Origin of the sequence: Nocardioides luti (assembly GCF_014212315.1) — a bacterium.
GTDB lineage: Bacteria > Actinomycetota > Actinomycetes > Propionibacteriales > Nocardioidaceae > Nocardioides > Nocardioides luti.
In genome coordinates, this window is record NZ_JACKXE010000001.1 from 1,971,647 (window position 1) to 2,029,317 (window position 57,671).

Below are 57,671 nucleotides of genomic sequence, written 5' to 3' on the forward strand. Positions count from 1 at the left end.
GACTCAAACGTCAAGCGGTAGTCGGACACGACGTCATCGCTCAGGTGAAACAGGGTCGCTCGATCCTCGCTCGGGTACGTGTACCCGTCCGTGGGGTCATCGTACGACGACGTCATCCCGTAGTGATCGAGGTCCACCAGGTCCAGGTGAACCGATTCTGGCTGCGAGTAGATCATCGCGAAACGTTTCTCCCTCTGCTCATGATGGTCAGGTCAGGACCTCGACTTGTAACTACCCGTCTCGGGGCGATCGTGGGCTACGGACGAGACATCGCCCTCGACGGAGTCGAGGAAGTTGACGATCATCCGCGCCTGAACTCGGTCACCGTCCTCGATCGCTGCGGCCAACTGGCGCAGTAAGTCGAGGAACTCGCTGGTCCGCCCGTCGGCGATGACGGCTCTGCACAGATCGGCGCGCGCTCCTTCGAGCCGCGTCAATAGGTCAGGGGGAGTCATGGTCGCTGAAGTGCGGGAAGCCATCTCAAGAATGGCAGCCCGGAGTGCCACGAGGGTCTCTATCGTGCTAGCGCCGCCCTTGGCCTGGATAAGTGCGCCTGACACGATCGATGCCCGGGGGGTCGGCTGCGCCGTCGCTTCAGCCACAGCTTGCTGCTCGAATGCCCCGAGTAGCGCAACATCGGAACCGGCGCCTCCACCCATCGAGGTTCGCGTCGAATCAGCAACCGCCTTGCGAGTAGCACGACGAACCCGTTGAAGGTCGGCGTCGGCATCCAGTGAAGCCGCGACGAGTCGGCGCGTGTAGGGCTGTGTGGGATGCTCCGTTACCTCAGCGGAGGTGCCTTCCTCCACAAGTTGTCCGTGCTGCAGAACAGCAACGCGAGTGCTCATGTGTCGCACGACCGCTAGGTCGTGTGTAATGAAGAGGTAGGCGACTCCACGCTCCCGCTGAAGCTCGAGAAGCAGGTTCAAGACCTGTGCCTGGACGGAGAGGTCAAGAGCGGAGACCAACTCGTCACAGACGACGAGCCTTGGATCAGGCAGCAGCGCCCGGGCGATCGCGATTCTCTGGCGTTGCCCACCCGAGAACTGGGCGGGAAACTTCGTCAGAGCGGACTGATCAAGACCCACCCTCTCCAGCATCGCCACGATGCGCGCGCGCCGCTCTGCCCGCGACATTCGCGGCAGGGAGTCGAGCGTCTCCCCCACTGTCTGCTCGATCGTTCGATGTGGGTTGAACGAGCTGTACGGATCTTGGAACACGGCTTGGACTTGCGTACTCAGTGCCCGGCGCTCGCGAGCGGTGCGGTGAGTGATGTCCCGGCCGTCGAAGGTGATTGTCCCGTGGGTGGGTTGTACGAGTCCGAGCACGCAGTTGCCCAGCGTCGACTTGCCCGACCCGGACTCTCCGACGAGGCCCAGCGTCTCGCCGGCGCCGAGGCTGACGCTGACCCCGTCGAGTGCGAGCTTGTCCGCTCGCCGGCCCCGTCCTCGGTAGAGGACGCTAAGGTCACGGATCTGAACCAGCGCGCTCACTTCGCCACCACCTGGTCGCGCAATGCAACGAGGATGCAGCGCGCGCTCGCGTCGACATCGACAGGCACCATCGGGATCGGCGCAGCGGTACAAGCCGGCTGTACGAACTCACACCTGCTGGCGAATCGACACCCGCCGGGCCAGGATCCGGGGCTCGGCACCGCGCCGGCAATGACCGGTAGGTTCTGGCGCGGAGTGATACCGACAGCCGACGACCTCAGCAGAGCCCTCGTGTACGGGTGCTCCGGGCTCTGGATCAGCGGCCGCACGTCGGCGGTCTCCACGACCTGTCCCGCGTACATGACAACCGCGCGGTCGCACGCTTCCGCGACGACCCCCCAGTCGTGGGTGACGAGGATGAGGGCCATCCCGCTCCGCTCTCGCAGCTCACGGAGGAGATCGAGGATCTCAGCTTGCACCGAGACATCGAGGGCGGTCGTGGGCTCGTCGGCGATGAGGAGCTCTGGCTCGCCAGCCAACGCCCGCGCGATGGCGACACGCTGCGCCATCCCTCCCGAGAGCTCATGGGGGTACTTCTTGGCGACGACTTCAGGGTCAGGCAGCCGGACGCGGGTCATGAGTTCCTGCGCGATGCGGCGCCCCTCGCTCTTGCCAACCCGCTGGTGCAGCCGCACAGCCTCCGCGAGCTGATGCCCGACGGTGAATGCCGGGTTGAGGCTTGAGATCGGCTCCTGGGAGATGAACCCGATCCCTCGCCCGCGATAAGCATTGAGCTCGTGCTCGCTCAAGGAGGTAAGTTCGACCCCCTTGAACATGATTGAGGCGGCCTGAACGCGGGCTCCGAGGGGCAGCACCCGAAGGACACCGGAGATGGTCATCGACTTCCCGCAGCCGGACTCGCCGACCATCCCTAGTGCCTCGCCAGGGTGAACGTCGAAACTGACATCGTCGACAATGGGGACCTCGCCAGTTCCACGGGGCATGGTGACGGTCAACCGGCGCACACTCAGCACCAAGTTGCGTCGGTCCGTCCGTACCTCGACGTCGTCTAGACGCGAATCCGGTTCCTGCGAGACAGTAGGCGCGAGCGCGCGCCAGCTATAGGCCTTCACCGAACCACTGGACCGCCCCATGTACGCGTCCCGGATGCCGTTCCCTATCAGGGTGAGGCTCAGTGCGACGACCACAATGATCCCCCCGGTCGGGACGAGCATCCAAGGGTTGATGGTCATGGCCTGCTGTGCGTCAGAAATCATGTTCCCCCAGGTGGGGTCCGGGGGCAGCACCCCGAGCCCGAGGTAGCCGATCCCGGCCTCAGCCATGCAGGCAATCGCGGCCACGATGCTGATCAGCGTCAGTGCGGGCCCGGTGACCGCTGGAAGGATGTGCCTACGCATGATCTGCGCACTTGTCAGTCCCGCGACCCTCGCGCCGGCCACGTACGGCTCCTCGCGAACCGCAATCGTGGCGGAGTAAACAACGCGCGCCAGCGTTGGCGCCATGATGACTCCGAGGGTGACCATCGCCGCAGCCTCATTGTTTCCAAAGATGCCGAGAACCACGAGGAGCAGGACGAGAGCAGGAACCGCGAGCAGAGCGTCGCACCCCCGCATCACGACGACCTCAACCCAACCGCCAATGGTGCCTGCGGCGATTCCCAGAGCCACTCCGATCAAGGTGCAGACGATGACGGCCTCGCCCATGCCCAGGAGCGTCACCCGCCCGCCGTACATCATCCGAGCGAGGATGTCGCGACCCAACTGGTCGGTACCGAGAAGGTGATCACCAGAGGGCCCGGCATTGATGTTGCGCAGGTCCTGCTCGAGCGGCCCGTACTGGGACAGGACGGGTGCCAGCACCGCAGCCAGGATGATGAGAAGGAGCACCACACCGCACACCACTGTCAGTGGCTGTCGCACCAGCCGCGACACGAAGCCGGCATCACCCTCGGCGGCAGCGCGGGCATCGGCTTCCGGCGCAGCGCTCTCAATAGCCGCGGTCATCGAGACCTCACCTTCGGGTTCAGGAATGCAATCGCCACGTCGGTGAAGAGAAACACGAGCACCACCATGGCCGTGTAGAACACTGTTAGCCCTTGAATGACTGGGAGATCATGGGTGGTGGTTGCGCTCACCATCTGCGCGCCGAGGCCGGGCATGGCGAAGATCTGCTCCATCAGGATGGTCCCGCCGAGCAAGCCGACGAACACCAAGCTCACCATGGTGAGCACCGGGCCACCGGCGTTCTTAGCGATGTGCTTGAACACGATTCGCTTCCACGGGTAGCCATTCGCGCGGAGGCTGCGCACATAGTCGCTCCGCATTGCAGCAAGCATCTCGGCTCTCGTCACGATCGCCACTAGAGCCGCCTCGCCGAGACCCAGAACTGCGACCGGCAACACCAGTGACAGTGCCCAGGCCGAGGGCGACTCCGCAATCGGAACATAGCCCGAGACCGGGAACCACCCCAAGTTGACGCCGAAGACGAGAGCGGCGATCAGTGCGAGCCAAAAACTAGGGATACCGCGAGCAAACACGGCGAGAACCTCTGCGATCCGCCCGATAAACCCACCACGCACGGCTGCAAGCACCCCGATGCTGGTTCCAAGGACGATGACAATAAGTAGGGCACCAAACGTGAGCGACAAAGTCACCGGGAGCCTGCCGCTGATGATCTCGACCACCGAACGACCAGAGACACGAGATGTCCCCAGGTCTCCTGACAATGCGTCCTGCAGCCACGCCCAATACTGAACCAGCACCGGCTGGTCAGTGCCGAGCTCCGCATTCAACTCCGCGATCTGATCGGCGGTCGCGGTTGGACCTAGAATTGCTCCGGCAACGGTGCCTGGCGCGAGTGACCCCAGCACAAAGACGACCAGCGAAATAATCAGCATCAGCGGGCCCGCTAAGAGCAAGCGCCGCCCGATGACTCCGAGCATTGGGTTCCTTTCTCGCGACCCTTGATGCCGACATTGAGCGGCGGGGCCGAGTGCGTTTTCGCGCTCGCGCCCGATGCGTCGTTTCTGGCCCCGGCCCAGAGGCCGGGGCCAGAAACTCAGTTCAGCTCGCGCGCTTCCAGCTATTAATGGCGTAGTAGCCCAGCTGCCCCGGGTCACCGATGTCGATGCCGTCAGAGAAAGCGTACTGAGGAAGCGCCACCACGGGGATGACCCAGGCCGCGGCACCCATTGCCTCGTTGAACAGTCTCGCGTTCTCGTCAAGGTTTGATTCAGAGGAGGTCACGAGGGCGTTATAGGCCTTGTCGATCTCAGGGTCCGTGTTCCCAAAGACGTTAAAGACGTCGGCGTACGGGAGCTTATAGAGCCGGTACGCGTTGGATGGAAGGTCTCCGTACAGTCCGAACGAAGCGGCCGACAGTGGGTACTTCTTGGACTGCCTCGCAGTGACGAGTTCTCCAAACGGAATGGACTTCAGCTTGATGTTGATCCCGATCTTGGAAAGCTCCTCGACAGCGGCAGTCAGCGGGGTCTTGGCTGGCACATCGTCACTGCTCCAGAGCATCTCCACGTCAAACCCGTCCGGGTAGCCAGCCTCGGCCATGAGCCGCTTGGCCTCGTCAAGGTTGTAGGTGTACCTCGAGGGGAGGTCTGGGTCGTAGCCCACCCCGTCGATCTGCGCGATCTGGTCCTGAGGCTTGGCCTCGGGCCCAGATGCGGCCGCGATGCCCTCCCGGTCAAGCGCCAGCGCAATAGCCTGGCGAACGCGCACGTCAGCAAGCGGCTTCGAAACGACCCCCTCGGTGTCGGACACGAGGATGCACATTCCGTAATAGGTCGACAGTGTGACGTCGAAGCCCGCCGACTTGGCCTGGTCCACGAGTGTCTCGCCCCCGACCACATCCACTTGTACCTGCCCAGTTTTCAGGGCGTTGAGCGCCGTCGTCGGGTCCGGGATGACCCGAAGCACCACCTCGTCCCAGTTCTGGCGGGACTTGTCGTAGTAGTTGGGGTTCGGCTTGAACGTGTAGTGATCGCCAGGGTTACTTTCCGAGGCAACATACTCGTAGGGACCGGCGCCGAACATCTCGGTCTTCAGCTTGTCAGGGTTCTTGAGGCCGGCTTCGCTGATGATCATGCCGTTGTTGCACATGCCGACGTCGGACAGAATGTCCTCGATCCCGATGAACGGCTCGTCGTAGCTGATCTGCACCGAGTCGTCTCCCACCGCCTTAACGGTCCAGGGCTCGATGTAGCCCTTGATAATGCCCGGCACAGACTTGTAATAATTGAGGGTGTCGACTACGGACGCCACCGTGACATCCGTGCCGTCCTGGAACTTGACGCCCTTGCGGATCTTCATGGTGAACACCGTGTTGTTCTTCGAATACGCCCACGACTCGGCGATTGCCGGCTCATATCCGCCCGTGGGAGACACTCGGATCAGCGGTTCGTAGGCCAGCTGGAATACCTCGCTGCTGCATTGGGTGTTGAGCTCGAAGCTAGAGGGCGGATAAGTGATGGCAACCGTCAACGTGCCGCCCGACTTCGACGATGAGTCGCGGTCGCCGTCGCCTCCGCTCCCGCACGCGGCGAGGAGACCGGCTGCCAGCACTCCAGCCAGCAGGGCCGCCGCCCATCTGTACCCGCGACTCCCTCTCGCCTGAACACGCCTACGTGCCTTCATACTTGTCTCCTCAAGTCAAGGTAAAGGAACCGCCACCCAGGGGCGGCCGTGGTTCTTCGTAGCCCGCCCGATCAGAACATGTCGATGAGCATGACCCTGTGTTGGGCAATATGTCAAGGATATGTATGGCGTATGGCGTATGACGGTTCTTGGCTTGTGGCCGACGTCCCCAGCCACCGTCCTCTCGACGACGATCGGTGCGAACGGTGGCCGTGATGCGGACGCCACTCCTGTCAGGTTCATAGCGGAGCGGCTGACCCCCACCGCCACCCGTCGAGCAGCGCCGTAGCCACCGCGAACTCCATGCGGAACTTCGCCTCGAGGCCCGTCGTGGGACGGTAGTGGATGAGCGACTCCACACCATGGGAGTTTGTTTGACCTCGACCCCGAACGACCTCGTTGGCGCTCAAGGCGTACTCCTGACGAAGCTCGAGGGCGAAGGCGATCGTTCGTGGGTCGCGTAACGTTGCGGCTAGCGCTGACCTCGACGCCACTGGAGAGCAACTCGCCCGGCGCATCGCCCAGTGTCCGAAGCTGCTTGTCGAGCGGTTCGCGTGGTGGGACATGCAATAAAGGCTGCGGAAGCCTCCATCCTCGACGTCGAGTGCAGATGCGCGACGCCATGAGTCCCGCGTGCGCGAGGCGAGCCGCCTGGAGGCCTGACCGCGGCAGCAGTTCCCACCTGGTAGGCCTTCGCCATCGTGCCGAACGCCGGCCGGCTGTCCGACGCCTGCGACTCGGCGATCCAGAGCATGGACGACCTCCAACTCCAACAGTCGCAGGTTGCTGACCGCCGCCGCAGCAGAGATCGTGCCGAGAGTCAGTCGGCATGCCACCCGCGTTTGGTAACGGTCTATCGACACAGCCCTCGCGATCTTGACCCAAACCTCAAACCCCGCGTAGAAGGCGGGACTGACCTGACGGTCAGACGCGTGCGACGACTCAGGTGCGGCAACGATTGCAGGGACCAGCACGGCGCTGGGGTGACCGCTCATAACCATGGAGGCGTCGTCGTAGTCCCGCACGTGCGCCAGCGCGCTGATGAGGTGGACGGCTCGCCCCTCGGCGCAGCCTCAGCTGCAAGGCCCGCCCGGATCGCACTCCTCCCCACGTCGCCCACGACCCATGACGCCATCACCTCGGCCAGGGGTCGCGCCGGGCGCTTATGCACACGGCGAACGTGTCCGCGAAGGCGGGCGCGGCCGAGCGGATCGTCGGTTCGTCGATGTCAATCGGGTCGACGGGCTGACGGGCTGACGGGCTGACGGGCTGACGAAGCCAGCGATGCGCTCCGACGCAGTGAGGTCCGGCAGGTCGAGCTCTACCGCGCCCCGTCAGCTGTCAGTACGACGGTCCAGCACTCACGCGCGGAACTCGAACCCCACCCGTACTGGCGCCTGAGGGTCAACATCTGGGGTCGCGACAAGCTGCTCATGCCCTGCTCGTCATATCAAGACTTACTTACCCTCGACCTGGTCGCGAAAAATCCACCGAAGCGTCTCTGGAAACACCGCGCCGCCGTGTCGCAGGGTGTGCCCGCCGGTGCCGAAGACGAACATCGAGTCGTAGCGGCGATATCGCAAGGCCGCGTCGAGATCACGGTTAGCGATGGGGATGCTGCCGAAAATGATGTCGGCATCACGTGCTCCGGACTGGTGCCATATCCGGATCGGCTTGCGGGGCTCGCGCCGGACCATGCTTGGCAGGTTGCTGGCGCCCAAGATGTTGATGAAGCTTCCGCAATGGGAGATGACGTTCCCGAACTCGTCAGGACGATAAAACGCCGCGGTCAAGGCGGCGGCGCCACCGGAACTGAAGCCACAGACGACGCGGCCCTCTGGGTCATCGGTTAGCCGAACCTTGGTCCGGACCACGGGAAACAGCTCCTCCACCAAGAAGCGCGCGAACTCCCCGCTAACAGTGTTGTACTCAACGCTGCGGTTGGTCTGGCCCCCATAGAGCGGATTCCCCGGGCCGTTCTCCCCCGGATTGACGAACAAACCAATGGTCATCGGGATCTCGCCCCTGTGCACAAGGTTGTCCAGCACCGTAGTCGCCCGACAATGTTCACCGACGTAATCCAGCCCGTCCAGGCAGACCAGCAGGTTGACCGAATTTACCTCCTCAGCGACGTGTGGCAAGTACAGGTAAACGCTGCTGGTAACGCCGGGGTATACGGTGTGACTAGTCCAACGGAAATGGAAGTACTTCCCGGCTGGCACTCCTTCCTGCGGGAGCGAGTCGGAGGTCAGGCGGTACTCCGAAACGATGTCATCTGCGTATTCGAAAGCAGCGCGGTCCTTACTCGAGATCAAACTCCCAGTCGCCTGGTCAGCCTCGGTCGAGACCACTCCCACGTGGTCAAGATTCACAAGTTCAAGCTCGGTTGGTTTGGGCCGCGACCGTGGCATCACAAAGCGCCTTCCTTTCAGATTGCTCAAACCAACGCACCGAGCGAGTGCCTGACGAGGAGTTCGACCCCTCAACATCCGGGCGCAGCGATGCCATCGTTTCCACTAGATCCGCTGCTACAGAAGACAGTGATCGATCGCGGCGCTGCGGTTCCGATTGAATACGACTTTTGCCATGACCACGAAGGTCGACTGCGATTGCTTGGAAGCCGCGCCCAGCCAGCCAGGGACCGAACCTCCTACAGGTGGCACGGCTTGCACCGACTCCGTGAACCAGCAGCGCTGACGGTGCAGACGTCGAACCGCACGACTGATTCGCGAACAGCACGGTCTTCCTCGTTCCTAGTCTGGTCATGACTGCGCGGGTGACACGTCGCCTCGTGCCCTGAGCATCACCGCGTATTGCCAAATGCCCGGGGCCGCGAAATCGCCTTCAGCATTCCTGGGGGCGCTGGGCAAGCCAGTTGCCCAGGGAGTCGTCGTTGATAGCCAGGTCACGTAACCGCGCGATCGACTTGCCGGTTTGTTCGGCGATCCAGGCAGCTCCCTCACGGAACCGTGCTTCTTTCGCATTGGCAGCATCTTGATCCTCGTTGCCGATGCCCTAGTTCTGAGCGTGCTCAGAGCGGTCCGTCGCACCCAGAGGCGATCGACTGGCCACGCCAGCCCTATGCGAGTCCGGCCGAGCAAGTTCAGTCCCCAAGGGCCCGCTGGATGAACTCGTCGCGCGTCGAGATCGACGCACGGGCTATCGCAGCGTCCGGCGCCATCAGGTCAAATCCGTGGAATCCACCACCCCACATGTGGAGATCGACGCTGACACCCGCCTCCGAAAGCCGGCGGGCGTAAGTCAGTGCTTCGTCACGGAACGACTCGGCCGAGCCTACGTCGATGTAAGTGCGTGGCAGACCGGCGAGGTCCTCGGCTCGGGCTGGGGCGGCATAAGGCGATACGTCTGGTCCTCCGCGACGCTTGCCGAGAAGTGCATTCCAAGCGAACAAATTACAGTTACGGTCCCAGGTGCCCTCTTCGTCGAGCATGCGGCTGCTGTGGGTCTCGAAACGGTCGTCAAGCATAGGACAGATCAGTACCTGGTGACTCAGCTTTGGAAAAGCGCGGTCCCGAGCCAGCAGCGCCGTCCCGGCTGCGATCCCACCGCCTGCGCTCAGGCCTAGGATGATGAGCCGCCCGGGGTCGATACGGAGCTCGTCGGCATTCCTTGCAGTCCAGGCGAGCCCGGCGTAGCTGTCCTCCACCAACGCCGGATCTGGGTGCTCGGGGGCGAGACGGTACTCAACCGACACTACGATTGCGCGTCCGCTAGAGACGTAGGGCAGAAGCATCTCCACGAACGTGTAGCGGTCGCCGGACACCATGCCACTGCCGTGAACGTGGTAAATCGCCGGCAGCGGTCCGGTCTCTGCCTCGGGCGTCAGGATGAGAAGCGTGATGTCGGGGGCGCCGTCGGGGCCGGGTACCTGACGCTCATTGACCCTGACCGTGCCTCCGGCGGTGAAATCCACGGGCTCTGAATCCGGAAGCTCCGATTGCCGCCATAGGGAGAGTGTCTCTGCAGACAGCGTCGGCATGGCCTGACGCACGGCGTCCAGGACCGGCACTAGCGCGGGGTCGAAGGGCGGTCGGACGGGAGTGTCAACGAAGGGCAGAGCGTCGGTCGTCTCGGGCATGTGTCAATCCTCGGTTCGCATTATTTCGACTGTCGGCGGACCCAGCTTGTCGCCACTCGGAGCCGAGCCAAACAAGGACAAGTTGAGTTTGCTCGTGTTGTTCGCGGCACGAGGGGATCTGGTCAGCGTCACCGTCGACAACGGGGGCACGTCGCGCAACGCGCTACTCGGCTCAGACCCGACAAGGATGACGTCTGCACCCAGATCGGCGAACAATCGTCCGCAGTAGTTCGCAGCGGCCGAGACATCGATGACCCGAACCCCTCTAAGACCCCCGGCAGCCGCACGCCGACATTGGTATCATGTATGACATCGTACGTCCAGGCTAATCAGTTGATTTATGTTCCCTCGGTGGACATGCAGCCCGAAGCGGCGCCAGCGTCGGTCGTTCAGGGTCTTGGACATTTCAGGAAGGCTCGCCCTTCAGCGATGCGCCGGGCGGTTCGGAAAAGCACCGCCTCAGACACGCGCGGTGCCGTCGGATCGTCGAGGTCGACGGCACACCTGACGGGCAGGACACCGGACGGATGTCCTAGCGCCACTTCCGGGCCAAGCAGGAGGCCTTCCCGCACAGCCATGAATGGGACGGTTCCCGGGATGCGACTAGCGACGGCCGCGCACGTTCCTGCTGACCCCGTCAAAGCCTTGTGCACGCCCGCGGAACGTAGCTGTCGGCAGGTCAGCGCGAATGTGTCGGTCCCGACCCGAGCCCCTGAGAGCGTCACGTACTCATCCGCCTGGGCTACGGCCACCACCATCGGGTTGACGGACTCGTCGAACTGGTCGTCCACGACGAAACCGATCCGCCCGGCTACCTCGCGACGAATGTGGCGCATCGCCTCCCACACCCCCGCATCGGCCTCGACCGCGGCCGGTGACATTTGGGCCGTGATGCCGAGATCGTCCATCCGGACGAAAGTCACCAGGTTCCCCAGGTCCATGACGGTGACCGCCACCTCCGCGCCAAACGCAGGCACGTAGATACTGTCGGCTCGTTCCCCGGTGGGAAAGAGCCGACCTGTTCGCTGACCGGCGGTCTGGGAGAAGTCCAGGTCGATCCGGGCTCCAGTGCCGGGCACGCCGGCGATCGGGAAGTCGCCCTGCTCGACCACGCGCGAGTCGCGGACCGGAACATCGACCTTGATCACTGCACCCGTGCCGACGCTTCGCACGCGGACTGTGGTCACGCCTTCGACAGGGGCGACGAGACCCCATGTGATGGCGAGGGAGGCGGCAGCCGTAGTGAGATTCCCGCAGTTCACCGCGAAGTCGACCTGCGGTTCCCGGATGCTTACCTGCCCGTGCAGATAGTCCACGTCGGCCCCAGGACTCTGGGGTAGCCCGAGGACGGCCGCCTTGCTCGTAAGGGGATCCGCCCCGCCCAACCCGTCGATCTGCCGTACATCCGGACTGCCGAAGAGATCCAACAGCATCTGCCGCAGGCTCGCCCTATCAGCGGGGACGTCCTCGCGACGAAAGAAGACACCGCGGCTGGTTCCGCCGCGCATGATCACGAACGGCACACCGTCAGGAGCGCGCCAATCCGAATTTGACATGTGTTGACCTTTCACGACGCCCCGTAGCGAGGCTTGGTGGCACAAGGGCTCAGTGATCGTCGGCGGTGTCCATGGCGTGGACCACCGACAGGGCTGCGGCCCGCGCCGACTCGATGTGGACACGCATCAGATCGCGCGCACGCGCCCCATTCCGTTCGGAGATGGCCCCGGTGACATCGTTCATCTCCTCCCAAGCCACCGCGCTACGACCTGGAATTGACATCGTCATCCGTCGCACGACGTGAATCCGCCAGTGCAAGTTTTCGAGGATCTCACTGAGGACGCCGTTGCCCACGGCCTCGAGGAGGAGACGGTCAAAGTCAAGCGCGCCATCCAGGCGTTCTTCGACGCTGCCCCCGGCGTGTTCCACGAAGGAACGTGCCTTCGCAATCTCGGCGTCCGACGCACGCGCCACGAAGAACTCCACGGCCAGCGGTTCGAGTGCTGAGCGCACATCGAAGATGTTGTTCAACGCCTTCTCGTCCAGTACGACGACCCTGATGGCATTGGTCCCCGTGCGCTCGATGAAGTGATGGTTCTCTAGATCTCGCAGCGCCTCTCGGATCGACGTTCGGCTCGCGCCGGTCGCATCAATGAGTAACTTCTCCGTCAGGCGCTGGCCGGGCAGAAAATGACCGGACACGATCGCCGCCCGTACCGCTTGGAACACCTGCTCCCGCACGGTCGACACGGGTCGCTCGATCCGCATGTCGCCCGCTTTGTAGACATCCATCTGCTCATGCACCTCGCTCCATTCCCTCGAAGCCGAGGGCACGATGCTCATGCCGTCACAGGGGGTCGGGCGTACACGCTCTTGCCACCACACACGTACAACACCTGTCCCGTCACCTGCCTGGCGCCGGCTCCAGCGAGGAAGCTCGCCGCCCACGCGACGTCCTCGGCGCGGCCGATCGTGCCGCTGGGCTGGGACTGGGCGAGGCGCTCGAGTACTTCCGTCGGCTCGCTGCGCAGTAGCGGCGTATCGATGAGACCCGGCGCCACGCAGTTTACTGTGATGCCGTACTTCGCGACCTCGATGGCCAGGCTGCGTGTCATAGAGACGACGCCGCCCTTGGATGCAGAATACGCAGTCTGTCCCCACCAACCCAGCCAGGCCCTGGAGGCGATGTTGATTATCGTCCCCTCGCGCCGCGGGATCATGAGCCGCAGCGCTTCCTGCGAACAGTGGAACGTCCCGGTCAGGTTGACGTCGAGGGTTCTGCGCCACTCGGCGTCGCTGACCCTCCGGATGCCTCGGTCAATATTAATCCCGGCACTGTTCACCAGGATGTCCGGAGAGCCGAGGCGCTTCGTGCATGCCTCGAACAGATAGGTGACCGCCTCACGCGATGAGATGTCTACGCCGAGGCTCGTGAGGGTCTCCCCGGTGGGATCCAGCTCGCTGGCGACGTCGCGCGCACCGGTCTCGTTGAGATCGGCGATCAGCACCTTGGCGCCCTGCGCTGAGAGCGACCGGACGATGCTCAGTCCGATACCACTCGCGCCGCCCGTGACCACAGCGGTCTTTCCCATAAAACTCATTGCTTGACCTTGTCTTTTGTTGACGCGAGCAGGCGACGGCGTCACACCGACAGGCTCGACACGAGACTCGACCCACCGCACACGTAGAACTGCTGCCCGGTGATGTATCCGCTGCGGGCATCGACGAAGAACTGGACCGCGTCGGCCACGTCGCGCGGCGTGATAGACCGTAGCGTCAGCGGCTTCGGCGCTGGCCAGTCTGACAGGACTCCCTGCGCGTCATCATCGGGCTCGAGGTCGTCGAGGTTTGCCACGACCACGTTGACGGTGATGCCTCGTCGCGCGAGCTTCAGCGCCAGGCTCCGAGCCGCCGAGGCGATCCCGCCCGCCTGGACCGCCGCTTCCAGCGACGTCGGCCAACCCAGAACCTCCCGCCCGACGAGAGCGACCACACGTGCGTGGCCCTCGTGGAACCGATCAACCAGCTGCTCCACCGTCGCGACGAAGGAAGTCGCCGCCGAGGCGTTGACCTCCGACTCTGCGAGCCCTTGGGCAAAGACGAGTGCGTTCAGTTCGGTCTCTGGCGAAATCTCGTCGACGAACGTCCAGCCTTCCGCCTCCAACCGATGGACGATCTCGGTGGCGATGCTGCCCGAACCCACGATGTGCGCGGTGCCGCCCTGCGTCTGTTTTTCCTGCACGGACCTCTCCCTTCTGCGTGCACCCGCCATCAGACGGCGAGGATGTGAACGGCACAGGCGCCGTTGTCGACTCCATAGATGCCACCGCCCGTGACGTGCGTGAGGGCCACACTGGCGCCTGCGACTTGGTTCTCGCCAGCTTCGCCAATCAACTGGAGGAACGACTCGCAGAGCTGCGCGACGCCCGTGGCTCCCACCGGGTGTCCACGCGAGAGCAGTCCGCCACTGGGATTGACCGCGACGCGACCGTCGATATCGAACTCGCCTTCGGCCACCGCCCGGTGCGCAGTTCCGCGCTCCGCCAGCCCCATCGCCTCCGAGTGCAAGAACTCGGCGATGGTGAACGCATCATGCAGCTCGACGACGTCCAAGTCGCCGGCCTTGAGCCCAGCTGCCTCGAACGCGGCTGACGCGGCACGGTACGTGATGTCGGGCCAGGTCATATCCTTCGCGGACGTGCGGAAGACGCCGGACCTTACGACACTCGCGAGCATCTCCACCTGCGGCAGCCCAAGCGCCTGCGCGACCTCTGCGGTGCACAGCAGAACCGCCGCTGCCCCGTCGTTGCTGGGGCAGCAGTGGAACAGTCGCAGCGGGTCGGCGATCAGTCGGGACTCCTCGACCTCGTCGAACGTCACCGCGCGGTCGCCGAAGTGCGCCCGCGGGTTGGTGGCACCATTGCGGCGGTTCTTGACCGACACGTGGGACAGCGCCGACGCATCAACGCCAAAGTCGTGCAGGTAGCGCTGCGCACGCATGGCGTACGTCGCGGGCATCACGACGCCCAAGTCGACCTCGATGTCCCTCGTGGTCAGCTTGAGCGGCCCCGCGCCCATGGAGGTCAGGTTCTCCGCCCCGACCGCGATGGCGATGTCGGCGCTGCCCGTCGCAACGGCCTGCCAGGCCAGGTGCACCGCCGAGGCGCCGCTCGCGCAGGCGTTCTCCACCGTGAAGATCGGCTGGCCGGACACACCGATGCCCTGGAAAATCCGCTGGCCCACCAGCGAGCCGCCGTAGAGCGTCCCCGCGACCCCGTAGTCGACATCAGCCGATGCCACGCCGGTCGAGTCGAGCAGACTGCTCACAGCTTCGACTCCCAGGCTCACAGCGTCACGCCCGAGCTTCCCGAAGCCAGGCGAACTGGCGCCCGCGACATAGACCTTTCTCATGAAGCGACCACCTCAGCCACGTATGACACCAACACATCGGAATCCGTTGCACCGACCTGGTCCTGCACGAAGTGCACTCGCGTCCCCGGGGCCAAAGCTGCCTCAGAGCGACAGTGGGTCAGTAGCCGGATCGGGCCCACGTCGACGTAGGCCAGGGCATACGGCGGCAGGAATCGCGGCTGCCCCGCACGGACGAATGTGCAGGCGTAGACCACGCCCTCGCCCGGCAACTCTTGGGCTTCGACGTCCCTGGAACCGCACGCGGCGCAACGCTCGCGTGACGGGAACCAACTCTCGTCGCACGCAAGGCAACGGCTCGTATGAAAGGCCACGAGGTCGTTGGTGACGGTGTAAGTGTCCGCGGCAATCAGCTGCCGGCCTTCTTCAGATGTCACCGGTGTCCTCCGCTGGAATCAGATGTCTAACATCATACAACATACTCTAGGAGTGTTTCCAATAGCGAGAGGAGATATAGCCAACGTCGTGAGCGCCGAGGCCTACCGGCCCTGCCACCTCGGCGGCCGCTTCTCCGCGAACGCCGTTCGACCCTCGGTCCGATCGTGGGTCTCCCGAAGAGACCCCCACAGGAACGCCTCCAGCCGAAGCGCGTCCTCCAGCGGTAGATCGGCTCCGAGATTCACCGCGGTCTTGACGGCCTGGACTGCCAACGGCGCCGCCGACGCGATGCGACCCGCCAACTCAAGGGCGGTGGTCTTGAGTTCCGCAGCCTCGACGACATCGGTGACCAGCCCGTACCTGAGCGCGTCGGACGCGGACATCCGGTCTCCCGTGAGGAGCATCTTCATGGCGACGCTGCGAGGAATGAGGCGCGGCAGGCGCTGCGTCCCTCCCTGACCCGGCATACTGCCGATCTTCACCTCGGGAAGGCCCAACTCGGCTCCCACAGCGGCGATTCGCACGTCGCACGCCAGCGCGAGCTCAAGGCCGGCTCCCAGCGCCATCCCATTGAGTGCCACGAGCGTGGGCTTGTGGAAGTCCACCGGCGGCGCGAACGACAACTGCTGCCCCTTGAGGTACTCGACAACGTAGGGCGTGCCTCCGGGCGTGGCGGTCTTCTTCAGGTCCATGCCCGTGCAGAAGAATCGCTCACCCGCACCGATCACGACCACGACCACGACGTCATCGTCCTCAGCAGCCGCCAACCACAGGGAGTTCAGTGCCGACGCGGTCGGCGGGTCGATCGAGTTGCCCGCCTCCGGCCGGCTGATGGTCACCAGGGCGATCCCGTCGATCATCTCGACCTCCAACCCGGCCACCGTGCCCACCATCATCGCCTGCTCCGCCTCTCACGCCTTGGGGTAGGACGCGCGCTCACCTCGGGCGCGCCGCGTCCTCAGTTCTCAAACTTCGCGTCGCGCTCGCGCAACGCGGCGCGCACGCCGATGCGCTGGGACCTCTCGTTCCACTCGCGAGCTGTCTTCGTGTTGTGGGCGATGATGTCCAGATCCACACCGACGAGCGACGCATGCCGGAACCCCATGGCCTCGAAGGCGGCATTCATGGTGGCCTTGTTCATCGCCAAGACGTCCTTGGGGATCAGCGTCATTCGTTCGGCGATCGCCCGCGCCTGGCTCTCGAGCCGGTCTGCCGGCACAGCCTCGGTCACCAGACCCATCTCGGCCGCCTCGACACCCGAGACCGAGTCCCCGGTCAACATCATGCGCTTGGCGGCGCGGATGCCGACGAGCATCGGAAGGGCACTCAGCGGGGGGACACCCAGCGCCCGGGCACTGGGGAAGCCGATCTTGGCGTCCTCTGCTGCGACAACGACGTCGCACATCATCATGATCTCGGCACCCCCAGCGAGGCAGTGGCCCTGCACCTCGGCCACGATCGGGACCCGCAGCTCCCACAGGTCGAGCCATCGGCGCACGTTCCGGCGGATCCGCCAGCGGTCCTCGACCGGGTCGGCGAGTATGTATTTCGACCGGGTCTCGGAACTTAGGTCGTAACCTGCACAGAAGCTCGGGCCCGCACCCCGCAGGATTACCGCTGAGACGTCGTCAGACTCGTCAAGCTCACCGAGGATCCGCACGAGGTCCTCGATGAGGCCCGCGCTCAATGCATTGCGCTTCTCAGGCCGATTTAGCGTGACGGTCGCAATCTTGTTGCCGACCTCGACCAGGCAGACGTCGGTGGATTCAGGCACCTCGACCAACTTTCTCGTGGAAGAACGTCACGAGTACGTGCGAGCACCGTTCAGACGGCGCTATCGCGTGGGCTCAATCACCGCAGGCTATCTTGTCTGACATCATACGTCTACCATGAAGCAGAGTGTTGCGTGCTCGCAGGCTCGTCCGTCCAGGCGGGCAGCTTCGCGCCGCAGCAACGACACCAGACGCTGGGGACAAGGTCGAGCCGGCCAGGGCGGCCCGGCTTATAGATGCAAGCTGTCGAGCAGCGGGGCGGCTCATGTGACGCGGCGGCTCACGATCGCCAGTCCGCGATCGCCGGCTTCACCAGCGGTCGGGGTCCTTGAATGTGTCAACGACTGTCAGAGCAGCCGCTCGGGCGGACTCGATGTGCGCTCGGGTCAAATCTCTGGACTTGCTGCCGTCCCGATCGCGGAGCGCCTCGGCGATGTTCGACATCTGCTGCCAGGCGATGGCGGCGCGCCCGGGAATCGTCATAGTCAGGCGACGTACGACCTGAACCCGCCAGTGCAGACTGCCCAAGATTTCGGTCAGGACCTCGTTGCCGACGGCCTCGAGCAACAGTCGATCAAACTCAGCCGCGGCGGCGATCCGTTCCTCAACGCTCTCGCCCGCCGTGGAAACGCAGCGGTAGAGAGCTTCGAGCTGCTCGCCCGACGCCCGCTCCACACACAGCTGGGCCGCCAGAGACTCCAGACCGGCCCGGACGTCGTAGATGTCGTTGATGGTCTGCTCATCTAGGATCGACACACGGATCGCGTTAGTGCCTGTCCGCTCGATGAGATGGTGGTTCTCCAGATCGCGGAGGGCTTCCCTGATCGACGTACGGCTCGCCCCGGTTTCTTCGATCAGGCGCTTTTCGGTCAATCGCTGCCCCGGCTGGAAGAACCCCGACACAATGGCCGTCCGAACCGCCTCGACCACCTGCTCGCGGACGGTCGTCTCCGGTCGCGCGATCCGCATGTCCATCGGAGTGCTAGCCATTCAGCCGATTCCTTAACGTTGATCTGCGCCGCCGAACGGGTCGCCCTGCGCATCGTCACGGGATGACGGCCAGGAGCGGCGGGACGGTTCCGCGTCAAGGTATAGCACTTGGCATTCTCATCGCGCGGCTGCAGAACACATGCAGCGGCGTTTCGGCGTCCTACGTTCCCCGACTCGCGGCCAAGGCGAAGCCATCTCCTCGGCGACGGACCGTGGCGGGCCCGGAAGTCGGGATGTGTCCAGTGCAGCAGACAGTGTCGGTCTCGGCGTACCGCTCTAGGAACGCGCGACGGGTCACCGCTGCTGCCCTCGGGTCCAGATCCTTGAAGAAGGAGAGCTCGGGGTAGCGAATCTGCAGCGCCACGTGGAGCAGGTCGCCGGAGAAGACAACGCGGTCACGGCGCCGTCCGAACCGGACCGCCACGTGGCCGGCCGTGTGTCCGGCTGTTAGGAGGAGACGACCGTGGTCGCCGATGCTGAAGTCCTCGTCCACCACGTCAGCCAGCCCGGCGTCGAGGATGGGCAAGATGCTGTCCGCGTACGGCTGGTCCCCGCTCTCGCGGTGGCGCCCCGCCGTCGCCGCTAGTTCATCGCGATGGAGTATGTAGCGCGCCCGCGGAAACGTCGGTTGCCAACGCCCCTGGACCAGGCGGGTGTTCCACCCGACGTGGTCGGCGTGCAGGTGCGTGCAAATGACGTAGTCAACGTCCTCGGGGCGGACGCCCACACGCGCCAGGCCCGACAAGAACTGGTCGTCGGTCTTGCGATGCCACTCCGGACGCCCACGGTCCTTGTCATTGCCCAGACCGGTGTCCACGACGACCGTGTGATGCGGTGTACGCACCACGAAGGACTGGTACGTCAGGACAAAGTAGTTGTTCTCGGCGAGCTGCGACCCCAGCCACCCACGATTCTCGTCCAGGACCTCCGAGGTGAGCGCAGGCAGCATCTCGGTGGCGGGCATGAAGGGCGCGACCAGCTCCACCACGCGGTGGATCGTCATGTCGTCGATCGTGTACGTGTCGACGTCGAGACGGCTCATCTCAGCTTCATCCTTCCGATTCGGGGAAATCGAGCGGGGCGTGGCGCCGCATCTGGAGACTGCCAGCACCCCGTGCTCAACCGGCGGTCGGGTAACCGCTGGCCGAGGTCGCCCTAATAGCGGTTCGCGGGATCCTTCAGCATCATCCGGGCGATCTGCCAGCGGTGGATCTCCGAGGCTCCCTCCGAGATCCGCAGGATTCGGCTACTCCGATAGATAAACTCGATCGGGAGCTCCTTCGAGTAGCCCATCGCCCCGTGCAGCTGCATCGCCTTGTCGACGGTGCGGGTCAGCATCTCGGTGGAGAACACCTTGAGGGCGCTCGCCTGGATGCGGATGTCGATCAATCCTCCATCCAGGCGGCGAGCGGCGTCATTGACCATCATCTGCGCAGCCTCTAAGTCGATGCGCGCGTCGGCTATCATGAACTGGACGCCCTGACGATCGGCCAGTTTCGTCCCGAAGGTCTCGCGGTGCAGGGTGTAGTCGCACATCATGTCTATGAGCCGGCGGCTCATCCCGACGCAACGCGCGCCGATGTCCACTCGCCGCACGCCGAGCCGGTTAGTCAATGGTGCGAACGCCTGCCCTGGCTCACCCAGGAGCCGGTCGTCAGTCACCCGGACGTCGTCAAAACGTAGCTCGTACGGCCGCTGCTCGCCCATCGTCGGGATGGGGTCGGAGATGATGAGGCCCGGCGTGTCCTTGTCTACCAAGAAAGCGGACATACCGCCGCGCTTGCCCTTCTCCGAATCGGTGATCGCGATGACGATGATGAAGTCAGCGCGGTCGAGGAAGGAGATCCACAGTTTGTTCCCGGTGATGCTCCAGCCACCGTCGATCTTTGTCGCGCGGGTCTTGATCCCGCCGATGTCAGACCCCGCGTCTGGCTCGGTGAGGGCGAGGCAGGACCGCTTCTCCCCCTTCGCGTACGGGACGAGGAACTCTTCGCGCTGTGACGGCGACGCCAGCGCCTCGAGGTAGTGCAGGTTGGGCGAGTCGGGGAACAGCTTGAACGGCGTGATGCTGTAAGCGAGCTCCTCGGAAGCCGCAGCCTTCGCCGACATGCCCAAGCCCAAGCCGCCGTACTCCTCGGGGACGTCGATGCCGACCAGACCCAGCTTGCGCGACTCATCGATCAGATGCTGCTCCTCCGCGAGGGTGATGAGCGGTTCGTCCTTAAAACCCCGCTCGACCTCCCGCCGAATCACCTCCCGTTCGAGCGGGATGAGGTGGCGTCGCGTGAACTCACGCGCGACCTCCCGGATCGCGGCGACCTCTTCGGTCGTGTGGTCGGACATGTGGCGACACTCCTTATGGTGGGTTTGAACTCGTGGACGTGAGGAGTCGCTGGTCAGGTCCGATCAGGTCTACGCGCTCTGACTCCAACGCTCGACATGCGTCGCGCCTTCGTGCGGGGTGGACCAGCTCGTCGCCGCGGTAGACCATGGCGGCCCGGACGGGAATCGAGACGGTCGCGGCATCACCGACCTCGGCGTCCAGGAGGTCCCCTTACGTGCGAACCAATGCTGGCCCGGGACGTCCAAGACGAACTGACGGTGGCCGCCGTCGCGCAGAACCGTCTGCGCCAGGACACCTGGGAGTTCGATCACGGCGTCTGACTCGGTCTGGCCGCCACCTTTCACGGTCGCCGTCGTGTCCCGCCCACGCATGAACAGCCGGAGCTCCGTGCCCTCTGTTTCTCCTGCCGCGAGCGTGGCGCTGCCGGGAATGGTGCCGTCCGCGTGGTGGAGCAGTCCGTCACGCACGACAACTTCCAGGTTGTTTCCCACGCCCAAGAACGTCGCGGCGTGGGGCGATCCCGGGCGCGTACACCTCTTCAGGAGTGCCCATCCGCTCGATCTCGCCCGGCAGCATGAGCACACGAGATCACCCATCTCGAGCGCAACTTCCAGTCCTTGAGCCAGAGATTGTCGGTGACGCAGTCGAGGCGTGCAGCGTTCGTCTCGTCGCGGTCATGCGACCCCCGACGACCTGACGAGCTCGCGGATGTCGACATCGGCCCAGTCGAGGCACGTGGTCGCGAATCGGCGACCGTCGTCGGCCTCAAGGCCTGCATACTGGTAGCAGTCCACGACCTTGGCGAGCAACTCCGTGTCGTCTAGGGGTTGCTGCGCACTGCCCTTCAGATCGTGCATGGTGCGGGTGATGACGGCGCCGTCGCGAGTCTGGATCGTCATCGTCGTCCACCGCGGGTTGAGGTCGCCAGGTCCCTCATGCCCCACGACACGTCGCAGGAGCGCCTGAATCTCGGGACGCTGCACGTCCTCGGTATCGAAGGAGCGCAGCCTGACGGCACCGTCAATCAGGGCCGCGGCCACCGCGAACTCCATGCTGAACTTCGCCTCGAGCCCCGTCATAGGTCGGTGGTGGATTAACGGCTCCATGCCGTGCGCGTTCGTCTCGACCTCGACCCGGACGATATCTTCCGCGTTCAAGGAGTGTTCTTCACGCAACTCCAGCGCAAGGGCGATGGCTCGGTGCGTGGCGTAACAAAGCGGGAAGCGCTTGACCTCGACGCCGCGAGCGAGCAGCTCACCCGGCGCCTCACCGAGCGTTGCCAGATGCGCATCGAGAAGTTCGCGCGCGCCCGGGACACAGTAAAGAGCGAGGAAGCCGGCCTCGGCGGCGTCGAGGGCATCGGGTGAGGAGGTGAGGCCCGCCTGCGCAAGTCGGGCCGCCTGCAGACCCGCCGCGGCCGCCGCGCCCACCTGGTACGACTTCGCCATTGTGCCGAACGCTTGCCGCGTGCCAGACGCCTGCGAGACGGCGATCCCCAGTGCGCGAGCGACCTCAGTCTCCGACAGACGCAGGAGGTTGCTGACCGCGGCAGCCGCGGCGATGGTCCCGAGCGTCGCCGTCGCGTGCCAGCCGAGCTTGTAGTGCTCAGTCGACACGGCCCTGGCGATCTTCATCCACACCTCGAAGCCCACGGAGTAGGCGGCACTGACCTCGCGTCCCGTCGCCTTGGAGGACTCCCCCACGGCCACAATCGCCGGAAACAGCACGGCACTGGGGTGACCCCGCATCACCGTGGAGGCATCGTCGAAGTCGAGCACGTGCGCCATGGCGGCATTGATGTGAGCCGCACGCTCTTCGGTACATCCGGCCGGAACCACGCCTGCCCAGATCGTACCCGCACCGCCCTCCCCGGCAGTCCACGTCCTCAGGACGCCGGTCAGGGGGTCGCGCCGTGCACCGACGGATACCGCGAAGGTGTCCGCGAAGGCCCGCGCAGCCGCCCGGATCGTGAGGTCGTCCATATCGGCAGGGTCGACAGAGCTGACGAAGCGAGCGATCCGCTCGATGGCAGTCGGGGCGCCTAGGGAAACGGGAGCTTCCGCGACCTGGGTGTGACGCGCGTCTATCGCGTTGGTCATACGCGTTGTCTATCATTGTATGACGTATGATGTCTACTATCACTTCGGGAGAAGTGATGGGCCGTCGAGGCGAACGGCTCACGGCCATCGGAGCGCGTACCGCGTGAACCCCACGCCCCGCCCCACACCCCAGCACCCCACGGGGCCCACTGGGTGCTCATCAAGAGACAGATGCCGGTCAGGTTCCGGACCTTGGTACCGAAAGCTTCCCCCAGGTATGACATGAGAGAGCCAGACACGACGTACCGGCGGGAGAACGTGGAGATCGCGGGTCCTAGGCAGGCCAGCACTGGCAAGCCACAAGCACGGACAGCCAGGATCCCGCACCAGACGCACCGATGAATGCGATGGGCGCAAACACGAGTTGCGCACCCAGTCCAAGGCATGCGGCCCCAAGGCCCAGGGCAGTCCCGAATGCCAGCGCCCCTGCCTGAAGTGCTGGGACCTCGGCGTTCGTTTCCGCGATTGGCAGTTCTGGAGCCATGGTCACCGTTCCGATCCTTGATTCTTTGCGAGACGCAGTAGATGTAGATGAATTGACGCGCCGGTCATCGTGGGATGACGGGGAGCGTGAGGTGGGATGGGTGCAGGCGGTCGTGCATGACGACTTGCCGGGCCACGCGGTGTGTCGTTGCCTCTGCATTGGGTTCGCCGGTGTTGAGGTTGCGGTCCCAGCGTGGAAAGTTGCTTGAGGTCACGTGGACTCGCAACCGTTCCCCGGTTGCTACGACGATGCTGGTCGACCACAGGTCGATCTCGTGTTCCATCACGAGTCCTGGAGTGGTGGCCGTCCGGACGATGCCGTCAACGATGTTCCGCGACACACCCTCACCGTCGACAACGCATAGCCGCACTACCCAGTCGGTCGAGGGTCCATCGGTGGCAGCGAACAGTGAGGCTCGCACCCTGCCGGTCAGCTCAAGATCATGCTCCAGCGGAGCGCTCGTGAAGACCAGTACATCGGAGCGTTCCTCGACCCGTCGCTGGTCTGCGGGGCCTCGTGCATAGTGCGGATCGATGAAGTGGGGTCCTCCCACCGTGATAGCAGGATCCGTAGGGTCATAGGTGTAGGAACTCGATGCTTCGTCCAAGGTGGGCGCGTCGAACGACAGGGACGCGTCGCTCGAGAGGTATAGAGGCGTCGGGACCTCTCGTTCGAGCGGCCAGCCGGACTCGTCCCGCCATTCGTTAACGCCCATTACAAAGATCCGGACGCCGGACTCGTGCTCTGCTGTGGGTGCGCCGTCCTTGAGCCATGGCTCGAACCAGGTCAGCAGGCAATCGCTAAGATCCGCGTACTGAGGACCGGGCGCGATCGAGTGGAAGCCGTAAGCCACCTCGCCGGTCAAGCCGAGCGTGTGCCCGTAAAGGGTCATGTGATCCCACGGGCCGACGATCAGCCGGGACGTGAGTCCCGCCTCCCGGGCCTTGATGTAGTTGTCGATCGTTCCCTGCTGGAAGACGTCGTGCCATCCCGCAATGCTCAGGCTAGGCACTTGCACGCGGTCGTGGTTTCCCAGCACCCGGCTCTCATCGAGGGTGCCCGGATCCTCCAGGGCGCGAGCCACACCGATGTCGGGTTGACCGGTCGCCGAGTTGACCGCTGGTCGACCCGACGGCAGTTGCCAGTACCCGGTGCGGTGCAGGTCGTTGATGTCGGTCAGCGTGGTCTCGAGCGCGTCCGTGAGGCTCTCGCCGGTGCGAGTCTTCATCACGCCGCCGAAAGCCTGCCCGAGGGTCCAGAAGTTGTTCAGTCCCAGCTCGATTGCGCCGCCGCGAAACATCAAGCCGTCTGCGGGGTCGCTCCAGGTCTGCATAGGAGCAATAGCGCGTAGCCCCGGTGGCCGACTGATCGCAGCTTTCCATTGGGTGTTGCCGGTGTAGCTGGCCCCCACCATTCCGACGCGGCCGTTGCTGCCCTCGAGCTGTGCGGCCCACTCCACCGTGTCATAGCCGTCGAGCTCTTCGTGCGCCCATGGCAACCAAAGGCCGTCGGACGCATCGCGCCCGCGACAGTCCTGATGCACCACGATGTAGCCACGTCTTGCCAGCTCGACGGGGTCGATCAGGCTCTTCCCATCCCACGTGCTCTTGTTATACGGGGTGCGGTGCAAGAGCACCGGACACTCGTCATCTCCAGCGGGCCGGTATACATCTGCCCTCAGCACAGTCCCGTCCCGCATCGGTACCGCTACATCAAACTCAACGGACACGTCTGCCACAGCCAAACCTCATTCCCGCTGGTATCCGCACCGCGCCGATCAGGACTCGGATATCCCGTGAGCGCTGGGGTAACCATATTGGTACGTTTGTATCTCCAATCGTACCCGACGTCCAGAGCTAGGCGGGGCTCATCGGCGCGTTGAATCAGACCGCCAGCTCGCGGCCGGGTCCAGCGACGCCATCTCTAACCGCCGGACCGACCCGAAGGCGCCAGTCGGTTCGCACGTGACATGGGGGGTCCTGGCCCGGCCAAGCACACCTACCAGGCTCTTCGCGCATGCGAGCCGTGACGCGGCACCGGGCACTGCTGCAACTTATTCGCGAACAGCGTGAAGGGATCAACGGAGAACTTGCCGGAGGACGATTCATAGACGGTACGATCTAGAGTACGATCTAACTTACTTTTGTACTAGATGCTGCGAGGTTACCGTGGATATGGCGCACACAACGACAAGCGACGGCGCGGTTCGCGCCTACCAGCGATCGCTGGAGATCCGCGATGCGTTCAACCGCGACGACGCCAGTGCGCCATGGCTCGTGTGCGATCGCCATCCTGTCGACGACGTAGCCTTCCTCTTCGTCACTACTGACCTTCACGTTACCGAGATGACCTACGGCGAGCTCGCCGAGCGCTCACGACGAGCGGCCCACTTCCTCGCCGAGCAAGGAGTCGGACCGGGCGACCGTATCGCCAGCTTGCTGGGTAAAGGCCCCGACCTCCCTGCACTAATCCTTGGCATCTGGCGACTGGGAGCGGTCTACGTCCCATTGTTCACTGCCTTCGCCGCGAGCGCGGTCGCAGACCGCATGAACGATGCTGACGTCAAGCTCGTGGCCACGGACGGCGAGCAGCTGCCGAAGGTGCGCGACCTGCCGGTACAGGTCGTCTTGGCGAACTCCGCGCCCAACGCACATCACGAAGGATTCGAGGACCTCACCGCGGCACTAGCTCACGGGCCCGAGTGGACGGGGCCCGTTCCGGAAACGGGCCCGCAGACCCCGATAGTCCAGATGGCGACCTCTGGTACGACAGGCAAGCCGAAGGTTGTGGTGCACCCGCTGGCCTATGCTGCCGGGTGGCAGTCCTACATCGAGATCGGCCTTGCGCCTGGGGACAAGTACTGGTGCGGCGCAGACCCAGGGTGGGCCTACGGTCTGTACACGCTGATCGTCGGTCCCCTTGCCGCTGGCATCGCCAGCATCTTCACCTGCGGTGCCTTTAAGCCCGAGTTGACCTGGCGAGTCCTTGAGGAGCTAGAGGTCAGCGACTACGCCGCCGCCCCTACCGCACTGCGGGCACTACGAACGTGCGACCCGGGCGTCGCTCTGCCGAAGCTGCGTCGGCTGTCCACCGCTGGGGAACCACTGACGCCCGAGGTGGGCGCGTGGACCCGCGAACGCTTCGGAGTCGACGTCCACGACCACTTCGGACAGACCGAGCTCGGTATGCCCGCAGGCTTCGCGCATCATCCCGAACTCGACCGTCGCGTCGTTCCACGAGCCATGGGTCAATCGCTGCCGGGGTGGAGTATGACTGTCCTGCGTACGCTGTCTGACGACCGTGCGCCCGCAGGCGAGGTCGGCCGCTTGGCCGTCGACATTCAGGCGAGCCCGTTCTTCACCTTCACCGGCTACGGCGTCGCGCGAGACGTTCCCGGATCCCGGTTCACCGCCGACGGCACTCACTACCTGACTGGTGATCTCGCGTCTATCCGAGACGACGGCCTGATCCGCTTCTCCGCTCGTGATGATGACGTCATTCTCATGGCGGGCTATCGCATCGGCCCATTCGAAGTCGAGAGCGTCCTTATCAGTCACCCCGCAGTCGTCGAATGTGCGGTCGTGGCGACCCCGGACGAGGTTCGTGGCGAGGTCATCCACGCTTACGTCGTCACCGCATCCACCCCAGATGACCCGGCTGCTCTCGTCCAGGAACTCCAGGACTGGGTTCGAACACGCTACGCCGCGCATGCCTACCCACGCTTGATCACCTTCGCGACCTCCCTGCCCAAGACACCGAGCGGCAAGATCCAGCGCGCCGCACTCCGTGCCGCCGCAGCACCGGCCAGTGACGGCGATGTTCGGTGAACGACCTTCTGGTAACGCGCCACGGGCGCGTTGAGACCTGGACGATGAACCGACCCGCAGTTCGCAACGCACTCGACCAAAGCCTCGTCGCTCGGCTTCGCGAGGCCCTCACCTCGGCTGAGTCAATCGGCGCCGACGTCGTCGTGCTGCGCGGCGAAGGTCCGAGCTTCTGCGCGGGCGCCGACCTGTCCCTCCTTGCCAATCATGACCGGGCCAGCGCTCAGACGCCTCGCAACCACCTCTCGGCCATCTGGGACCTCACCCTTGCCATCGAACACAGCCCCGTCGTCTTCGTTGCCGTCCTTCACGGCCACGCCATCGCGGGCGGCCTCGAACTGGCCTTGGCCTGCGACGTGGTCGTCGCGGCGACCGGCACACTGATTGGCGACGGCCACGTGCGGCACTGCCTACTGCCAGGAGGTGGTGCCAGCGCGCGCATGGAGCGAACTCTTGGGCGCGGAGCGTCAGCTTGGCTCGCGCTCACCGGCAAGTTTCTTCCAGCTGACGACCCGGTGTTCGCGCCTTGGTTGCGGTCAGTCGTCCCTCCTACGGAACTGGACGAGACGGTGGCCGCCATCGTGACGAGTCTTACTGATGTCTCAGCGACCGCTCGAGCTTCGTACAAGCAATTACTCGACGAAACACACGGCTCGCTGAGCGCCTCCGATCGTGATCGGGAGCTTGATGCCTTCGACCGGCACTGGCTTGCCAACGACGTACCAAGTGCGCTCCGCGCCTTCCTGACCAAGACCCGAGAGGCGTCCTGATGCCTGACCGTTTCACTGACCAAGTGGTCCTTATCACCGGAGGCGCCCAGGGCTTGGGCCGCGCCATGGTGGAGCGCTTCGCAGCCGAAGGGGCGCGCGTGCACTTCGCAGACCTCAACGTTGCTGCCGGCGAGGAGACACTTGCTGCGCTCGATGGCGTCGGCCACGCCTTCCACGAGGTCGACATCACCGACCCCTCATTAGCACGGGGGTGGGTCGACGAAGTCTCCGCCTCCGAGGGTCGGGTCGATGTGCTCGTCAACAACGCCGGCATCATCAGGGACAACCGGATCGAGAACATGAGCCTTGCAGACTGGGACGCCGTGCTCGCAGTTAGCTTGAACGGTGCGTTCTACTGCACTCAGGCTGCATTCCAGCACATGCGGGAGCGCAACTATGGGCGCGTCGTGTCTTTCTCATCCATGAGCTGGCGTGGCAATTTCGGCCAGGTCAACTACGTCGCGGCGAAGGCCGGCGTGGTCGGGCTTACCCGTGGATTCGCCCTGGAAGGCGCCCGGCACGGTATCACCGCTAACGCTATCGCTCCGGGGCTCATCGAGACCCCGATGCTTGCCTCCATGAATGGGCCGGCCCGGGAGAAGCTAGTCGGCAAGGTGCCGATGCGCCACACTGGCCAGCCCGAGGACATCGCCGCGGCCGCCGCGTTCCTCTGCTCCCCCGAAGCCAGCTACATCACCGGTGTTGTCCTCGACGTAGACGGAGGGATCGGTATCGGCTCATCAATCCGGTGACCGGAGTCGCATGGCCGGACGTGCTGGCTAGGGAGATCGGATCGATCACAGGAGTTGCCGCGGATGACGTCGAACTGCCACGACGAGAGCCGCCGCCGGGACTACGACAGGTTCCCGAAGACGTTCAGGTCTGCGACGGGCATGGCAAGGCAACTAGCTGACTCTCCGAAGAGCGGCGGTCGCGTCCTCCGGCGTCGACTCCGTGACTGCCGACTGCCTCCGGGCCGCGTACGCCGACACCTCAGCCAAGCCGCCAGCGGTCAATGCGCTCGCGACTGAAGTCCTAAGGACGGCGGTCTACTTCGTGGTTTGACTGGGCCGACGCTATTCTCCCGGTCCGACCGGGGCCGACGTTGATCCCGTTCGTCCTTCCCCTGTTCGACCTCCGCGCGGCTCGACACAATTGGGTGCGTCCGCGGGCTCGAAGGAAGTCATCGCCGGGGCGACGTTTTTGGTGGCCCTGGAGAGGTCGAGACAAACAGACACCCGGCTTGCCTCGCACGGCAGAAGAGCGATTTGAACGGGGCCGTTCGGGTTACTGAGCCTGCTCGTAATCGCTACGTCACCAACTCCGGCTGGCAATCAGGATCTGCGATTGCGTATGGCCAGGCCATGAACCAGCAGTTCGCCTAGCTCGGCAAACGCTTCTCCGGCGCTCAGACCGGTGGCTTCGAGCACCTCCCCCGACTGAACGCCGTCCATCAGGTGCGCGACTGTCAGCGACGCCAGTGCGGCGTCCGCCGATCTGAAGACGCCTGCGCCGACGCCGTCCTCAATCATGGCCTGTACGCGCCTAGATGCAGCTCGGGAATTCAGGCGGTAGATTTCCGCCGTCGGCGGATAACTGACCATGTCGGCGTAGAACGACGGCGAGTTGCGGTTCATGGCCTTTCCCACTCCGGCCAGGTACTCCAGAATTCGGGTCCCCGGATCCGTCGCGGACGAAACGTCCGCCTCGATCGCTTCGGTAGAGCGCGCGAAGAAGTGCCTGACCACAGCTTGGTTGATCTGCTCGCGCGACCCGGCGACGCCGTACAGAGTTGACTTCGAACAGCGCAGTCGTTTGCACAGCTCGTCGGTAGTTAGCGCACTGAAACCTTCGGCGAGAAAGATTTCCTCAAGCTGGCTCAACATCCGCTCGCGTTTCGTATCGTCGCGCTTGAGTCGACGCACGTCCCGAACGGCTTCGATGCCAAGACGGCTCGCGGAAGACATGGGCACGAGTTTCCCACACCGACGCCCCTGGGCTTCGTGACGCTCGGCCCGTCCGTGCTCGGTGAGCCAGGCCACGCGGAGTGAGCCAGGGCGGTCGTCTTGCCTGCGCCTGCCGGACCGACGAGGAGATCAACCACTCGCGCTGAGGTCGTAACGCTCTCCAGCGCCACCCCCTGCTGCCTGCTGAGCTTCCCGCCCGAGTGCCTAACGACGCGAGCGAGGGTGGCTGAGGAACCGTGGAGCCCGGCGTCATCTCAGACCGACCGGTCCAATAGCCCTCCCTGAGGAGACAGAGTGAAAGGGCGGCACAATCTCGGCACTTCAGTACTCCTCGACCGCCATCGTTGAGGCCGAGGGGCGGGCTTGGAGTTGCCGTCTGACCTGCGATTTTGGTGGAGCTGAGGAGATGCGAATCCCTGACCTTCTCCAATGGACGGTCAAAGGAATCGATCGGACTCCCTCGGCCGACCTCAGGGAAAGTGCAACTCGACGTCCGGGATTCGACCCGCGGCTCTGAAGGCGAGGATCTCCTCGTAGCGGTCCAGGCTGCAGTAGTCGGTCACATCCACCTCGGTGCGCGGCTCGCTCGACTCGACTAGAGACAGATAGTCGTTCCAACTGCCTGCGGGAACTCATTGCTGAGGATCGTGCCCGGTGTGTGGAGATGGGGATTCCACCGGCGCCAAACCGACCCCAGAGCATCCGCGTGCACCTTCACTCCCTCGCTTCGACCTGCCTCAGGCCCGACAGGACCCCCGAGACCTGCCGATGCAGGCTAGTCACGAACGACCTCAGATGTGGGTGTTTGGTCATGAACGTCCCTACCCTGCGTCGGGCGCTCGCGACCATGGCAGCTCCGGTGCAGCACCAACTCAGCCCACAGTGACGACCAGCCACCGGGCGACAAGGCCACGTGACACACGTCGACCAAGCACTGAGGCCAACAGGTGGGCGGAGCCTGGGCAGATCAGAACGCGGGCGGGGTCGAGCGCGCGGGTCGTCACATGACCAACGTGCACGATCAGTAAAGCTAGGTCAGCGACGCAGAGACCTGCTCGGCGACTGTCGCGCCGCTCGCAATGGCCCCAGCGATCCAGCCTGTCCAGACCATGGAGTGGTCGGCTCCCGCGAAGTAGACGCTCCCGTGCGGCTTCGCGAAGGCCTTGTACTCCCCGCTCGACACCCAGCCCGGATCAATGATCATCGAGGTCCCGTCGGCGAACTCGTCACCGATCCAGTCGTGTGAGTCGATGGCTACTACGTCGACGTCCGGAATGAAGTTGCGAAGCGCCTTCTCGACGCTCTCGCGACTCGTGGGATCGATCTGTTCGCGGTCGAAGGCGAAATTGCACAGCAACGTGGTGCCGTCCTCCAACTCGTAGATGCCACACGTCCACTCGATGCCCTGTTTCCAGCCCATGCCGAGAAACCCGTTCGGCACGTTCCTGCACTGTGCCCACAGCTTGATCGACTTCGAGTTCGTGCCCTTGGCGACCTTGCCGGCGGCGAGCGGCGGAAGCTCCGGGGAGAACTCGATCCGGTGCAACGAGTTGATCGGGACGGTGCAGACGACCCGTTGCGCGCTCACGCTCCCGTCATCGGTCTCCACGGTGACCGACCCGTCTTCGCGTTGCGCGATCCGTCGAACGGGTGTGGCAAGCCGGATCTCACCGTCGATCGAGCCTGCAATCCTGTCCACGAGAGATTTCGTGCCGTGGGCGAAACGCTGCGCGAGCCCGAAGTGCAGCCCCGCGATGTCGTCGCCGAACTGGCCGAACATGGTGAGGAAGTGGAGCAGCGACACGTCGTCCTCGGACGATCCGCTGTACATCGCCGCCCACATGTGGACGAACTCCTTCGTCGCAAGGGGCAGCTCCACGAAGGGCGGCCACTCCGACACGGGAACATCTAGGGCGGAGTAATCCTCGCCTTCCGCCACCATGCCGCGCGGGACAAGCTTCATTGCCTCATGGATGGCGTGGATCGCGTGGGTCGCGGCACCGAACTCGTGCGGCGGAATGGGGGAGAACGCACGCTTCTCCCCACCGGTCGCCCAGACGAAGTGTTGGGAGTCCGTTTGGTCGACGAACTCGACGCCATACCGTTCGGCCTCGAGCTCAACCGTCGGCATCCATCTCGTCGAGACCCATCCGCCACCCATCTCGACCTGCTTAGCGGTGTCTGAGAAGTTGCGATACCAGGTGCGCCCGCCCAGCCTGTCGCGTCCCTCGAGGACGAGCACGGTGTGCCCCTGCTCGCTCAGGTCACGAGCGGCGACCAGGCCGGAGAAGCCCGCACCGATCACGATGGCGTCGTACTCCGCCTCGGCCATGTCAGCTCCTCAGCCCGCGCTGAGCAGTTCACGGGCGACGAGCAACCGGAGCATCTCGTTCGTGCCCTCGCCGATCGGCATGAGCAACGAGTCCCGAAGGTAGCGCTCTATAGGGAACTCCTTGATGTAGCCGTAGCCGCCCAGGACGCGCATGGCTTCAGTGACAACCTCGACCCCGGACTCGGCCGCGAAGATCTTCGCCATGCCGGACTCGGCGCTCGCGCGTCCGTTCGCCTCGGTGTTGAGCGCCGCGTTGACATACAGCAGACGCGATGCTTCGACCTTGATCGCCATGTCGGCCAGCTTCATCTGGATCGCCTGGTGCTCGCCGATCGGCTTGCCAAAGGCCTCACGCTGCCTGGCGTACGTCACCGCGTGCTCGAGAGCGGCGCGGGCCATTCCTGTAGAGGAAGCCGCCATGTAGATCCGGCCACGGTCCAGAGCGCTCATCATCTGGTAGAAACCACTACCCTCCTCACCACCCAGCAAGTTCGTGGCGGGGACGACGGCGTTTTCGAAGATGACCTCACAGAGCTCGAGCCCGCGGTGCCCCATCTTCTGGAAGTCGGTGCCGTAGCTCAGGCCGGGCGTTCCCTGCTCGACCAACATGAGGCTGATGCCTCCGCGGTGTGCGGGCTCGATCGTGGGGTCCGTCTTAACCATCACCACGAGCGGGTCGGCGTGACGCGCATGAGTGATGAAGATCTTCGACCCGTTGAGGATGTAGTCGTCGCCCTCCCGTCGCGCCGTGAGCTTGATCTGCTTCAGGTCGCTTCCGGTCGACGGCTCCGTCATCGCGATGCCGCTCATGCGACGGCCGATCACAATCTCGGGCAGAAACCGCTGCTTCTGGTCGTCCGTGCCGTACTCGTCAATCAGATACGCCCCCGAGCTGGTCGTGTACACCAGACTCGCCAGGCCCATCCAACCGCGGGCGAGCTCCTCGAAGATGACGCCGTAGCTGACGTAGTCGATCGCCGAGCCACCGTTGGACTCGCTGACCGTGATGCCGAACAGGCCCAGAGCCGCTAGCTCGGGAATCAGGTCGGCGGGGTACTCGTCCTTCGCTTCGCGCTCGCTCGCGGTCGGAACGACCCGCTCGTCGACGAACGAGCGAACCAGCTCGCGCAGCTCGATGTGATCTGCGGTCAGGCCAGCAGTGATGTGGTTAGAAGCCATGCTCGATCTCCAGAAGTAGGGTTGCCGGAAAGGTCAGGTAACGATCAGGACGCGATCCAGCCACCGTCGACGTGGACGACGTCGCCGCTGATGTAGGCCGCACCCGCGCTGGCGAGGAAGAACACCGTCGCCGCGACCTCCTCGGAGGTACCGCCACGCTGGAGCGGGATGAGCATCTTCATGAGCTCCGGGCTAGTACCAACTCCGACGTTCGTGTCGGGCACCATGTCGCCCAGGATCTCCTCCGACGTCGCTCGAATGGCGGTTCCCACGACCCCGGGTGCGACGAGGTTGGCGTTGATCCCGTACTGACCAAGATCGACGGCAAGGCGGCGGGTCATTCCTTCAAGAGCGGCCTTCGACGTGTCGTAGGCGAGACCGTCGGGAGTGGCGCGCGAAGCGGCAATGGAGCCAATGAGCACGATCGAGCCGGAGCGTTGCGTGATCATCGATTCGACGACGGGCTTAACCACGTTGAAGGTGCCTGTCAGATTGATGTCGATGACGCGGTTCCACAGCTCGTGCGTGGTCTGTTCGATCCCGGCCAACCCGTCGAAGACTCCCGCGCAGCCTGCCAGGACGTCGATCGCACCATTCGCCGAGACTTCGGCGATGGTCTCGGCCACACGGACATGGTCCGTAACGTCGACCACGTGGGTCGTCACCTGCGCCGCGGGAAGGTCCGCTGAGACGGACGCCAGTCGGTCGGCGGAGATGTCGAGCAGGTGGACGACGTCTCCGTTGTCGACGAATCGCTTGGCCACGGCGGCCCCGATGCCGCTGCCGGCACCGGTGACGACCACCTGCCGAGGTGTCTGGGTCATTGGACTGCTCCTAAGATCAAGGTGGACGATGGGGACTGAGGCCGAAGTGCCTCAGATCGTGCGACGCAGCGCCTCGGACGTCAGCAGAAAATCGGCGTCCGTTCCTCCGACGATGCGACGCTCCCGGATGAATGGACGCTGACGCGCTGGGTCGTCGCTGTCGATCTCGCGGGCTAGCCGGTGGCCTGAGAAGATGGCCTCGGCGATGAAGTGAGGCCGGACACTGTCGCCAATCTGGTAGACGCCGGCAATTTCGTTTGACTCCCACTCGTCGCGGCGCGCGCTGAGGTCGTCGTAGATGCCGCTGTCGGAGATGCGAGTTCCAACCAGTACGACAGAGTCGACCTCGATGATCTCGTCGGCTCTGTCGAGGTGGGACAGACGCACGGTGTTGTCGCTCGCCGGAGTGACGGCGGTCTCCGTGCGCATCGCGACGCCGAGCGTCCGAAGGTCTTTCAGTGTGTGCGGCAGCTCGCGGGTGTAGCGCTGGTACTCCCCCACGTGCTCGCCCTTCGTCGCGAAGGTCACTTCGTGACCGCGCTGGGCCAAGAGCTCGGCGATCCCGGGTCCCATGAAGTAGCCGTCTGAGTCGACGACAACGACTCGTCTGCCAACCTCAGCACGGTCGCGCAGGATCTGCTCCGGTGTGAAGAGCCGCTCGCCGAAGACGGGCTCCAGCCCGAACGGAAGGCGGTTAAACGGGTCGATGCCGTCGCGCGAGTAGTGCGACCCGGTGGCGACCACGACGATCCCGGCACCGTAATCTAGCGCGTCGCTTGCGGACATCGCCGTGTTGAGGATGACCTCGACGTTGGCGAGCTGGCCGAGCTGGTGCTCGCGGTACTCGATGAGCCGGCGCCACTCGTGCCGTCCGGGGATGCGGGCCGACCATTCAATGCTGCCGCCGATGTGGTCGGCCGCCTCGATGAGGTGGACGTTGCGCATCCCCCGCTTTCCCAGGACCATCGCACACTCCATGCCGGCCGGGCCGGCACCGATGACCAGGACGTCCGTCTCGTGGTTCTTCGCGCGCGAATAGACCTCCGGGTTCCAGCCGCGTCGGAACTCCTCGCCCGTGGTGGCATTCTGCGTGCAGGCGATCGGAACGTGCGCCATGTCCCGCGACACGCAAAAGTTGCAACCGATGCACTCGCGGATGTTGCCGATAGCACCAGTACGGATCTTCTCCGGGAGGAACGGGTCGGAGATGCCCGCGCGGGCACCACCGATGATGTCGCACTGCCCCGAAGTGAGGATGTCGACCATGGTGTCGGGGCTGTTGAGTCGCCCGACGTTGACCACCGGCTTGGTCGTGTACTTCTTTAGGTGTCCCACCCACGGCTTCTCGAAATTCTCCGCCACCGTGCGGGAAGACTGCGCGTCGAGGGCCCACTCGAAGCCGCCGATGACCAGGTCCCAATAGTCGACGAGATCGTCCATGAACTCAATAAAGAGCGGGGCGTCTCCGTCGGCCCGAATCCCGCGGTCTCCCAGCCCCAGCGGGGCGTCCAGTGTGTCCACCCCAAGACGAAGGCCCACCGCGGTCTCGGGTCCAACCGCCTCGCGCACGGCAACCAACACCTCACGGGCGAATCTGGAGCGATTCTCCAGTGATCCTCCGTACTCGTCGGTCCGGGTGTTGTAGTACGGGATGAGGAAGTGCGCCAAAATCGATGCGGCATGCCCACAGTGCAAAGTGATCAGGTCGAAGCCCGCGCGCTGGGAGCGCAGTGCAGCCGTGACGTAGGCGTCCTTGATCTCCGCGAGTCCGTCGGCGTCGAGTCCTGCTAGGCCGCCCACATAGGGGACCGCGAGGGAGGACTCTCCCGGAGTCGTGACTGGGTTGCGCGGGGACAGCCCGCGCCCTTCGGTCATCGGACCCACAGCAGCGTTGTATTCCAACTCGATGCCGGCCAAGGCGCCGTGCCTCTGGATCTCGCTCACGACGTAAGCGAGATTCCGAACATCGCCTTCGTCCCACAGGCGCGACATTCGGTGCGGGGTCTTGTCCATCTCAGGCGAGATGGTCGTCGCCTCCGTGAAGACCACCCCCCATCCTCCCTCGGCCCGCATGCCGCGGTAGCCGGCAGCCGAGCCGGGCGAGTCGCTGCCGAATCCGATGGCGTGTGGCGTCGCCCAGAACCGATTCTTCGAGACTTTGCGGCCTAGCACGATCGGCTCGAATAGCACCGAGTAACGATCGGACAAGTTCATCGTTGCTTCCTCTCACGTACCGGCGGGCGCCGGGGTGCCCGGTGATGTCTACTCAACAACTCGCCGTGGCCGCGTCGCTTCGGACGATGTACGGACTTGGTGCCGATTGGTTGGACCTTTTGCCGTCACATGGGCTGCGTCAGGAAGTCCAGCACCCGTCGAAGGTTTTGCCTGGCGGTCAGAATCGGGCCCGTCGACGAAGATGGAACCGCGCTCTCGCACGGGTGCGAGGAGCTCATCGTCAGCCCGCTCCTCGGGTGTAGCCGCAGAGATCGGTCGTCGTCCTTGACCCGGATAGTGCAGCGCACCCATCACGACCGTCGACATGTAGTACGCCGAGTGCAATGCGCGCGCCACTGTCTCAGCCTGATCTGTGCCCCACGACTCGAGCATCTTGACCGTGAGCTCACCGACGATTTCGACGCTTCGTCGTGCGACGTCGAGCACTGGTGCGACCAGAGTCGGATCGGCACGGAAAACGCGTTCGAGGAGTTCGAAGTAGTCGGCGACGTCTCGAGCTGGCGGGAGCGTCCCTGTGCCAGGCAGGAGGGTGTCCAGCAGCCGACCCAATCCGATGCGTGCGTTCTCATCGATGAAGGTGTCGACGCCGTGAGTCGTGATCATGTCGGCACCTTCTGGTCGGCGGCGGTCTCCATCAGATTCATCACCGCGCGAGCAGCGAACGCCGTGATCGTCGACGTGGGATTCAGGGACGAGGAGGTCACGAACACACTGCCGTCCAGAACGAGCAGGTTCGGGACATCGTGTGAGCGGCCGTATCCGTCGACCACCGACGAGGAGGGGTCGTCGCCACATCGGGCAGTGCCAAGCATGTGCCAGCCGACGGCAGGCATCCAGTCGACGACCTTGGTCTCGATGGCGCCCGACGCGACGTGCGCCTCGGTCATTCGGTCGATGTTGAACTGCAGGTTCTGCAAGCTGTCCTCCGACATCCTGTAGATCAGCTTGGGTGCGGGGAGCCCCGAACTGTCGAACATCTCGTCACTCAAAACGACGCGGTTTTCCGGGTCGGGCAGGTCTTCGATCGAAGCACCCCACTCGAAGGAGCGGCCTACCGCACGCTCAACAAGTCCCATGCCCGCGGCACCCGTGCGTTCTCCGAGAGGACGCTCGCCGTATCGCTCCAGCAACTCCATCGGGCCGGTGATGGGCTGGGCCGACCATTTGGCACCACGAGAGAATCCGCGTGATCGGTCGGTCTCGACGAATTGCAGCGAGTAAATGGCGGCGCCAAAGGGTCCGAGCCAGCTGTCGAAGGGCTGGTCGTAGATGCCGAGCACGCCGACGAAGGGGTGCATCATCAGATTGCGTCCGACGAGGCCCGACGAGTTCGCCAGGCCGTTCGGGAAACGGCTCGAGGTCGACATTTGAAGGAGGCGCGGAGTGCCGACGCCGTTGCCGCACACGATGACCACGGATGCCGACGTGTGCTGTTCGTTGCCGTCCTCGTCGAACCACGTGGCACCGTTGGCGAGGCCGGCCGAGTCGATCGTGATCTCCCTGACACGTGCTCGGGTGATCACCTGCGCACCCGCTGCGATCGCACCGGGCCACAGCGCAACGTCCATCGAACTCTTGGCACCCTCGGGACAGCCCGACATGCACGTGCCCCATCGCGCGCACGCTCCCCGGTCACCGTGCGAGCGGGTCACGATCGCCTGCGTGGCCGGCCACCAGTGCCAGCCGAGCTTGTTCATGCCCTCGGCGGCCTTGCGACCGAGACGTCCGATGGGGACGCCGGGCATCGGCGGCTCGAGCACGCCGGGGTAGGCAGGATCGCCAGGAACTCCGGACACCCCGATCATCTCGTCCATCAGGGTGTAGTACGGCTCGAGGTCGTCGTAGCTGATCGGCCAGTCGTCGGCGACCCCGTGCCAACTCTTTGTACGGAAGTCGGACGGGACGAAACGTGGCCACTCGCCCCCGAAGTAGATGCTACTTCCGCCGACGGCGTTGAAGTTGATCGGGTGGACCTCGGAGTCCTTGACGTCGATCGGGTAGTCGGTCTTCCAGCTGCGGACGTTCGGATTCGCAGACCACGGACCAGCCAGGAGCACATCGCGCTCACGCTTGTCGCTCGGATAGTCGGCCCGGTTGACCCAGTCGCCCTGCTCCAGGCAGGTCACGTTGTAGCCGCTCTCGGCAAGCAGCCGAGCCGCGGTGGCCCCCGACGGCCCTGCGCCGACGATGAGGACGTCAGCAGTCTCTCCTGCGGTAGCGCTGCTATTGGTCATTCTGACATCCTGGTGAAGTGGGTTCGGCGGGACCAGCACGTGCTGGTGCCGCGTGACGTGGTGGATCGGAAGATGGACATCCGTCGCGATGGCAATAGCGCCAACAGATGTCACATGAGCGAGATACCACCGTTGACGCTGATGGCCTGGCCCGTCAGGCGCGCGGCGCCTGGCCCGCACAGGAACACCACGAGCGCACCCTGGTCGTCGGCCGAGGCAACGCCGAGGTTCGCAAGCGGGGCAGCCTTCTCGAACAGCTTCTTGCTAAACCCCCCGCTCATGGCGCGATCGGTGGTGGGAGTGCCCGCGATGAGAGATGGCGTGAGGATGTTGGCGCGGATCCCGTTCCGCTTACCCTCCGCCGCGAGCGTGCGCGTGAACATCGTGATTGCCGCCATCGCCGCGCCCAGCACGGTTTCGCCAGGCGTGGCCGCCTTGGCGGCGTCCGAGGCCACATTGACAATGCTCCCGCCACCACCTTCGGTCAGGTAGGGCAACGCAGCACGCGAAAGCAACATAGGAGGAATTGCCTGCGCGGCAAGGATCGCCGGGATGTCGTGTAGCGAGGTTTTGAACAGTAGTTCCGGTGTGTAAGGCGACGAGATGGAGTTGACCATGGCGTCCAGGCCGCCGAGCAGTTGGTGCGCCTCCCCTACGGCGTCCTCAACGGACGACGTGTCGGTCGCGTCAAACGGCACGTGATGGACCTGCATGTCACCTACCGACGCAGTGGGCAGGGCGAGCAGCCGGTTCCGAGCATCCGCACCGCGGCCCGGGTCCTTGGAGAGCAGGGCGATGCGGCGGACGCCGGCCTTGATAAACCGCTCCGCGCTGGAGTAGCCGATGCCGGAAGATCCGCCGGCGATGACCACAGCAGAATCCTCGTAAGAACGGACGGTCGGGACTTTGCTGGTCATAGTCGCCTTGGGTGGGTTCGGGCCGATTACGGGATTGACCCTTCCAGGCTAGGAAGTCATCAGCTGATACTGAACAGTGAAAAGGACGAAGGTTTCCAACTGCGCTAGGGAGATCTACGGCACTGAACTAGTCCTTGGGATGCAACCACACCGGCGGACGCTTCTCGAAGAACGCCTCGATACCTTCAACCCGGTCAGGCGCGGCCTGGATCTTGTCCGATGCGCTGTCCGATAGCGGCCACAGCGCCGCTTCGGTCGCGGCGTCGCCGGCGGCGATCGCCTCGATCGTGTACTGGACAGCGAGGGGGCTGTTGGCGGCGATCGTCCGAGCCAGCGTCAGCGCGCCGGCGAGTGCTTCACCCGCAGCTGCGAGCACGTTGACCAATCCGAGTTCGTGCGCGCGACGCGCCGACAGCGGTGCGCCGGTGAGCAGCATATGCATGGCGACGTTCCGCGGCAGCTTCGAGCCGGATCGGAAGAATCCGCCACACACGGCCGCGACCCCCCGGGTAACCTCGGGCAGCGCGAAACGGGCGTCGTCTCCCGCGACAACGAGGTCGCACGCCAAGACGACCTCGAAGCCGCCCCCATACGCTGCCCCTTCGACTGCCGCGATAAGCGGTTTACGGCGCACCCGCCGGATGACGCCGTATTCCTCACCGTCGCCAGCACGGGGACTGGTCGGGAGGCTAAGCTCGGTGCCGGCCGAGAAAACGGGCGGCTCTCCGGTGATGACGCCCACCCGCAGAGTCGGGTCCTCGTCCAGCCTCTGCATCGCGACGTCGATAGCGTCCGCCATCTCCTGGTTCAGGGCGTTGCGCTTCGTGCCGCGCCGCAGCGTCACCACGAGCACCCCGTCGACCTGGTCGGTGGTGACGCTCCCACCATTGGCGCCTTTGCTCTGACTCACTGCTCGAGACTATGACTGCCGGACATACCCGAATAGTCAGATAACAACCAAAATCATCCCCGGGGGTCGGGTAATTCCCCAATGGGTTCCCGTTGGTGACTCCCCTAAGGTCGAGGCCCGAGCAGACGGCAGAAGAGAGGACCCATGAGCGCCGCACCGAGAGAGTACGTGGCATCTCTGGAGGCGACAGCAGCCAAGCACGCCGATCACGTCGCCCTGATCGACGGAGAACGCCGCATCACGTTCGCGCAGCTAGTGGACGAGCTCGGCGACCGCGCTCAGACACTGACGGCGGCTGGGGTCAAGGCGGGCGACCGTATCGTCCTCGTGGCCGAGAACTCGGCCGACTACCTGATCAGCCTGTTCGCGACGCTGAAGGCCGGAGCCGTTCCGGCAACGGTCTATCCGTCGTCGGGCCGCGGCGACCTGGAGTACAGCATCACCAGTGCGGACCCCGTCCTGGTAATGGTCGACGACGCCACTGTCGACACCGTCCGCGACGTACTCCCCGACGGAGTGCCGTGGGTCCGCGTGGACGGAGGCTTTGACGTCCCCGCAGTCCGCCACGACGCCGCGCCCACGCCGGAACTTCGCGAGCCTCTGTACCTCATTTGCTACTCGTCGGGCACAACATCCCGCCCGAAGGCGATCATGCTCTCGAGCGAGAACATGTTCAATGGCATCGAGACGTACGCCGAGGTGTGGCACCTAGGCGAGCACGACACCACCGTCGTGGCGCTGCCGATGGCCTGGATGTTCGGGCTGGCGACCACCACCATGGCTACGTTGCTGGGTGGCGGTACGGTCGTCATCCTGCGTCGCGCCCGCCCCGACATCATCCTGAACGCCATCACGACGCACTCGGCGACCTTCATGCCGGGTGTTGCGACGATGTTTTCTAAGCTGGTCGAGCACATCGAAGGCCTCGACACCAAGCCCGATCTGTCGTCACTGCGTCTGTGCATCTCGGGAGGTGAGCCCCGCAACGAGAAGTCTTTCGCGCGATGGACGAAGCTGACCGGGTGCCCCGTCCACGACACGTTCTGTTCGACCGAATGCTTCCCGCTCATCACGTACGACCCGATCGCCGACCCGCTACCGGTGCCCGGCTCTGCTGGCAAGCTGGTCCCACGCTCCATGATGCGGGTCGTCGACGAGCATGGCGCCGACGTCGCCCCCGGCGAGGTGGGCGAGGCACTCGCCAACGGCCCCGGCATGTTCCTCGGGTACTGGAACGACGAGGCGACCAGCAGAGCAGCCGTCACCGAGGACGGGTGGTATAGGCAGGGCGACCTGGTGCGCGTCGACGAGGACGGCTACGTGTACGTGGTCGGTCGCCTCTCCGACCTCATCATCCGCGGCGGGAGCAACGTGTCACCGGCCGAGGTCGAGGCAGTGCTGCGCGAGCACCCGAGCGTCCAGAGTATTGCCATCGTCGGTCAGCCTGATGCTATGTACGGAGAGCGGGTCGTCGCGGCCGTCGTGCTGGCCGCGGGGCATGAACTCGACGCATCGGCGCTGAAGTCCTTCGCGAAAGACCGGTTGTCCGCGTTCAAGGTACCTTCCGATTATGTGACGCTGGCAGAGTTGCCGGTCAACTCAACGACAGGCAAGGTCAACCGCAAGGCCGTCGCGGCGCAGCTTGACCCCGCCCAAGGTTGACGCCGCTCAAGTAGCACGCACCAAGATGGGACGGACGCCCGCATCCGACCGCTCATAGTCGACTTGATATGGGACCGACGTGGTTTTGCTTGAGCCGGCTCGGCGTCGACTTATCGCTGACACATGTCCCGCAGGACTTCTGCCAGAAGTCCTCGAACGACACCCCAAGACCGAGGCGTGGGGCAGCAACCTCGGTCGCCCTGCCGGTTTGGGGTCGGCCCCTCTGTGAAGCCCAGCTCTAGCACCCTTCAACCGATCATGGGCGAACGCAGCGAGTCGGTGAATCGTTCTCACCCCCGATCGACGCGATGTTCATTGCGCCGTCGGTGAGGTTCGTTCACGTCGCGTATGAACGCGGCGGAGCGCAAGGCTTCGTGAGAGGCACACCACGACACGCTGCTTCACCGCGACCAGTCTCGCGGTGAAGCAGGTCGAGCAGGTCGAGCCTTGGAGGCGACTACTCCGAGACGGCGCTGTCAGCTACGGGCGAGAAGGGAATGGACGGCGGTCGTGGCGTTCTGGCCGCTCTGCATAGCGCCTTCCATCCACGCTCGCCACACCGTATCGGCCACGTCGGTGCCGGCGAAGACGATCCTCCCCTCCAACTCGCCCATCGTCTTCAGGAACTGCAGCGAGTCACCCGGACGGTCGACGTGGTGCGTTCCGTTGAAGAGCGGGTCGTTCTTCCAGTCATGGACATCCACTGCGAGAACCTCGGCGTCCGGGTAGTACTCCCGCACGGCACCTTCGAGCTCTTCTCGTGACGTTGGATCGTCGATCCCAGCCCGGTTGCCGAATCCCATCATCAGGCACGTCCCGTCCTCGTACTCGTATCCGAGGCAGAGGGACTGCAAGCGGCCAAGGCCCAAGGTGAATGGCCGCGACGGAATGTTGCGCACCAGCATCGACGGCTTACAGAGGTTCCCGAGGTGATCTCGCGCGAGCATTCGCTGCTTGTCGTCGCTGAGACCTGGCCTGAAGTCGACATTGCGCAATACGTTGGTCGGGATGGCCATGACGCACGCTCGGGCGCGGATACTGGCACCGTGCGTCGTCCGGACGACCAGCTCGTCGTCGCTCCGTTCGACCTGGACGACCCGGTGTCCGAGCCGGACCTCGAGACGCGAACCTTCGATCATGCGGTCCAACAACTCACCCGCCCCGCCTGTAAATCGCTCCGTGAGCGCGCCGAAGAACCCGTAGGCGCTGTGCCCGAAGGCCGCGATCTGGGCGATCATGGCGAAGATCGACGCACTGCCGGGGTCCGATCCGTAACACCACGAAACGGTCGAGTAGACGAGGTCGCGAGTCGCCGGTCCGACGCCGATCGGCGCCAGGAAGTCGTCCACGGAGATGTCGAGATCGTGCAGGGGCTGGCTGCTCAGCCGATGCGACGGGGCGAAGCGCTTTGACGCGTCGCGGAGGTGGCCGAGGACACGCTCCAGATCGCCGATCTCCTCTGGCGGGACGGGAAAGGTCCGCCGCAGTCCCCCCGTGATGAAGGCCGGGCTCATCGGCATCAGGTCCTCAGTAAGACGAGCGCCGTACCTCGCGATCTCCGCCCGCATCTGAGGCTGGAGGTCGCGGTTGATCCAGCTGCCCCCAAGCTGGACCGTAATGTGCTCGTGTCCGGCGAACGGACGCGCGTACGTCCGTCCTCCCACCCGATTGCCGCCTTCGAGGAGGACGACCGATCGTCCTTGGTCGACTAGGTTTCGCGCGGCGGTGACCCCCGCAAATCCCGCTCCGACGACAACGGCGTCGTAAATGACGTCTGCCACATCAGTCCTGTTCGTGCTGCCCCGGTGTTGGGTTGGTGGTCATAGAGGCTCGCAATGCCGCGGCCACCGCATTGGGCACCGGTCGCGAGACGGCCGCGCTGGCGTCGACGTTGACGTACACGATCTCGATCGTGGCGATGCCTACGTCGTTACGCCGCAGGTCGAAGGCCAGCGCGAAACTGGAGCGGCCCACGTTGGTGCACGTCACGGCGATGTCGATGATGTCGTCGTGGCGGGCAGGTGAGTAGAACGAAAGAGCGGCGGAGACAACCGACGGGTCTGTTCCGCTGGCCACAAGCTCGTCATAGGTCCATCCCAACGCCCGGAAAAGCTCAGCCATGGCCACGTCGGCGAGCTCGAGGAACCGCGCATTGAACATAAAGCCTTGTGCGTCCGTCTCGTGATAGCGGACCCGGTGCTGGTGGACTCTCATCAGAGTTTGGGCCTCGTGGCCTTGTCGGTCGCGGCGGGCGGAACATCCGTACGATCGCCCACAACGTCGAAGTTGACGAGCCCGAAACCCGGGCCTTCGTCGTCCTTAATGACCTCGATGATCATGTTGGAAGTCTCCATGCCGGCGCGGTCCTGGATCGCACCAGAGACGCCATTGGCGACGTCCGGCTGCGGCAGGGCCGTGTTGGCGGCCCGGCCAACCTGGCATATGCGCGAATATCAGCCGAGGTCGATCGCGAAGCGCGGACATCCACGGCCCCATCGAGGCTGTCGGGAAGCGCCTCGGCCTCGGTCAAGTCGCCGCTGAGAACCGTCACCCGGCTGGCCTCGCCCACGAACTCGGGCAGGGCCTCGACCTTGGGCCGACGAGGTAGTCGGCGTAGACCGCGTCGTCGTAGGCGTAGATCTGAGCGCCACGCTCGGCAAGCCGGCCGGTGTTAGCGTCGCCTAGGGCCGCGGACGGCCGACCGAGACGGCACGCGACTGCCCGCAATTGAAGGGAGCCCTTGGTGAGGTCACCACCGGGAGCATCGATCAACACGAGAACCTCAGGCACAAAGCGTCTCCTTGGCCGGCACGAGCAACCCTGCTCGCTGGTCGAGTGGGAATCACTTCAACGGTAGGCCCAGCCAGAAAGTCGGTGAATTGGCGGATATCCCGATCAGACAAGCCGCCACCGGTCATTTTCTGATGGTGCGCTGTACTGGGGTCGGCAACGTCATCGTGAGTACTCGAACGTGAGCGACACCCGACCTCGGAGTCCTGGAGCAAGCTCGGCAACAAGCTCACGGCCAGCAAGACGTCTCCATCGCCTTCACGGCATAGGGAGACGGCATCGAGATCCCCCGCCGATTCGAGCGTGCTCACGGCACGGTCGATGTGCCCAACCCATTTCCGGCATCAAGGCAGGTGGGCGGCCGCGTCCTTGACGAGCCGCCGTACGACCCGAACGTGTCCGAACTGCGCGGGATCGGGCTGCTGTGAGACATTGAGGTCAGATCGGGCTTGCCTCAAGGCTGACTGGCCACCTCGGGAAGAAGCGCCGCCGCGTTCTCGGCTTCGGCGCATCGTTGAGCAGCGTGGCGTTGAACTACTGCGATTCACCACTAGGCATGCGACGACGAGCGCCGTGCGACGCGGCGAGCACCTTGTTAATCCCGCCAATACTTGGCGTAACGGCCCGCTCGACGCGTCGCCAACACCTGTCGCGACTGCGTCCGGGTACGACTACGGCGACTGCTTGAACCAGCGTCGCTGCAAACGGCCAGACAGGCTCGATCATGGCAGCGGCCGCCCGATGTCAAAAACACCGAGCGGCCGGCCCGGAGGCAGCGGATCAGATCAGTCGGAGGACTTCATCGAGACGTGCTTGATTTGCGCGTACTCGTCGACTGCAGCGGCTGAAAGTTCCTTCCCATACCCAGACTGCCCGTAGCCGCCGAACGGCATCTCGTTCGCGAGCACGAGGTGCTGATTGATCCATACGGTGCCGAATGACAGCTCACGCGCGAATCTCAGGCTGCGCCCGACATCGGCCGTCCACACGCTGGCGGTCAGCCCGTACTGCACATCGTTGGCCATCGCCAGGATCTCGTCGTCGTCATGCCCCCTTTGGATCGTCACGACTGGGCCGAAGACCTCGTTTTGAACGATCTCGTCGTCCTGCGCGACGCCGACAACCACGGTCGGTGGGTAGAAGAATCCCGGTCCAGGGAGGCGCTCACCACCCGTGAGGACGGTGGCCCCGGACGCGCGAGCTCGTTCGACGAATCCCGCGACGCGGTCGAGCTGGCGCTGGGAGATGAGCGGACCGATCGCGGTGTCGTCGTCGGGGTCGCCCACCTTCAGTTGGTCCACGGCTGCCACGTAGGCCTCGACGAACTCGCCGTACGCGGCGTCCTCGACGATGACTCGGCAGGGCGCACCGCAGTCTTGCCCGGCGTTCAAGAAAGCAATGCCGGCAAGCTCCTTCGCTGTAGCGGTGAGGTCCACGTCTGCGAACACGATGACGGGCGCCTTCCCGCCCAGCTCCAAGTGCACCTTTTTGAGCGATGCAGCCGCAGCAGCGGCAACCTTCTTGCCCGTCGCCACGTCGCCCGTCAGCGAAACGAGGGCGATGTCTGGATGGTCGACGAGTGCGCGGCCGGTGTCCGCCGCACCCAACACGATCTTCAGGACACCTGCGGGCAGAACTTCCTGGGCCAATTGCACGAACAGGAGCGTCGACAGTGGAGTGAGTTCTGAGGGCTTGATGATCACCGTGTTGCCGGCCGCCAAGGCTGGCGCGATCTTCCACATGGCTTCCATCAGCGGGAAGTTCCACGGCGCGATGAGCGCTACGACTCCGAGCGGCTCACGTCGGGTCATGGACGTGGCTCCGTTCGTATACTCGCCTGCTGCCGCCGTCGACGAGATGCGTGCGGCACCCGCCATGAAGCGCAGCACGTCCGCGTCGTAGGCGATCTCCTCGAGGGCTGCCGCCATTGGCTTGCCGACATCGACACTCTCGGCTCGCGCAAAGGTCGTGCTATCCGCTTCGAGACGAGTGGCAAGTTCCAATAAGAGGGCCGCGCGATCGGCCGGAGTGGTTCGCCGCCAGGTCGCGAATGCCCGCCGCGCAGTCTGAACTGCTTCGTCGACGTCTCCTGAAGAGGCGTTGCGGAAGGTGGCGACGACTTCGCCCGATGCCGGTGCCAGCGCCGGTGTCGTGTCACCGACGTCGCCGGTTGTCATCCACTCGTCGAACAACGGTCCGGTCAGCAGTTCAGGGGTCATCGTGTCGTCCTTAAGTAGCATCGAAGGTCGCGGCGTTCAGATGCCATCGTCGGCGGCCCAGCCGGCCGCCGACAGGTCCTCGGCATAGTCACGGCGCGGCACGTCGTAGGCGACATCGGCCGCAGGGATAACGCGTCCGATCTTGCCGGTCGCGTACTCCTCCGAGACGTGGGCGACGATGCCGGGGAGGGTGCCCAGCACGGCCAACGCAGTGGCCTCCTGAGGCGTGAAGCCGACGGCAACGGAGATGGCGGCAAGCATGCCAACGTCGTTGATTGGAAAGTCCTCACGGCCCGGAAGCTGAATGAAGGATTGGTGGACCGCTTCGTACAACTGCGCCGGCTCACCCCAGAGCTGGTTGTCCACGGCGATGGAGCGCAGGATCTCGGACCGCGGGTCCTTCTTCTTGAACACGGCGTGCCCGAAGCCAGGGATTCGCAGCTTGGCCCGCCGCGCATCAGCCACGATCTGCTCGGCGAAGGCCTTCATGTCCGGACGGCCTGCCGCGACCCAAGCAGCGTGGGTGTCGGTGATGAAACGCGCGCTGTTCTCCGGCGCAAGCGCATAATCACCGGCCGCGAGGATCGCCGTGGCGAGGGCGGCCTGCATGCTGGGATTGCTTGACACGACGTACCGGGCTGCAGCGGTACCGGTCTTCTCCAAGCCGTAGTCAAGCACGCCGGTCAGGATTGCATCCAGCACGGCCGCCTCCTGGGGGCTCGGAAGCCTGCCTTTGATGAGTAGAAAGACAGACGCCGTGAACGAGGTCCCGATGAGATCCTCGAGCCGGTAGCCGCGTACGAAGACCGTCTCCGGCGTGATTTCGCTGATGCTGCTGGTCCAGTACGGTTCGCGTTCGGCCATAGGGCGCGTCCAATCGGTGTTCGCCGGGTGCCCGGCACAAAGGTCTGCGTTACGTCGACAGTAGGGACAACTAGCTCCCCCAGACATCAGATGACGACCAACGCCGAGACGTGAGCGTCGGAATTCGACCAATCGCCTACCCAAGGGCGCACCAACAGAATGGGCTCTGACCTAATCTGAGGAGAGTTCATGAGCCAGACCCACGCAGCACTGTCCACTTCGGTCGACCGCGGCCTCTACTTCGACGACTTCGCCGTGGGACAGGCGTGGATCTCCCCGGCGCGCACGATTACCGAGGCGGACATCGTCAACTTTGCGGGCATCTCGGGCGACTACAATCCTCTGCACACCGACGAGGAGTTCGCGAAGCAGACCCAGTTCGGCGGCCGCCTGTTTCACGGGCCGGGAGTCTTCGCGGTGGCGACTGGCCTCGAGTCGCGACTCGGCATCAAGGAGGGCACTGCGATCGCCTTCCTCGGCATGACCTGGAGCCTCAAGGGTGCCGTGCAAATCGGCGACACCATTCATGTGGAGGAGCAGGTGGCCGAGCTTCGGCCGTCCCAGTCCAAGCCCGACCGGGGCATCGTCGTCTTCGACGTCCAGGTCAAGAACCAGCGCGGGGAGACCTGCCACGATGGGCAGTGGCTCGTGATGTTCTCGCGCCGCGACACCTGACCGTCGCATTGGCGAGGCCGGCTTGGTCTGTGAGAAGTACGGCAAAAGCGTCAGTTAGTCTGAATATCCCTGATGAATACGAGTATGCCTCTACTAGAGTCGATCACACCCGGCGACGACGACTCAATGGAGGTGGGGCTTGAACGCCGACACGCCTTCGTATGAGTTGGGTGCCTTGCTCTCCGATCTGGAAGCCCCGCGCGTCTTGGTCGACGCAGGCCACGTGACGCGCTTGCTCACTGGCGTCATCGTGTGGGCTCCGGGTGATTATCTACCGGACGATCCCGCGAGAATCATCGTCTGCACCGGTCTCGGGGGCGATGCGGATCAACTAGGCCCCGTGCTGGCGCTAACGGCGGCCCGCGTCATCATCCTCACAGGTGACGAGATCCACTTCTCGGCCCCGAACGGCGTGGATGCGCAGCCGCACACCCTGATCTCGACGGCCAGCTCTGCCGGTCATGTGGCTGCGGTCGTCGGTCGTTTGACGCAAACCATGGACGAGTCCGTGTCGCGCCGGCTCGCATCGCTTCAACGAACGTTGAGTCAGGCGCTGACAGACCCGGTCCCGATCCCGGCGCTACTCAACCGCCTCAAGCGCGTCACAAACGCCACGTCCGCCGTTATCGACCAGCGCGGAGCCATTCTGCACTCAACCGGGCCGGTCCCCCGCGCCCTGCTGTTCGAGCGCATCTCGTCGACCCCGGCGGATACGCAGTCCTTGAGCATCGACGGGTGGCGTGGCGTCGCGACCCGCATCGCCGATCTAACCTTCGACGACCAGCACAGCGGATGGCTCGTGCTGACGAGTCGGCGACCGGACTTCCCGGATACCTACTCGACCTCGGCTGCGCACGTCGCCGCCAGCTTGATCGAGGCCAGCCAGCGAATGTCGGTCGTGGCCAGAGAGCAGGAGCGCGCCATCCGAGCGTCGGTGCTCGAGCAGGCGCTGGCCCTGCGTCACGAGCGTCGCGACAACGAGCTAACCGCCCGCATTGCCGGATTCGGCATCACGTTCGAGGCCGAGGTCAGGGTAGCGGTCGCGATACTGTCGCGCTCTCCCCGCGCCGACCAGCGACAGCAGGCACGCGAGTCGCTGCTCAACGACCTCCTTCGGCTGATGACCGCGGCCGGGCACCCCGCGCTTCTGACCACCAGGGGCAACGGGGTCACGATGCTGATCCAGTGCAGCTCCTCCACGCTCCAGCGTGTGCTGGCCGCCCACCAGGACGACCTCCCGCCGCTGCACGTCGGGATCGGTCGTCCGCTAACGCGGTCAGAAGGTGTCGAAGGGGTGGCTGACTCCTTTCACGACGCGCAGCTGGCCGCACGTACCATCCGACGAGTTGCCGTCAGTCAAAGAGTGATGGCGTACGAGGACTTCGACTTTGCGACGCGCCTGTTCGCCGATGTGGGACTCGACCGGATGGTTGAGTGGGCCAAGGACTTCCTCAGCCCGCTGGCAGAGAGGGAAACCTTGATGTCAGGCCTCCGCGCCTACTTCGAGCTCGATCAGAACATCAACCTGGCCGCAGAGTCGCTGAGCATCCATCACAACTCACTGCGGTATCGCCTCGCTAAGGTCGAAGAGCTTCTGACGATCAACTTGAAACAACCTGCCGCCATCTCGTCGATCTTTCTTGCGCTCACGGCGATCGACCTGACACGCCAACCGCGCACCATCCGCCCAAGAACCGACGCGCCGGCATCCGACATCGGGGATGTTGCTGCCTCTGCCGCTGGCACCCAGATGGGAACCGACCACCCGTCCGGTCCTGGTGCCGTGATCCCCTCAGAAAGTTGAGGTAACCCTTCCTAAATGACACGCGCAAAGCGGTGCGCGTCGTCCAGTTGCTCGAACGACGCCTTCGGCATCTGGCAAATCCACGAGAGTGCCTCCGGACGCCGAGTGTCCCCGCGCAGCACTCCTTCACGACGCACTAGTCGATGATGTGACGCGCGAACCGACCCTCTGACCATGTGCGGGCCGAACGCCAGGGCCGCTCCTACGCATCGCCGTGGGGGCCGACGCATCGCGCATCACCTCGGTCAACCGGGACCGCAAGTAGCCACGTTTGCGCAGCCCGCCTCAATGAAGTTTCCGTCCCGCGCCGCGCGGGAGTGACACCCGGGGTGTGTACGACTCTCGCCCGCCCGCCAGCAGGCAGGGCAGGAACTGGTTCGAGGCAAGGGTCGCTAGCGGTTGATACCTATTCGGTCCCTATCAATACAAGCCGCTTCCGAGGGTTCAGCTCTACGTGATCCGGTCGATCACGGCGTCGGTGAAGTCCGCCGTCGACGCCGTGCCGCCAAGATCGCGGGTGCTCACGCCGCTCGCGAGCGCGCCCTCGAACGCGGCTTCGAGGCGCCGGGCCGCGTCCGGCTCGCCAAGGTGGTCGAGCATCATCGCCCCAGCCCACATCTGACCCACCGGGTTCGCCACGCCCATACCTGCGATGTCAGGCGCCGACCCGTGCACCGGTTCGAACATCGACGGATGGTCGCGCGGCGGATTCAGATTCGCCGACGGCGCGATGCCGATGGACCCCGACACTGCCGACAACAGATCGGACAAGATGTCACCGAATAGGTTCGAGGCGACGATGACGTCGAGCGATGCCGGTCGGGTCACAGCCCGAGCGGCCAGAGCGTCGATCAGCACCGACTCGAGCTCCACTCCCCCGACCTCGGAGGATGTCTCGCGTACGATTTCGTCCCAGAACGGACCCGTGTGGATGATCCCGTTCGACTTCGTGGCAGAAATCAAGCGGCCGGAGCGGGTCGCCGCGAGCTTTGCGGCGTACCTCGAGACCCTCTCGACTCCAGCACGGGTGAAGACCGTCTGCTGGATGGCCATGGCCTCCGGACGTCCGTCGTATGCGCGGCCACCGATCTCGGAGTACTCACCCTCGACGTTCTCACGAACGACCACCGCATCGAGTTCTTCGGCACCGAGGACTTGTGATGTGACCCCGGCCAGGTGCCGGGCCGGGCGCAGATTGATGTACTGCAGGAAGGCTCGACGGATCGGGATAAGCAGACCCCATAGCGTGACGTGGTCGGGGATCCCCGGCGCTCCTACGGCGCCCAAGAAGATGGCGTCACCGGATGCGAGCTGGTCCAGCCCGTCGCTAGGCATCATCTGGCCATCGGCCAGATAGCGCTCCGATCCCCAGTCCCGCTCACGCCAGGTGACGGAAAACTCCTCCGAGACGGCAATCGCCTCGATGGCGCGAATCGCCGCCGGCATCACTTCCTGGCCGATGCCGTCGCCAGCGATGACGTCGATCGTGTAGGTCTTCATTCCCCACTACCTGTCGAGTTGTGCGTAGAGGTCCCGACGACGAAGCGACAGACCGGGAGCCTCAGGATTGGCTCTGGACGCCAACAGCACCTCACGATCGAGAACTGCAGTCACAAGCTCCTCTCCACCGGTCGTCCCCTCGGCCAGCACTCCGTCGTTCAGGCCGACGTTCTTGTCGACCGGTGTCGTCACGACGGCCCGCCCGACCGCGTGCATCGGCGCGTCGGTCGGCAAGCCGCTGCAGCCGACCAGGGGAGACATCACGACGTACAACTGGTTCTCGATCGCCCGCGCCTGGCTACCGGTGCGGACGCGGTGCACACCGCGCCGATTCCACGTCAGGGACGGACAGAGGATGAGGTCCACGCCCCGGCTCACCAAGTGTCGTGAGAGCTCGGGAAACTGGATGTCTGCGCAGATCAGTACACCGGCAGTGAACGGTCCGATCTTCGTTACCAGAAGCTCGTCGCCACCACGTGTCCCCATCGCGTGCTCCTGCGGGGTCAGGTGGATCTTGTCCTGAATGTCGACCGCCCCGTCCGGGTGAAGCACGTAGGCGGTGTTGCGTAGGTGCCCGGCCTTGTCGATCCGGTTGTGACTCCCGCCGAGCAGGGTCACGCCGTGCCGGACGGCGAATTCCGACATCGAATGCACAATATTGTCCGTCATGGCGGTCAAGGCGTGCCAATAGTCATCGCGCACGGTCTCGCTCGTGACCTGGTGGTCGGAGATCGAGCCCAGTAGTCCAGTGCTCGCGAGCTCCGGGAGCACGATCAACTCAGCCCCGGCGTCCACAGCCCGCTGGACCACGTCCTCGACGTGGGCCGTGAAGCCTTGGACGGACTTCTCGGATCGCAGCTCCATCTGAGCTGTGGCGACGGACAGTTTCGACACGATGGGTTCCCTTCGAGCGCGGAGCGGGCGCCGTCAGGTTAGTTCTGCGTTCTCCACTCGGCACTTGTTAGAAGTGAGAACGGGATACCGGGTTGCAGTGGATCACCCACACCGTCCGAAGCAAAACGTCACGAGTCGCGGGTCAGTGCGGCGCGCTGCGGGCTGAGGCCCTCCGCGAACTCGCTGTCCTCGCCTGTGATGAGCTCGGCGAGCACCTGAGCGCAGACCGGCGCACTCGCCACGCCCCATGCGTGAGCGACATTCAGGTAGGCGCCGTCGTCGCGCCCCACGATGGGCAGCCCGTCGGCCGTTTCTGTGCCGAGCCCGGCCCACAGGCCCATCACTCCCATTCCTGAGTATCTGGGGTAACGGTCCCGTCCCGCAGCGACCATCAGCTCGGTCGACTCCAGGCTGATGTGTGGGTTCAAGGAGCCACGACCGTCGATGCTGTGTCCGACGTACAGCGAGCCGCCGCGGTTGAGCGCCATCGTGTCGTCGTAGGCCACACCGTCGGCGATCGGCCGCGAGCTGATCGGGGGCGCGAATCGCGAGGCCTCAAAGCTTGGGAGGTCCGCCAGGGCGCCGCATCCGTCTACACCGCGCGGCCCGTGCAGGATGCCTCCGGATTGCGCCTCGACGGGTTGCATCATCATCTGGCCGACGCGGGTCGTGGACATCGAGACCTCCAGCCCCTCGTCCTTCAAGGTTGATGCCCACGCACCGGTCGCCCAGACGACGCCGGAGGCTCGCACCACTCCGCGAACGGTTCGGACGCCGACGGCGTGATCCCCTTCGCGAAGGGTCGTCAGTGCCGTCGTGTTGCGGAAGATCTGCACACCTGCGCGGGTGCAGGCAGATTCCATCGCAGTGATGAAACCGAGGGAATCGATCTGCGCGTCCTCGGCGCAAAATACAGCGCCGATAGCGGTCGCGGGAAGGATTGGCGTGTGCTCGCGGGCCTGCGTATGGGTCAAAACCTCGACCTCGACGCCTGCCGCGCGGCGATCCCTGGCGTAGTCATCCATGATCGCACCTTGCTCTTCGGTCTCCCAGAAGAACAGGCCTCCTTCGCGGCGGTAGTCGAAGACGTCACCAAACTCCGCTGCGAAGTCGTCGTACTTTGCCCGTCCGGCCCGCGCCAGGGCAAGCTCCAGTCCTACCCGCCGGGTCTGGATCCACAGGCACCCTGGATTTCGACCGGAACTGCCGTAGGTCGGAAACCGTTGCTCGACTACGGCTACGGTGAACCCCCGGCGTCGGAGCTCCCAGGCGGTGCACAAGCCAGCTGCGCCTGCCCCCACGACGGCGATGTCCGCAGACGCCAGCGTCTCCGCACTGCTCATGCGATCCTCCTGATCGGGGTGGTCGATCCACAGTCCACTCGGCAGGTTATAGGTGCCAGCGTGATCCCACGCACTGGGAGAACTCAAGGGTAACGGTGGCGCGATGGTGGACCTCACCAGCAGTCCGTCGGGCGTACCGGTCCGCGACTCTTTTCGATGCCCGCCCGACGCCATCGTGTGAGTATCTCCGACGCTCCGCATGCCACCTTGGCCGAATCACGAGGTCGTCGCGGCGAGTCTGGCCAGAGAATCAGTGTGTGCGCGTCCTCCCGCGCCGTGACGAGAAGGAAGGGAAAACATCGTGAGCGCAAGCACGGTCCCTGTAGAGAACGTCCGGACCGGACTCATGTTCGAAGAGTTCTATGTCGGCCAGAACTGGGTATCACCCTCGCGCACCATAACTGACGCCGACATAGTCAACTTCGCTGGTCTTTCCGGTGACTTCCACCCCCTGCATACGGACGAGGAGTTCGCGCGATCCACGTCGCTCGATGGACGCGTGTTCCACGGCCCCGGGGTGTACGCGGTGGCCATCGGTCTCGAGTCGAGGCTGGGTATCAAGGAGGGGACGGCGATCGCCTACCTCGGCATGGACTGGAACCTGCGGGCACCCGTCATGGCCGGCGACACGATCCGCGTCGAGCAGGTCGTCGCCGCCTCGCGGGCATCCACCTCGAAGCCCGATCGCGGCATCGTGACCTTTGACGTGACGGTCAAGAACCAACGCGATGAAGTGTGTCAAGAAGGTCAGTGGTTCGTAATGTTCACTCGCGGACAGCTCGCAACCTGACGGTCGCGAGCTGTCCGTCGCCCCCACCGTCAGATACCGGCAGGAACCTCTGGATCGACCCACGCGTCGTGGGCCTGGGAAAGCGTTGGGAACCAGATGTCGTCGTGCTGCGAGACATGGTCGAGGAAACGCTCCAGCATCAGCAGGTTCTGCGCGCGGCCGATCGTCTGAGGGTGCAAGGTCCACGTCATCAGACCACCCGGGCAACGATCGTAAGCAAAATCGAACGCGTCCTTCCAGCGCGACAGCAAAACGTCATGCGACTGCTGGATAGGGCTTCCCTTGAACATCTCCAGCTCCGGGAAGTCGTCGAGCGACCACGACACGGGCAGCTCCAGCACCGCGCTGGGGGGACCGAACGTGTTGCCGGCCTCGTTATCCACATGAGTCACGACCCGCGGCCGGTACGGGTAGAAGTCACGCCCCATCAACGACGAGTCCCACTCGAACCCGTGCTCCTCCAGCAGCTGGAGGGTGACAGCGGTGTGGTCGAGCGCGGGCGACCGGTACCCCCGCGGACGTACGCCGATGAGGTTTATGTGCTGGTTGATCTGAAGTTCAAGTAGTCGCCGTTCCTCGTCGGGATCCAGCTTGGGGACGTATTCGTGATAGACGCCGTGCGCCGCGATCTCGTGGCCCGCGTCTACCACGGCCTGCATCGCGTGTGGGAATGTCTGCATGGTGTGCGTGGGTACGCACCAGGTCGTCGTGATGCCGTAGCGGTCGAATGTCTCGAGCAGTCGCGGCGCTCCCACTTCCGCACCGAACTCGCCGCGCGACAGGTCAGTCTGCGACGTCGAACGGAAAGTCCCGGACCACACACTCTGAGCATCGAAGTCGGGGCTGAGGCATACGGCGAGCCGGTGCTGGTCGGGCAGGTTCAGCGGCATGGAGTCTCCTCACAGTCTCGGCGCTACGGTAACGAGTGCATGGCCAGCGCACACTGTGGGAAACGCGACGGCAGCGGGTCGCGTTCGCAACCTCGCCAATGTTGCCCGGTCACGTCCGCCGGTTTACTGCGAACCTGCTGTGACGATTCTGTTCTGTCACGGCACTTCGTGCCTCCACCCCGACAGGACTCCATCCATGCACGTTGCCGAACAGCTGTTCATCGATTCGTTCGACATCAAGGTCGGCGACGAGCCCGCCACCTATAACTCCGTGTTCGAAGGATGGGACCGAGCGGACCGCTTCGGCATCGTCGTGGACGAGCCCCTCGGAGGACTCGGCGCGAGCCTGCTCCTGCAGCTCGCCATCGCGGCGTTCTATGCGGTGGACCCCGATCGACGTGGTCCACGGGCCACATACCCGGAGATCTACCTCTTTCACGCGGGCGGCCCTCACGGCGACTACAGCAACTTCGACTTCTGGCCTCCGCGCAAGGAAGTCTTCGTCCCTTCAGGTGTGCCCCTTGCGCTCCTCGAAGCCATCAACGACCGAGGCATCACCCGGCTCGCCGTCCCTTCACGGGGAAGTGGAGACACGGCCGCGCTCGGCAACGGGCCCAACACGTGGGCGGAGGTGGGAAGTGCCAAGGAACGCCTTCGCTCCTGCTTCGCGTACGACAGCTCCGGGCACGTCGACGTGCCTCACATTCACATCGCGTCGTCCGACGAGCGTACGAAGGAGAACATCCGAGACACCCTCGCGATGACGACGCTCATCCCAGAGCCCGGCCTGTTCGAAGACCCCCACGGTCCCATGGCCATCGACGAGGCGCGATGGATCGAGATCGTGAAGATGCGGATGGCCGTGGAAGGACCGATCGACCCCGCGGTCGTCGAGTCGCAATCGCGCCACTTCATCAGCGACGGCACCCTCGAGCAGAGCTTCCGGGTGGTCAAGACAGAGGAGGCGCTCGCACACCTGTGCGCCGTACTCGGCTAGCGCCTATTGGCCCCAAAGACCGATGTGTCCTTGTCCGAAACGACTACGACGACGCACAACGGAAATCAGGCAGGCTCAACGCCCATACACAACGCCGGAACATCTAGAGCGATGGTGTTGTCAGTAGCGCACAAGTGCGGCGCCGGCGCTGACACGGTCCGGGATTGCGACCACGTCGAAGTGGCGCTTGCGGAACGATAACTCGGGGAGGACACCGACTCTGCTGACTCCGAAGCTATAGCCACCCACGTCGCGTCTGGCTACTTTGGCCCCGCCCGCCGACCATCGATGGGAATTCACGCACAGTTCGCACTGTGCTGTCGACGCGACCGTGACGCGCTGACCCGGGTGAAACCGTGTGAGTAAGGACCTAATGAGTGAACAGCCGACCGCCTCATGCCCGAGCAACGAGCCGCTCTGGTCGGAAACTCCCGCGAATTGGCAGGAGAGTTCCGCAGAGCGGACAGACACGGCGGTCATTCGCACTACGACGTCGGTCGACCCAGCTACCGAGTGCGGTCGCTCGTTGAAGCGGCCAACCTTCTATTCAGATCGAAGCCCTTTCCAATATCTGGGGCACAGGTACGACCTGGCCACCGCGTGTCATTGGCGACCGATTCGTGCGTACACATCCGGGCGAGCGCTTCGCAAGCCGACTGCGACGACTGCGCCAATGACGCTGACGCCCCAAATGATGACCAGCAGCACAGTCTTGCCGGTGCCGGTTGCGCCGGTGAGAAGGTCAAAGTTGATGGTCGCGAAGATCAACGTCGCGGCCAGGATCACGCAGGCGACGAGCGCGCTGACGGCGGACCCAATCGCGCGGTCCGTGCCTCGCAGGAGGTACACGCCGATGGCG

49 protein-coding genes and 3 pseudogenes (2 of these 52 running past the window's edge) are annotated in these 57,671 nt (G+C 64.5%); 8 read left to right on the forward strand and 44 right to left on the reverse strand.

Annotation, left to right across the window (positions count from 1 at the left end):
* From H5V45_RS09455 to H5V45_RS09565, 23 genes and pseudogenes are all read right to left on the reverse strand, one after another.
* Positions 1–176, reverse strand: the 5' end (the start) of a protein-coding gene (locus H5V45_RS09455) for an alpha/beta hydrolase (RefSeq protein ID WP_185252695.1). 781 nt of this gene lie to the left of the window's left edge; the window shows 176 of its 957 coding nt (coding positions 1–176); the start codon lies at positions 174–176; the stop codon falls past the left edge of the window.
* Between the two features lie 36 nt (positions 177–212).
* Entirely contained in the window at positions 213–1,493 is a 1,281-nt protein-coding gene (locus H5V45_RS09460) for an ATP-binding cassette domain-containing protein (RefSeq protein WP_185252696.1), read from the reverse strand.
* Complete coding sequence (locus H5V45_RS09465) at positions 1,490–3,457, reverse strand: dipeptide/oligopeptide/nickel ABC transporter permease/ATP-binding protein (RefSeq protein WP_185252697.1); 1,968 nt, start codon at positions 3,455–3,457, stop codon at positions 1,490–1,492. Before H5V45_RS09465 ends, H5V45_RS09460 begins: the two co-directional genes overlap by 4 nt.
* Positions 3,454–4,395: an ABC transporter permease gene (locus tag H5V45_RS09470; protein WP_185252698.1), complete on the reverse strand. Its 942-nt coding sequence runs from the start codon at positions 4,393–4,395 to the stop codon at positions 3,454–3,456. The genes H5V45_RS09465 and H5V45_RS09470 overlap by 4 nt, the downstream gene beginning before the upstream one ends.
* A 121-nt stretch (positions 4,396–4,516) precedes the next feature.
* Positions 4,517–6,100: an ABC transporter substrate-binding protein gene (locus tag H5V45_RS09475; protein WP_185252699.1), complete on the reverse strand. Its 1,584-nt coding sequence runs from the start codon at positions 6,098–6,100 to the stop codon at positions 4,517–4,519.
* A 239-nt stretch (positions 6,101–6,339) separates the two neighbouring features.
* Entirely contained in the window at positions 6,340–7,143 is an 804-nt protein-coding gene (locus tag H5V45_RS22840) for an MmgE/PrpD family protein (protein ID WP_425491461.1), read from the reverse strand.
* Positions 7,144–7,557: 414 nt separating this feature from the next.
* Positions 7,558–8,457 (reverse strand): alpha/beta hydrolase-fold protein, encoded by a 900-nt coding sequence (locus H5V45_RS09485; RefSeq protein ID WP_185252701.1) that lies wholly within the window; start codon positions 8,455–8,457, stop codon positions 7,558–7,560.
* Positions 8,458–8,476: 19 nt separating this feature from the next.
* Entirely contained in the window at positions 8,477–8,866 is a 390-nt protein-coding gene (locus H5V45_RS22845; RefSeq protein ID WP_425491430.1) for an alpha/beta hydrolase, read from the reverse strand.
* A gap of 337 nt (positions 8,867–9,203) precedes the next feature.
* Positions 9,204–10,199: an alpha/beta hydrolase gene (locus H5V45_RS09495; protein ID WP_185252703.1), complete on the reverse strand. Its 996-nt coding sequence runs from the start codon at positions 10,197–10,199 to the stop codon at positions 9,204–9,206.
* A gap of 3 nt (positions 10,200–10,202) precedes the next feature.
* A pseudogene (locus H5V45_RS22850) lies at positions 10,203–10,457 on the reverse strand (hypothetical protein); the annotation flags it as partial.
* 131 nt (positions 10,458–10,588) lie between these two features.
* Complete coding sequence (locus H5V45_RS09505) at positions 10,589–11,722, reverse strand: PrpF domain-containing protein (protein WP_185252704.1); 1,134 nt, start codon at positions 11,720–11,722, stop codon at positions 10,589–10,591.
* Between the two features lie 82 nt (positions 11,723–11,804).
* On the reverse strand, positions 11,805–12,539 hold the full coding sequence (locus tag H5V45_RS09510) for a GntR family transcriptional regulator (protein WP_185252705.1): 735 nt from the start codon (positions 12,537–12,539) through the stop codon (positions 11,805–11,807).
* A complete protein-coding gene (locus H5V45_RS09515; protein WP_221633968.1) occupies positions 12,536–13,288 on the reverse strand; it encodes an SDR family NAD(P)-dependent oxidoreductase in 753 nt (250 codons plus the stop codon). The genes H5V45_RS09510 and H5V45_RS09515 overlap by 4 nt, the downstream gene beginning before the upstream one ends.
* A 50-nt stretch (positions 13,289–13,338) precedes the next feature.
* Positions 13,339–13,938, reverse strand: a complete 600-nt coding sequence (locus tag H5V45_RS09520; protein ID WP_185252707.1) for an SDR family oxidoreductase — start codon at positions 13,936–13,938, stop codon at positions 13,339–13,341.
* A gap of 29 nt (positions 13,939–13,967) precedes the next feature.
* Positions 13,968–15,107, reverse strand: a complete 1,140-nt coding sequence (locus tag H5V45_RS09525) for a thiolase family protein (RefSeq protein WP_185252708.1) — start codon at positions 15,105–15,107, stop codon at positions 13,968–13,970.
* A complete protein-coding gene (locus tag H5V45_RS22855; RefSeq protein WP_185252709.1) occupies positions 15,104–15,502 on the reverse strand; it encodes a Zn-ribbon domain-containing OB-fold protein in 399 nt (132 codons plus the stop codon). Before H5V45_RS22855 ends, H5V45_RS09525 begins: the two co-directional genes overlap by 4 nt.
* Positions 15,503–15,604: 102 nt before the next feature.
* The gene (locus tag H5V45_RS09535; protein WP_221633969.1) at positions 15,605–16,399 is read right to left on the reverse strand and encodes an enoyl-CoA hydratase/isomerase family protein; all 795 of its coding nucleotides are present in this window, start codon (positions 16,397–16,399) and stop codon (positions 15,605–15,607) included.
* Positions 16,400–16,461: 62 nt separating this feature from the next.
* Positions 16,462–17,277 (reverse strand): enoyl-CoA hydratase-related protein, encoded by an 816-nt coding sequence (locus H5V45_RS09540; protein ID WP_185252710.1) that lies wholly within the window; start codon positions 17,275–17,277, stop codon positions 16,462–16,464.
* Positions 17,278–17,584: 307 nt separating this feature from the next.
* The gene (locus H5V45_RS09545) at positions 17,585–18,250 is read right to left on the reverse strand and encodes a GntR family transcriptional regulator (protein WP_185252711.1); all 666 of its coding nucleotides are present in this window, start codon (positions 18,248–18,250) and stop codon (positions 17,585–17,587) included.
* A 175-nt stretch (positions 18,251–18,425) separates the two neighbouring features.
* Positions 18,426–19,307, reverse strand: a complete 882-nt coding sequence (locus H5V45_RS09550) for an MBL fold metallo-hydrolase (protein ID WP_185252712.1) — start codon at positions 19,305–19,307, stop codon at positions 18,426–18,428.
* A 113-nt stretch (positions 19,308–19,420) separates the two neighbouring features.
* Positions 19,421–20,608, reverse strand: coding sequence for an acyl-CoA dehydrogenase family protein (locus H5V45_RS09555; RefSeq protein ID WP_185252713.1), 1,188 nt, complete (start codon positions 20,606–20,608; stop codon positions 19,421–19,423).
* 675 nt (positions 20,609–21,283) lie between these two features.
* Positions 21,284–22,708: an MmgE/PrpD family protein gene (locus H5V45_RS09560; protein WP_185252714.1), complete on the reverse strand. Its 1,425-nt coding sequence runs from the start codon at positions 22,706–22,708 to the stop codon at positions 21,284–21,286.
* Between the two features lie 548 nt (positions 22,709–23,256).
* Positions 23,257–24,891, reverse strand: coding sequence for a CocE/NonD family hydrolase (locus H5V45_RS09565; protein ID WP_246416225.1), 1,635 nt, complete (start codon positions 24,889–24,891; stop codon positions 23,257–23,259).
* 475 nt (positions 24,892–25,366) lie between these two features.
* Between H5V45_RS09565 and H5V45_RS09570 the strand changes: the two genes are divergently transcribed.
* The 3 genes from H5V45_RS09570 to H5V45_RS09580 are packed head-to-tail and all read left to right on the forward strand — an operon-like array spanning position 25,367 to position 28,538.
* Positions 25,367–27,019, forward strand: a complete 1,653-nt coding sequence (locus H5V45_RS09570) for an AMP-binding protein (protein ID WP_185254573.1) — start codon at positions 25,367–25,369, stop codon at positions 27,017–27,019.
* Positions 27,016–27,786 (forward strand): enoyl-CoA hydratase/isomerase family protein, encoded by a 771-nt coding sequence (locus H5V45_RS09575; protein WP_221633971.1) that lies wholly within the window; start codon positions 27,016–27,018, stop codon positions 27,784–27,786. The genes H5V45_RS09570 and H5V45_RS09575 overlap by 4 nt, the downstream gene beginning before the upstream one ends.
* On the forward strand, positions 27,786–28,538 hold the full coding sequence (locus H5V45_RS09580; RefSeq protein ID WP_185252716.1) for an SDR family NAD(P)-dependent oxidoreductase: 753 nt from the start codon (positions 27,786–27,788) through the stop codon (positions 28,536–28,538). Before H5V45_RS09575 ends, H5V45_RS09580 begins: the two co-directional genes overlap by 1 nt.
* Before the next feature lie 582 nt (positions 28,539–29,120).
* Here the strand turns inward: H5V45_RS09580 and H5V45_RS21865 are convergent.
* From H5V45_RS21865 to H5V45_RS09630, 10 genes and pseudogenes are all read right to left on the reverse strand, one after another.
* Positions 29,121–29,753 carry a TetR/AcrR family transcriptional regulator gene (locus tag H5V45_RS21865; protein ID WP_185254575.1) on the reverse strand — a complete coding sequence of 211 codons (633 nt, stop codon included), beginning with the start codon at positions 29,751–29,753 and terminating at the stop codon, positions 29,121–29,123.
* Positions 29,666–29,929 (reverse strand): annotated as a pseudogene (locus tag H5V45_RS22860) (AAA family ATPase); the annotation flags it as partial. The pseudogene H5V45_RS22860 and the gene H5V45_RS21865, both read right to left, overlap by 88 nt.
* Positions 29,930–30,783: 854 nt before the next feature.
* Positions 30,784–32,085: a flavin monoamine oxidase family protein gene (locus H5V45_RS09595; RefSeq protein ID WP_185252717.1), complete on the reverse strand. Its 1,302-nt coding sequence runs from the start codon at positions 32,083–32,085 to the stop codon at positions 30,784–30,786.
* Positions 32,086–32,094: 9 nt separating this feature from the next.
* Positions 32,095–33,264, reverse strand: coding sequence for an acyl-CoA dehydrogenase family protein (locus H5V45_RS09600; RefSeq protein ID WP_185252718.1), 1,170 nt, complete (start codon positions 33,262–33,264; stop codon positions 32,095–32,097).
* A gap of 44 nt (positions 33,265–33,308) precedes the next feature.
* Positions 33,309–34,088 (reverse strand): SDR family NAD(P)-dependent oxidoreductase, encoded by a 780-nt coding sequence (locus H5V45_RS09605; protein ID WP_185252719.1) that lies wholly within the window; start codon positions 34,086–34,088, stop codon positions 33,309–33,311.
* Positions 34,089–34,139: 51 nt separating this feature from the next.
* Positions 34,140–36,302 carry an oxidoreductase gene (locus H5V45_RS09610; RefSeq protein ID WP_185252720.1) on the reverse strand — a complete coding sequence of 721 codons (2,163 nt, stop codon included), beginning with the start codon at positions 36,300–36,302 and terminating at the stop codon, positions 34,140–34,142.
* Positions 36,303–36,350: 48 nt separating this feature from the next.
* Positions 36,351–36,926 carry a hypothetical protein gene (locus H5V45_RS09615; RefSeq protein WP_185252721.1) on the reverse strand — a complete coding sequence of 192 codons (576 nt, stop codon included), beginning with the start codon at positions 36,924–36,926 and terminating at the stop codon, positions 36,351–36,353.
* Positions 36,923–38,557: a GMC family oxidoreductase gene (locus tag H5V45_RS09620; protein ID WP_185252722.1), complete on the reverse strand. Its 1,635-nt coding sequence runs from the start codon at positions 38,555–38,557 to the stop codon at positions 36,923–36,925. Before H5V45_RS09620 ends, H5V45_RS09615 begins: the two co-directional genes overlap by 4 nt.
* A gap of 110 nt (positions 38,558–38,667) precedes the next feature.
* Positions 38,668–39,429 carry an SDR family NAD(P)-dependent oxidoreductase gene (locus H5V45_RS09625; RefSeq protein ID WP_221633972.1) on the reverse strand — a complete coding sequence of 254 codons (762 nt, stop codon included), beginning with the start codon at positions 39,427–39,429 and terminating at the stop codon, positions 38,668–38,670.
* 172 nt (positions 39,430–39,601) lie between these two features.
* The gene (locus H5V45_RS09630; RefSeq protein ID WP_185252724.1) at positions 39,602–40,384 is read right to left on the reverse strand and encodes an enoyl-CoA hydratase-related protein; all 783 of its coding nucleotides are present in this window, start codon (positions 40,382–40,384) and stop codon (positions 39,602–39,604) included.
* A 144-nt stretch (positions 40,385–40,528) separates the two neighbouring features.
* On the opposite strand from H5V45_RS09630, the gene H5V45_RS09635 reads away from it, so the two are divergent.
* Positions 40,529–42,046, forward strand: a complete 1,518-nt coding sequence (locus H5V45_RS09635) for a class I adenylate-forming enzyme family protein (RefSeq protein WP_185252725.1) — start codon at positions 40,529–40,531, stop codon at positions 42,044–42,046.
* Positions 42,047–42,522: 476 nt separating this feature from the next.
* On the opposite strand, the gene H5V45_RS09640 is transcribed toward H5V45_RS09635, so the two are convergent.
* The 5 genes from H5V45_RS09640 to H5V45_RS09655 form a co-directional block, all read right to left on the reverse strand.
* On the reverse strand, positions 42,523–43,827 hold the full coding sequence (locus H5V45_RS09640) for an FAD-dependent oxidoreductase (protein WP_185252726.1): 1,305 nt from the start codon (positions 43,825–43,827) through the stop codon (positions 42,523–42,525).
* A 1-nt stretch (position 43,828) separates the two neighbouring features.
* Entirely contained in the window at positions 43,829–44,260 is a 432-nt protein-coding gene (locus H5V45_RS09645) for an acyl-CoA thioesterase (protein WP_185252727.1), read from the reverse strand.
* Positions 44,260–44,385 carry a hypothetical protein gene (locus H5V45_RS22350; RefSeq protein WP_281385825.1) on the reverse strand — a complete coding sequence of 42 codons (126 nt, stop codon included), beginning with the start codon at positions 44,383–44,385 and terminating at the stop codon, positions 44,260–44,262. The genes H5V45_RS09645 and H5V45_RS22350 overlap by 1 nt, the downstream gene beginning before the upstream one ends.
* Positions 44,386–45,621: 1,236 nt before the next feature.
* Positions 45,622–47,055: an aminobutyraldehyde dehydrogenase gene (locus tag H5V45_RS09650; protein ID WP_185252728.1), complete on the reverse strand. Its 1,434-nt coding sequence runs from the start codon at positions 47,053–47,055 to the stop codon at positions 45,622–45,624.
* Between the two features lie 36 nt (positions 47,056–47,091).
* Positions 47,092–47,919 (reverse strand): citryl-CoA lyase, encoded by an 828-nt coding sequence (locus tag H5V45_RS09655; protein WP_185252729.1) that lies wholly within the window; start codon positions 47,917–47,919, stop codon positions 47,092–47,094.
* Positions 47,920–48,108: 189 nt separating this feature from the next.
* On the opposite strand from H5V45_RS09655, the gene H5V45_RS09660 reads away from it, so the two are divergent.
* Together H5V45_RS09660 and H5V45_RS09665 are read left to right on the forward strand one after the other, a co-directional pair.
* Positions 48,109–48,594, forward strand: coding sequence for a MaoC/PaaZ C-terminal domain-containing protein (locus tag H5V45_RS09660; protein ID WP_185252730.1), 486 nt, complete (start codon positions 48,109–48,111; stop codon positions 48,592–48,594).
* Between the two features lie 139 nt (positions 48,595–48,733).
* Positions 48,734–50,398 (forward strand): PucR family transcriptional regulator, encoded by a 1,665-nt coding sequence (locus H5V45_RS09665; protein WP_185252731.1) that lies wholly within the window; start codon positions 48,734–48,736, stop codon positions 50,396–50,398.
* A 450-nt stretch (positions 50,399–50,848) separates the two neighbouring features.
* On the opposite strand, the gene H5V45_RS09670 is transcribed toward H5V45_RS09665, so the two are convergent.
* From H5V45_RS09670 to H5V45_RS09680, 3 genes are all read right to left on the reverse strand, one after another.
* Positions 50,849–51,898: a tartrate dehydrogenase gene (locus tag H5V45_RS09670; RefSeq protein ID WP_185252732.1), complete on the reverse strand. Its 1,050-nt coding sequence runs from the start codon at positions 51,896–51,898 to the stop codon at positions 50,849–50,851.
* Between the two features lie 6 nt (positions 51,899–51,904).
* Positions 51,905–52,792, reverse strand: a complete 888-nt coding sequence (locus tag H5V45_RS09675; RefSeq protein WP_185252733.1) for a nitrilase-related carbon-nitrogen hydrolase — start codon at positions 52,790–52,792, stop codon at positions 51,905–51,907.
* A gap of 128 nt (positions 52,793–52,920) precedes the next feature.
* Entirely contained in the window at positions 52,921–54,135 is a 1,215-nt protein-coding gene (locus tag H5V45_RS09680) for an NAD(P)/FAD-dependent oxidoreductase (RefSeq protein ID WP_185252734.1), read from the reverse strand.
* A 301-nt stretch (positions 54,136–54,436) separates the two neighbouring features.
* Here H5V45_RS09680 and H5V45_RS09685 point away from each other — a divergent pair, with 301 nt between their 5' ends.
* Positions 54,437–54,925, forward strand: a complete 489-nt coding sequence (locus tag H5V45_RS09685; protein ID WP_221633973.1) for a MaoC/PaaZ C-terminal domain-containing protein — start codon at positions 54,437–54,439, stop codon at positions 54,923–54,925.
* A 29-nt stretch (positions 54,926–54,954) separates the two neighbouring features.
* On the opposite strand, the gene H5V45_RS09690 is transcribed toward H5V45_RS09685, so the two are convergent.
* Positions 54,955–55,815 (reverse strand): polysaccharide deacetylase family protein, encoded by an 861-nt coding sequence (locus H5V45_RS09690; protein WP_185252735.1) that lies wholly within the window; start codon positions 55,813–55,815, stop codon positions 54,955–54,957.
* A 196-nt stretch (positions 55,816–56,011) separates the two neighbouring features.
* Between H5V45_RS09690 and H5V45_RS09695 the strand changes: the two genes are divergently transcribed.
* Positions 56,012–56,812, forward strand: a complete 801-nt coding sequence (locus tag H5V45_RS09695) for a hypothetical protein (RefSeq protein WP_185252736.1) — start codon at positions 56,012–56,014, stop codon at positions 56,810–56,812.
* 120 nt (positions 56,813–56,932) lie between these two features.
* Here the strand turns inward: H5V45_RS09695 and H5V45_RS22865 are convergent.
* Together H5V45_RS22865 and H5V45_RS09705 are read right to left on the reverse strand one after the other, a co-directional pair.
* Positions 56,933–57,301: pseudogene (locus tag H5V45_RS22865) on the reverse strand (hypothetical protein); the annotation flags it as partial.
* A 114-nt stretch (positions 57,302–57,415) separates the two neighbouring features.
* Positions 57,416–57,671, reverse strand: partial view of an APC family permease gene (locus H5V45_RS09705; RefSeq protein WP_185252738.1) — the 3' portion only. It continues 1,193 nt past the right edge of the window; the window shows 256 of its 1,449 coding nt (coding positions 1,194–1,449); its start codon lies off the right edge, out of view — the gene reads right to left on this strand; its stop codon occupies positions 57,416–57,418.

Bases quoted from the DNA above. Each gene is read 5' to 3' on its own strand.
- H5V45_RS09465 (WP_185252697.1), bottom strand. From the start codon at position 3,457: ATGACCGCGGCTATTGAGAGCGCTGCGCCGGAAGCCGATGCCCGCGCT.
- H5V45_RS09470 (WP_185252698.1), bottom strand. From the start codon at position 4,395: ATGCTCGGAGTCATCGGGCGGCGCTTGCTCTTAGCGGGCCCGCTGATG.
- H5V45_RS09475 (WP_185252699.1), bottom strand. From the start codon at position 6,100: ATGAAGGCACGTAGGCGTGTTCAGGCGAGAGGGAGTCGCGGGTACAGA.
- H5V45_RS22845 (WP_425491430.1), bottom strand. From the start codon at position 8,866: ATGACCAGACTAGGAACGAGGAAGACCGTGCTGTTCGCGAATCAGTCG.
- H5V45_RS09495 (WP_185252703.1), bottom strand. From the start codon at position 10,199: ATGCCCGAGACGACCGACGCTCTGCCCTTCGTTGACACTCCCGTCCGA.
- H5V45_RS09510 (WP_185252705.1), bottom strand. From the start codon at position 12,539: ATGAGCATCGTGCCCTCGGCTTCGAGGGAATGGAGCGAGGTGCATGAG.
- H5V45_RS09515 (WP_221633968.1), bottom strand. From the start codon at position 13,288: ATGGGAAAGACCGCTGTGGTCACGGGCGGCGCGAGTGGTATCGGACTG.
- H5V45_RS09525 (WP_185252708.1), bottom strand. From the start codon at position 15,107: ATGAGAAAGGTCTATGTCGCGGGCGCCAGTTCGCCTGGCTTCGGGAAG.
- H5V45_RS09535 (WP_221633969.1), bottom strand. From the start codon at position 16,399: ATGATGGTGGGCACGGTGGCCGGGTTGGAGGTCGAGATGATCGACGGG.
- H5V45_RS09545 (WP_185252711.1), bottom strand. From the start codon at position 18,250: ATGGACATGCGGATCGCGCGACCGGAGACGACCGTCCGCGAGCAGGTG.
- H5V45_RS09550 (WP_185252712.1), bottom strand. From the start codon at position 19,307: ATGAGCCGTCTCGACGTCGACACGTACACGATCGACGACATGACGATC.
- H5V45_RS09555 (WP_185252713.1), bottom strand. From the start codon at position 20,608: ATGTCCGACCACACGACCGAAGAGGTCGCCGCGATCCGGGAGGTCGCG.
- H5V45_RS09560 (WP_185252714.1), bottom strand. From the start codon at position 22,708: ATGACCAACGCGATAGACGCGCGTCACACCCAGGTCGCGGAAGCTCCC.
- H5V45_RS09565 (WP_246416225.1), bottom strand. From the start codon at position 24,891: ATGCGGGACGGGACTGTGCTGAGGGCAGATGTATACCGGCCCGCTGGA.
- H5V45_RS09570 (WP_185254573.1), top strand. From the start codon at position 25,367: ATGGCGCACACAACGACAAGCGACGGCGCGGTTCGCGCCTACCAGCGA.
- H5V45_RS09580 (WP_185252716.1), top strand. From the start codon at position 27,786: ATGCCTGACCGTTTCACTGACCAAGTGGTCCTTATCACCGGAGGCGCC.
- H5V45_RS21865 (WP_185254575.1), bottom strand. From the start codon at position 29,753: ATGTCTTCCGCGAGCCGTCTTGGCATCGAAGCCGTTCGGGACGTGCGT.
- H5V45_RS09595 (WP_185252717.1), bottom strand. From the start codon at position 32,085: ATGGCCGAGGCGGAGTACGACGCCATCGTGATCGGTGCGGGCTTCTCC.
- H5V45_RS09600 (WP_185252718.1), bottom strand. From the start codon at position 33,264: ATGGCTTCTAACCACATCACTGCTGGCCTGACCGCAGATCACATCGAG.
- H5V45_RS09605 (WP_185252719.1), bottom strand. From the start codon at position 34,088: ATGACCCAGACACCTCGGCAGGTGGTCGTCACCGGTGCCGGCAGCGGC.
- H5V45_RS09610 (WP_185252720.1), bottom strand. From the start codon at position 36,302: ATGAACTTGTCCGATCGTTACTCGGTGCTATTCGAGCCGATCGTGCTA.
- H5V45_RS09615 (WP_185252721.1), bottom strand. From the start codon at position 36,926: ATGATCACGACTCACGGCGTCGACACCTTCATCGATGAGAACGCACGC.
- H5V45_RS09620 (WP_185252722.1), bottom strand. From the start codon at position 38,557: ATGACCAATAGCAGCGCTACCGCAGGAGAGACTGCTGACGTCCTCATC.
- H5V45_RS09635 (WP_185252725.1), top strand. From the start codon at position 40,529: ATGAGCGCCGCACCGAGAGAGTACGTGGCATCTCTGGAGGCGACAGCA.
- H5V45_RS09645 (WP_185252727.1), bottom strand. From the start codon at position 44,260: ATGAGAGTCCACCAGCACCGGGTCCGCTATCACGAGACGGACGCACAA.
- H5V45_RS22350 (WP_281385825.1), bottom strand. From the start codon at position 44,385: ATGATCATCGAGGTCATTAAGGACGACGAAGGCCCGGGTTTCGGGCTC.
- H5V45_RS09650 (WP_185252728.1), bottom strand. From the start codon at position 47,055: ATGACCCCTGAACTGCTGACCGGACCGTTGTTCGACGAGTGGATGACA.
- H5V45_RS09655 (WP_185252729.1), bottom strand. From the start codon at position 47,919: ATGGCCGAACGCGAACCGTACTGGACCAGCAGCATCAGCGAAATCACG.
- H5V45_RS09660 (WP_185252730.1), top strand. From the start codon at position 48,109: ATGAGCCAGACCCACGCAGCACTGTCCACTTCGGTCGACCGCGGCCTC.
- H5V45_RS09670 (WP_185252732.1), bottom strand. From the start codon at position 51,898: ATGAAGACCTACACGATCGACGTCATCGCTGGCGACGGCATCGGCCAG.
- H5V45_RS09680 (WP_185252734.1), bottom strand. From the start codon at position 54,135: ATGAGCAGTGCGGAGACGCTGGCGTCTGCGGACATCGCCGTCGTGGGG.
- H5V45_RS09690 (WP_185252735.1), bottom strand. From the start codon at position 55,815: ATGCCGCTGAACCTGCCCGACCAGCACCGGCTCGCCGTATGCCTCAGC.
- H5V45_RS09695 (WP_185252736.1), top strand. From the start codon at position 56,012: ATGCACGTTGCCGAACAGCTGTTCATCGATTCGTTCGACATCAAGGTC.